Source organism: Geomicrobium sp. JCM 19039 (genome assembly GCF_000698145.1).
GTDB lineage: Bacteria > Bacillota > Bacilli > Bacillales > Marinococcaceae > Geomicrobium_A.
Window position 1 is genome coordinate 55,919 of record NZ_BAXB01000014.1, and the last position, 54,702, is coordinate 110,620.

Annotated in this window: 48 protein-coding genes, 8 pseudogenes and 2 CRISPR repeat arrays (1 of these 58 running past the window's edge); of the genes and pseudogenes, 25 read left to right on the forward strand and 31 right to left on the reverse strand. The window is 44.0% G+C overall.

The window, feature by feature from the left end:
• From JCM19039_RS22210 to JCM19039_RS13805, 12 genes and pseudogenes are all read right to left on the reverse strand, one after another.
• Window positions 1–312, reverse strand: the 5' portion of a protein-coding gene (locus JCM19039_RS22210; protein ID WP_081834529.1) for a GNAT family N-acetyltransferase. Its footprint begins 9 nt before the window's first position; the window shows 312 of its 321 coding nt (coding positions 1–312); it begins with the start codon at window positions 310–312; its stop codon lies off the left edge, out of view.
• On the reverse strand, window positions 231–491 hold the full coding sequence (locus JCM19039_RS24480) for a hypothetical protein (RefSeq protein WP_052398804.1): 261 nt from the start codon (window positions 489–491) through the stop codon (window positions 231–233). The genes JCM19039_RS22210 and JCM19039_RS24480 overlap by 82 nt, the downstream gene beginning before the upstream one ends.
• Window positions 492–543: 52 nt before the next feature.
• The gene (locus tag JCM19039_RS13770) at window positions 544–1,809 is read right to left on the reverse strand and encodes an OFA family MFS transporter (RefSeq protein ID WP_042428141.1); all 1,266 of its coding nucleotides are present in this window, start codon (window positions 1,807–1,809) and stop codon (window positions 544–546) included.
• Between the two features lie 1,017 nt (window positions 1,810–2,826).
• Window positions 2,827–3,061: direct repeats of the CRISPR family, unit length 33 nt; unit sequence AGTCGCACCCCGCGTGGGTGCGTGGATTGAAAT.
• 449 nt (window positions 3,062–3,510) lie between these two features.
• Window positions 3,511–4,127: pseudogene (locus tag JCM19039_RS13775) on the reverse strand (SIS domain-containing protein); the annotation flags it as partial.
• Window positions 4,128–4,253: 126 nt separating this feature from the next.
• The gene (locus JCM19039_RS25660; RefSeq protein WP_238545050.1) at window positions 4,254–4,496 is read right to left on the reverse strand and encodes a PTS transporter subunit IIC; all 243 of its coding nucleotides are present in this window, start codon (window positions 4,494–4,496) and stop codon (window positions 4,254–4,256) included.
• Window positions 4,493–5,536 (reverse strand): PTS ascorbate transporter subunit IIC, encoded by a 1,044-nt coding sequence (locus JCM19039_RS13780; RefSeq protein WP_238545051.1) that lies wholly within the window; start codon window positions 5,534–5,536, stop codon window positions 4,493–4,495. The genes JCM19039_RS25660 and JCM19039_RS13780 overlap by 4 nt, the downstream gene beginning before the upstream one ends.
• Window positions 5,537–5,581: 45 nt before the next feature.
• On the reverse strand, window positions 5,582–5,863 hold the full coding sequence (locus JCM19039_RS13785) for a PTS sugar transporter subunit IIB (protein ID WP_042428144.1): 282 nt from the start codon (window positions 5,861–5,863) through the stop codon (window positions 5,582–5,584).
• A gap of 13 nt (window positions 5,864–5,876) precedes the next feature.
• Window positions 5,877–6,308, reverse strand: a complete 432-nt coding sequence (locus tag JCM19039_RS13790; RefSeq protein WP_042428151.1) for a PTS sugar transporter subunit IIA — start codon at window positions 6,306–6,308, stop codon at window positions 5,877–5,879.
• Window positions 6,305–6,562 carry a PTS sugar transporter subunit IIA gene (locus JCM19039_RS25665; protein ID WP_238545052.1) on the reverse strand — a complete coding sequence of 86 codons (258 nt, stop codon included), beginning with the start codon at window positions 6,560–6,562 and terminating at the stop codon, window positions 6,305–6,307. Before JCM19039_RS25665 ends, JCM19039_RS13790 begins: the two co-directional genes overlap by 4 nt.
• Window positions 6,541–8,214: a transcription antiterminator gene (locus tag JCM19039_RS13795; protein WP_238545053.1), complete on the reverse strand. Its 1,674-nt coding sequence runs from the start codon at window positions 8,212–8,214 to the stop codon at window positions 6,541–6,543. Before JCM19039_RS13795 ends, JCM19039_RS25665 begins: the two co-directional genes overlap by 22 nt.
• Before the next feature lie 643 nt (window positions 8,215–8,857).
• A CRISPR array of direct repeats spans window positions 8,858–9,093; the repeat unit is 32 nt; unit sequence GTCGCACCCCGTGCGGGTGCGTGGATTGAAAT.
• A 187-nt stretch (window positions 9,094–9,280) separates the two neighbouring features.
• Window positions 9,281–9,529, reverse strand: coding sequence for a hypothetical protein (locus JCM19039_RS13800; protein ID WP_042428155.1), 249 nt, complete (start codon window positions 9,527–9,529; stop codon window positions 9,281–9,283).
• A 26-nt stretch (window positions 9,530–9,555) separates the two neighbouring features.
• Window positions 9,556–10,914 carry an SWIM zinc finger domain-containing protein gene (locus JCM19039_RS13805; protein WP_042428157.1) on the reverse strand — a complete coding sequence of 453 codons (1,359 nt, stop codon included), beginning with the start codon at window positions 10,912–10,914 and terminating at the stop codon, window positions 9,556–9,558.
• Between the two features lie 91 nt (window positions 10,915–11,005).
• On the opposite strand from JCM19039_RS13805, the gene JCM19039_RS23250 reads away from it, so the two are divergent.
• Window positions 11,006–11,155, forward strand: coding sequence for a RuBisCO large subunit C-terminal-like domain-containing protein (locus tag JCM19039_RS23250; protein ID WP_238545054.1), 150 nt, complete (start codon window positions 11,006–11,008; stop codon window positions 11,153–11,155).
• A 181-nt stretch (window positions 11,156–11,336) separates the two neighbouring features.
• Here JCM19039_RS23250 and JCM19039_RS13810 read toward each other — a convergent pair whose 3' ends face one another.
• The 5 genes from JCM19039_RS13810 to JCM19039_RS13825 all read right to left on the reverse strand — a co-directional run bounded on the left by JCM19039_RS13810 (window position 11,337) and on the right by JCM19039_RS13825 (window position 15,722).
• Complete coding sequence (locus tag JCM19039_RS13810) at window positions 11,337–12,254, reverse strand: tripartite tricarboxylate transporter permease (RefSeq protein WP_307189881.1); 918 nt, start codon at window positions 12,252–12,254, stop codon at window positions 11,337–11,339.
• On the reverse strand, window positions 12,236–12,691 hold the full coding sequence (locus tag JCM19039_RS27425) for a tripartite tricarboxylate transporter permease (RefSeq protein ID WP_307190266.1): 456 nt from the start codon (window positions 12,689–12,691) through the stop codon (window positions 12,236–12,238). The genes JCM19039_RS13810 and JCM19039_RS27425 overlap by 19 nt, the downstream gene beginning before the upstream one ends.
• 12 nt (window positions 12,692–12,703) lie before the next feature.
• Window positions 12,704–12,865 carry a hypothetical protein gene (locus JCM19039_RS13815; protein ID WP_238545055.1) on the reverse strand — a complete coding sequence of 54 codons (162 nt, stop codon included), beginning with the start codon at window positions 12,863–12,865 and terminating at the stop codon, window positions 12,704–12,706.
• Between the two features lie 221 nt (window positions 12,866–13,086).
• Window positions 13,087–14,199 (reverse strand): hydroxymethylglutaryl-CoA reductase, degradative, encoded by a 1,113-nt coding sequence (locus JCM19039_RS13820; protein WP_238545056.1) that lies wholly within the window; start codon window positions 14,197–14,199, stop codon window positions 13,087–13,089.
• A gap of 167 nt (window positions 14,200–14,366) precedes the next feature.
• Window positions 14,367–15,722, reverse strand: coding sequence for a sigma-54-dependent Fis family transcriptional regulator (locus tag JCM19039_RS13825; RefSeq protein WP_081834530.1), 1,356 nt, complete (start codon window positions 15,720–15,722; stop codon window positions 14,367–14,369).
• 159 nt (window positions 15,723–15,881) lie between these two features.
• Here JCM19039_RS13825 and yhfZ point away from each other — a divergent pair, with 159 nt between their 5' ends.
• From yhfZ to JCM19039_RS13875, 11 genes and pseudogenes are all read left to right on the forward strand, one after another.
• Window positions 15,882–16,814 carry a GntR family transcriptional regulator YhfZ gene (gene yhfZ / locus JCM19039_RS13830; protein ID WP_042428163.1) on the forward strand — a complete coding sequence of 311 codons (933 nt, stop codon included), beginning with the start codon at window positions 15,882–15,884 and terminating at the stop codon, window positions 16,812–16,814.
• Window positions 16,815–16,869: 55 nt separating this feature from the next.
• On the forward strand, window positions 16,870–17,211 hold the full coding sequence (locus JCM19039_RS13835; RefSeq protein WP_042428166.1) for a PRD domain-containing protein: 342 nt from the start codon (window positions 16,870–16,872) through the stop codon (window positions 17,209–17,211).
• Between the two features lie 12 nt (window positions 17,212–17,223).
• Window positions 17,224–17,586, forward strand: a complete 363-nt coding sequence (locus JCM19039_RS13840; protein ID WP_042428167.1) for a DUF2620 family protein — start codon at window positions 17,224–17,226, stop codon at window positions 17,584–17,586.
• Between the two features lie 15 nt (window positions 17,587–17,601).
• Window positions 17,602–18,891, forward strand: a complete 1,290-nt coding sequence (locus JCM19039_RS13845; RefSeq protein WP_238545057.1) for a YhfT family protein — start codon at window positions 17,602–17,604, stop codon at window positions 18,889–18,891.
• A 15-nt stretch (window positions 18,892–18,906) separates the two neighbouring features.
• The gene (locus JCM19039_RS26615) at window positions 18,907–19,041 is read left to right on the forward strand and encodes a hypothetical protein (protein WP_255343670.1); all 135 of its coding nucleotides are present in this window, start codon (window positions 18,907–18,909) and stop codon (window positions 19,039–19,041) included.
• Window positions 19,035–19,814 carry a phosphotriesterase gene (locus JCM19039_RS13850; protein ID WP_238545058.1) on the forward strand — a complete coding sequence of 260 codons (780 nt, stop codon included), beginning with the start codon at window positions 19,035–19,037 and terminating at the stop codon, window positions 19,812–19,814. The genes JCM19039_RS26615 and JCM19039_RS13850 overlap by 7 nt, the downstream gene beginning before the upstream one ends.
• A gap of 3 nt (window positions 19,815–19,817) precedes the next feature.
• Window positions 19,818–20,915, forward strand: a complete 1,098-nt coding sequence (locus JCM19039_RS13855) for an aminotransferase class V-fold PLP-dependent enzyme (protein ID WP_042428170.1) — start codon at window positions 19,818–19,820, stop codon at window positions 20,913–20,915.
• 3 nt (window positions 20,916–20,918) lie between these two features.
• Complete coding sequence (locus tag JCM19039_RS13860; protein WP_042428173.1) at window positions 20,919–22,055, forward strand: alanine racemase; 1,137 nt, start codon at window positions 20,919–20,921, stop codon at window positions 22,053–22,055.
• Between the two features lie 2 nt (window positions 22,056–22,057).
• Window positions 22,058–23,239, forward strand: coding sequence for a phosphopentomutase (locus tag JCM19039_RS13865; RefSeq protein WP_052398805.1), 1,182 nt, complete (start codon window positions 22,058–22,060; stop codon window positions 23,237–23,239).
• 1,049 nt (window positions 23,240–24,288) lie between these two features.
• Complete coding sequence (locus JCM19039_RS13870) at window positions 24,289–24,690, forward strand: FGGY-family carbohydrate kinase (RefSeq protein ID WP_255343671.1); 402 nt, start codon at window positions 24,289–24,291, stop codon at window positions 24,688–24,690.
• A gap of 17 nt (window positions 24,691–24,707) precedes the next feature.
• Window positions 24,708–26,059, forward strand: a pseudogene (locus tag JCM19039_RS13875) (GntP family permease).
• A gap of 195 nt (window positions 26,060–26,254) precedes the next feature.
• Here JCM19039_RS13875 and JCM19039_RS13880 read toward each other — a convergent pair.
• The 8 genes and pseudogenes from JCM19039_RS13880 to JCM19039_RS13915 all read right to left on the reverse strand — a co-directional run bounded on the left by JCM19039_RS13880 (window position 26,255) and on the right by JCM19039_RS13915 (window position 37,213).
• A complete protein-coding gene (locus JCM19039_RS13880) occupies window positions 26,255–29,383 on the reverse strand; it encodes an alpha-mannosidase (RefSeq protein ID WP_042428177.1) in 3,129 nt (1,042 codons plus the stop codon).
• A 20-nt stretch (window positions 29,384–29,403) separates the two neighbouring features.
• Window positions 29,404–29,664, reverse strand: a complete 261-nt coding sequence (locus JCM19039_RS24815) for a carbohydrate ABC transporter permease (protein ID WP_202963201.1) — start codon at window positions 29,662–29,664, stop codon at window positions 29,404–29,406.
• Window positions 29,643–30,245, reverse strand: a complete 603-nt coding sequence (locus JCM19039_RS13885) for a carbohydrate ABC transporter permease (protein ID WP_202963202.1) — start codon at window positions 30,243–30,245, stop codon at window positions 29,643–29,645. Before JCM19039_RS13885 ends, JCM19039_RS24815 begins: the two co-directional genes overlap by 22 nt.
• Window positions 30,246–31,163, reverse strand: coding sequence for a carbohydrate ABC transporter permease (locus JCM19039_RS13890; RefSeq protein ID WP_042428180.1), 918 nt, complete (start codon window positions 31,161–31,163; stop codon window positions 30,246–30,248). It abuts the gene before it with no gap.
• Between the two features lie 18 nt (window positions 31,164–31,181).
• Window positions 31,182–32,494 (reverse strand): annotated as a pseudogene (locus tag JCM19039_RS28010) (extracellular solute-binding protein).
• The gene (locus JCM19039_RS13905; protein WP_042428188.1) at window positions 32,494–33,687 is read right to left on the reverse strand and encodes an ROK family transcriptional regulator; all 1,194 of its coding nucleotides are present in this window, start codon (window positions 33,685–33,687) and stop codon (window positions 32,494–32,496) included. The pseudogene JCM19039_RS28010 and the gene JCM19039_RS13905 overlap by 1 nt, the downstream one beginning before the upstream one ends.
• Window positions 33,688–34,216: 529 nt before the next feature.
• Window positions 34,217–34,780, reverse strand: a complete 564-nt coding sequence (locus JCM19039_RS13910; protein ID WP_255343672.1) for a M24 family metallopeptidase — start codon at window positions 34,778–34,780, stop codon at window positions 34,217–34,219.
• A 261-nt stretch (window positions 34,781–35,041) separates the two neighbouring features.
• Window positions 35,042–37,213, reverse strand: a complete 2,172-nt coding sequence (locus JCM19039_RS13915; protein ID WP_042428193.1) for a malate synthase G — start codon at window positions 37,211–37,213, stop codon at window positions 35,042–35,044.
• 222 nt (window positions 37,214–37,435) lie between these two features.
• Here JCM19039_RS13915 and JCM19039_RS13920 point away from each other — a divergent pair.
• Window positions 37,436–39,225: pseudogene (locus tag JCM19039_RS13920) on the forward strand (L-lactate permease).
• A 223-nt stretch (window positions 39,226–39,448) separates the two neighbouring features.
• On the opposite strand, the pseudogene JCM19039_RS13925 reads toward JCM19039_RS13920, so the two are convergent.
• The 6 genes and pseudogenes from JCM19039_RS13925 to JCM19039_RS13940 form a co-directional block, all read right to left on the reverse strand.
• Window positions 39,449–40,909 (reverse strand): annotated as a pseudogene (locus tag JCM19039_RS13925) (FAD-linked oxidase C-terminal domain-containing protein).
• Window positions 40,906–42,236: pseudogene (locus tag JCM19039_RS13930) on the reverse strand ((Fe-S)-binding protein). The pseudogenes JCM19039_RS13925 and JCM19039_RS13930 overlap by 4 nt, the downstream one beginning before the upstream one ends.
• The gene (locus JCM19039_RS22220) at window positions 42,237–42,902 is read right to left on the reverse strand and encodes an FAD-binding oxidoreductase (RefSeq protein WP_081834533.1); all 666 of its coding nucleotides are present in this window, start codon (window positions 42,900–42,902) and stop codon (window positions 42,237–42,239) included.
• Window positions 42,883–43,026: a hypothetical protein gene (locus JCM19039_RS23255; RefSeq protein ID WP_238545059.1), complete on the reverse strand. Its 144-nt coding sequence runs from the start codon at window positions 43,024–43,026 to the stop codon at window positions 42,883–42,885. The genes JCM19039_RS22220 and JCM19039_RS23255 overlap by 20 nt, the downstream gene beginning before the upstream one ends.
• Before the next feature lie 15 nt (window positions 43,027–43,041).
• Window positions 43,042–43,409 (reverse strand): annotated as a pseudogene (locus JCM19039_RS22225) (FAD-binding oxidoreductase); the annotation flags it as partial.
• The gene (locus tag JCM19039_RS13940) at window positions 43,396–44,070 is read right to left on the reverse strand and encodes a FadR/GntR family transcriptional regulator (RefSeq protein WP_052398808.1); all 675 of its coding nucleotides are present in this window, start codon (window positions 44,068–44,070) and stop codon (window positions 43,396–43,398) included. The gene JCM19039_RS13940 and the pseudogene JCM19039_RS22225, both read right to left, overlap by 14 nt.
• 421 nt (window positions 44,071–44,491) lie before the next feature.
• On the opposite strand from JCM19039_RS13940, the gene JCM19039_RS13945 reads away from it, so the two are divergent.
• The 12 genes and pseudogenes from JCM19039_RS13945 to JCM19039_RS25670 all read left to right on the forward strand — a co-directional run.
• Window positions 44,492–45,157 carry a transcriptional regulator gene (locus JCM19039_RS13945; RefSeq protein WP_042402484.1) on the forward strand — a complete coding sequence of 222 codons (666 nt, stop codon included), beginning with the start codon at window positions 44,492–44,494 and terminating at the stop codon, window positions 45,155–45,157.
• The gene (locus tag JCM19039_RS13950) at window positions 45,150–45,533 is read left to right on the forward strand and encodes a RidA family protein (RefSeq protein ID WP_042428196.1); all 384 of its coding nucleotides are present in this window, start codon (window positions 45,150–45,152) and stop codon (window positions 45,531–45,533) included. Before JCM19039_RS13945 ends, JCM19039_RS13950 begins: the two co-directional genes overlap by 8 nt.
• Window positions 45,534–45,557: 24 nt before the next feature.
• Entirely contained in the window at window positions 45,558–47,156 is a 1,599-nt protein-coding gene (locus JCM19039_RS13955) for an ABC transporter substrate-binding protein (RefSeq protein ID WP_042428199.1), read from the forward strand.
• An 81-nt stretch (window positions 47,157–47,237) separates the two neighbouring features.
• On the forward strand, window positions 47,238–48,188 hold the full coding sequence (locus tag JCM19039_RS13960) for an ABC transporter permease (RefSeq protein WP_042428202.1): 951 nt from the start codon (window positions 47,238–47,240) through the stop codon (window positions 48,186–48,188).
• Window positions 48,189–48,214: 26 nt separating this feature from the next.
• A pseudogene (locus tag JCM19039_RS28015) lies at window positions 48,215–49,102 on the forward strand (ABC transporter permease).
• Between the two features lie 8 nt (window positions 49,103–49,110).
• The gene (locus tag JCM19039_RS13970) at window positions 49,111–50,118 is read left to right on the forward strand and encodes an ABC transporter ATP-binding protein (RefSeq protein ID WP_042428204.1); all 1,008 of its coding nucleotides are present in this window, start codon (window positions 49,111–49,113) and stop codon (window positions 50,116–50,118) included.
• The gene (locus JCM19039_RS13975) at window positions 50,102–51,088 is read left to right on the forward strand and encodes an ABC transporter ATP-binding protein (protein WP_042428206.1); all 987 of its coding nucleotides are present in this window, start codon (window positions 50,102–50,104) and stop codon (window positions 51,086–51,088) included. The genes JCM19039_RS13970 and JCM19039_RS13975 overlap by 17 nt, the downstream gene beginning before the upstream one ends.
• Before the next feature lie 164 nt (window positions 51,089–51,252).
• Entirely contained in the window at window positions 51,253–52,293 is a 1,041-nt protein-coding gene (locus tag JCM19039_RS13980) for a M20 family metallopeptidase (RefSeq protein ID WP_307190268.1), read from the forward strand.
• Window positions 52,283–53,041 (forward strand): SDR family NAD(P)-dependent oxidoreductase, encoded by a 759-nt coding sequence (locus tag JCM19039_RS13985; protein ID WP_193744246.1) that lies wholly within the window; start codon window positions 52,283–52,285, stop codon window positions 53,039–53,041. Before JCM19039_RS13980 ends, JCM19039_RS13985 begins: the two co-directional genes overlap by 11 nt.
• 15 nt (window positions 53,042–53,056) lie before the next feature.
• On the forward strand, window positions 53,057–53,356 hold the full coding sequence (locus JCM19039_RS22230; protein WP_052398809.1) for a polysaccharide deacetylase family protein: 300 nt from the start codon (window positions 53,057–53,059) through the stop codon (window positions 53,354–53,356).
• Window positions 53,357–53,385: 29 nt separating this feature from the next.
• The gene (locus JCM19039_RS13990) at window positions 53,386–53,904 is read left to right on the forward strand and encodes a hypothetical protein (RefSeq protein WP_193744247.1); all 519 of its coding nucleotides are present in this window, start codon (window positions 53,386–53,388) and stop codon (window positions 53,902–53,904) included.
• A 554-nt stretch (window positions 53,905–54,458) separates the two neighbouring features.
• Window positions 54,459–54,702 (forward strand): hypothetical protein (locus JCM19039_RS25670; RefSeq protein ID WP_238545060.1); only part of this gene is annotated, 244 nt, incomplete at its 3' end.

The following is a 54,702-nucleotide window of genomic DNA, read 5'->3' on the forward strand; positions in this document are numbered from 1 at the left end:
ATGAATGGCGTACAAGGCAACGTGCCGATGTCGGTGAAGGAGTTCCTTTTCCTTCACCATTCCGGCTCGTGTTGCAACGTTCACCGACCGTGCGTGACGCTCATCAATCAACGACACAATTCTTGGAACGTCCAACGTGTGGAACGCGAAGCGCAGGCAGGCTCGGGCGGCTTCGCTCGCATACCCTTTCCCCCACTCCGCTTTGACGAACAAATACCCCATTTCTACTTCTACTTGACCATTAATTCGGTGGGGCACAATGCCGCATTGACCGAGAAAGCGCCCGTCATCTCGGTGCTCGACGACCCACATCCCGATGTTGTATTTTCGGTAATTCTCAAGTGTCCAATCCAGCCAAGACACGCGTCAGGTGTTTTGCCAGCATAATAGTGCATCGAGTCGGTGTCTTCAAAAATGCGTGCCAATGATAAATGATCGTCTGTCGTCATCTTGCGCACGTGTAACCGATCTGTTCGTGTAATTGTCTCCATCAAAACCTCCTGCTGTCCTGCTATTATGAGGCATTGAGGAGACGATGTAAATTTACGCGGAGACGTTCATGTCTGTTGTCGTTTCTTGCTTCACGCGCTTGATGTTCACTTTCATGAGAATGGCCGCAAACAGCGCAACGGCAAGCAAGATTGTGAACAACACGAACGCAGAGGTGAATTCTCCTGTACGCTCAAACGTCATTGAAACAGCCGTTGGACCAGCAATTCCTGCCATCGCCCAAGCGGTCAGTGTGTAGCCGTGGATGGCGCCAAGTTGCTTTGTACCGAACAAGTCTCCGATAAATGCAGGCAAGCACGCAAATCCACCGCCATAACACGTCATAATGAGATAAAGCAGAATTGAGAACATCACTTCATTTGTCGTAAACGGAAGGGCAATAAACGCGCCGAGCTGAATGACAAAGAAGACAATATACATGTTCGCACGCCCGATATAATCGGAAAAACTTGCCCAACCAATACGGCCAATGCCGTTAAAGAAGCCCATCACCCCGACAACGGTCGCCGCAAAGGCACTTGAGGCCCCGGTGATCGTCTCAGTCATGTTGGCCGCTACCGCAAGCAGCATAATACCTGCAGAGATGTTAATAAACATCATGACCCACAACAAATAAAAACGCATCGTCCGGAGCGACTCATTCGCACTCAACTGCGCCAAGTCAGTTGCCGCCGTACGTGGCTTCTCTTTCTCAGAATCCGTTTGCATATTGGCTGGCTTCCAACCTTCTGGTGGCGGCGCCAAATAACTCGCGCCAGCAATCATAAGGACGAAGTATAAAGTACCCAATATGTAAAACGTTGACGCAATCGAAACATTATTCATCAGAAACTCCGCCAACGGACTCGTAATAAGAGCTCCTGAACCAAAGCCGAGTACCGCCATCCCCGTTGCGAGCCCGCGCCTGTCTGGAAACCACTTCACGAGTGTGGACACCGGGGCAATATAACCAATCCCTAAACCAATCCCGCCAATCACACCATAAAAAGTAACAAACATTGCGAAATTTTCGATTTGAATTGAGAAACCCGCACCGATCGTTCCTAAACCAAAGAGCAGCGCAGAAATAAGCCCCGATTTTCTCGGACCATTTCGCTCCACAAATTTGCCCATAAACGCCGCCGACATCCCGAGAAAGAATATCGCCACCGTAAATGCAACCGTAACAGACGTGATCGTCCAGCCTACAGAGTCATTAATCGGATTCTGATACACACTGTACGCATACACAGAGCCGATCGACAAATGAAGCGCAATCGCAGAGATTGCAATCAACCAACGATTTCGGTTTGCCTGCACACTAAAACCTCCTAAATATTAACGCAATTTCAACCACTATCGTAAATCGTTTATGTGCGGATGTACAGAGAAAACCCTTACTCATGTGAACGCAGAGCAAGGGCGGGGTGGTTTAGGTAGTTAGGGTCGCGATCTAAATCGGGGATCTCCTAGAGATTTCCAGAAGACACCGGGCTTGTTGGTCAGCGGGGGGATTCTGCGCGCAAGTTAACGCTATCTGCGCTCTAGTTTGCTCTTTTTAACGAATTTAGCGACGATTTCGCAAAACTTGCGCGCGGATTCTCAGGGGAAGAGTGCCAACGACATGTCGGCCCCGTCGGGGCCGAAGCTAAACCGGTCTGGGTTCGGCGCGGCTCGCGCCGACAGCATTTTGGATCTTGGGTCCGCGGGACGGAGCTCATTCTGTTACCTAGTTTAGAGAATCTGTACTCGAGTTGTGCGTAAGTTTCCGTTGAGCGGAAAAAGTGAGGAAGCTAGGGCACAGATGGACGCAACTAGGGAACAGTTTCAAGGAGTAACCGAGCCAAAACACTCGCTGACGCTTATTAGCACTTTGAGTTGGGAATTTTGGGCGTGGCATTCTTCGCTCTAGTTAAACATGTCTGCGCTCAAGTTTGCTCTTATTAATGATTTTTTTGCACTATTTCCTGGAAACTAGAGCGCAGAATCTAAGGGAAAGAGTGACAATGACACGTCGGCCCCGAAACGAAACCGATCCGGTGTGGGCAATTATGTGTCAATTTGCAAGTGGGTAAAAAGAAGAGGGCTGTAAATGGTGAAAGGGTATTGATTGCAAGTTAATTGAAGAAATCATATACAAAAGCATGTATAAATCTAGTGAAAATTACAGTGCGGACCCTAAGTGAACATAAAATCCCTAGCGGACCCGCACCAAATTTTCGATCAATTGTGATAAACTATGTAATAGAGAGTGGAATTGTCTTGGTCATAATAACAACAGAAGATTGAATATACAGACAATATAACGATTATAGTATAATTATAAGCTATAATCGCAGTCGCACCCCGCGTGGGTGCGTGGATTGAAATTGCTTCAACTAAACTAGGTGTATCCACATTGAAGTCGCACCCCGCGTGGGTGCGTGGATTGAAATCAATCAGAGATGGCAGGTTTCAATGTTTCTGGTAGTCGCACCCCGCGTGGGTGCGTGGATTGAAATGATGCTCCAGCCGAGCCGATGGCGTACAGTTTAGCCATCGTCGCACTCCGCGTGGGTGCGTGGATTGAAGTGATGAGCAGCAGTGGGGAGATTTTGCGCTTGCTCTAGCCGGAGAAGTATTTGGCAAGTAAGAAATGCATATAACAACAACTAAAATGTAACCACGTGCCAATGATTTTTGTTGATGAATTATGGACGCTTTCTATTAGAGTCTTTCCCCATTAAAGGCAACTTAATGAGAGTGATAAATCATTCAATCGATCACTGCTTCCGTGAGAAACAAATCGCCAAATGTCCAATCACTTGTAAAGCTGACGCTCGTTTTCTAAAAATACAAGGAAATGATTTGAAGCAATTACTCCGCCCATTGCTTGTACATAGTGATAAATCCTAACTAGCTCTTAAGTAAGTAAATCCAGGCCTCAATATGTCCTACTCAACTCACGATAAAAGTAGCTTTTTTATCGTAACTATTAGCCACACTAAACAAAAAACAGCCCCTCTTCAGGAGCTGTCTTCCCTACATATAATGAATCTGATCTCTATATTTCTTCATCATCGATGCGTTGTATTTGTCTCCGCCATCTAGGTTTGCGCTTCGGAAGATGGGGATTTCTTTGTTTTTGGTTTCTAGCTTTTCAATTAATTTTAAGACGATTGAGTGGATGATGAAACTTCCGGCAATTGTTGAGGTTGGGGCAACTTTTTGTGAAACTGATCCAATGGCAACGGCTGCGTCTCCGGGCTCTCCGAAGTTATCAATAACGAGGTCACTTACTTCGAATAACCGTTTGCCTGAAGAGTGCCTTGACGTGGACTCTTTTGAATATGTCAGGTTTGTAAGGGAGATGACTTTCAGTCCCCGTGCCCGAGCTTCGATAGCCATGTCAATTGCGGCAGGTTCCTTCCTGATACGGAGTGTATGAATACGACGTCACCAGCTTTTACGGGTTTTGATTCGAGAATGATTTGACCGTATCCTTCAAGTCTTTCGAGTTTGGATGTGAGGGTGATGGGCTCGACGTTTAACATAAGAGCTGGGCTAAAGAGTGGGTTAAACAGGGCAAGGCCACCCGCTCGGTAAAAAGCATCTTCAGTGACGATACCGGCGTGAGAAGCTCCGAAGAGGAAGAGCGAGCGGCCTTTATTGGCCGCTTCTTCCATTAGGGACGCTGCTTCATCAAGGTAGGTTCTTGTTCATCTATGATTCGAGTAAGGATGTTTAGAATAGCATCATAATAGGTCTTTACGTAGGACATTTTTTTACCCTCCTGAGAAAATAGGTGCGATCAAATCGCCGATAAAGCTCCATAAGGAGAAGTCGTTCCCGCCAAAGATGAGAATCCAATCGGCTGCGGTTCCACTTAGGATTGGTACAGACAGGCCGACGAGTAAGATCATTGCGACGCCGGCAACTGCTGAACCAGCAATCGCTCCTCGCAACCCTCCTTGACCGTTTGCGATAATGGCAGCGGTCCCGATTTCAAAGAAGCAAGTGATCGTCAATGGTACGATAACAAAGCTGAAAATGCCCAGCTTCCTGTCATAAAGATCGTTGCTACGGATGTAATCATTGAAACGACGAAACCAATTAAGACAGCATTTGGTGCGTATGGGAACAGAATAGGTGCGTCCAAAGCAGGTACAGAATTTGGGATCCATTTTTGGGAGATGCCTTGGAATGCTGGGATGATTTCAGCGAGCATCATCCGTACACCGAGTAAGAGGATGGTGAGACCTGCACCAAAGAGAATGCCTTGCATCACACTATAGATAAATAAGTTTTGCTCAGCACCAAAAGCAATTGTGGCTGCCTCGAATCCAATAATTACGCTAACTACAATATACACAAAGAACATGACAATAGAAGAAGTAATACTTATTTCTCGCAAGAATTCAGTGGAACTCGGGAATTTGATGTCTTCAGATGATTTACCTTTCGTTCCAAATAATTTTCCGACCATACCCGCAATCAGTGAGAGGATGGTTGTCGGATGACCGATAATAAAATCGTCGGACCCCGTGACTTTTCGGACAAAAGGACGTAAGAGGGCAGGTGCAATAATAATATATAAAGATGTAAGAATAGAAGCAAAAATGATAAGTTGTGTATTATTTAGATTATTTTCGATGCCTACAGCAACAAATATAAAGGGGAACCAAAAGAGCATATGACCAGTTAGAAAAACGTGTTTGAACGGTGTAAACCGAGCAACAATCAAGTTGATCGAAAAAGCGATTAACATCGCTAAACCAATCGGGGTCCCATATTCGCTCAATATTGTTTCTGCACCTAGCACAGGTTCAATTTCTGGGTTGTCAATGTTATACATCACATTAAAACCTTCAGTTAAAGGTGCGATTGAATTCATTAAAATGTTTGTTCCTTGTGTTAGAATGACAACACCGATGACGGTTTTTGCCGTTCCTGAGACGATGGAAGAGAAGTCTTTTCTCAGTAATAATAGTCCAGTTAGGGCAATGAGCCCCAAGAATATGGCAGGTTCACGGATCACTTCAATGATAAAATCCATTACGCTTTGCATGTGTTGCCCCCTTTTTTTGTAAGTACATCGAGGGAACTCAAGCCGCTACGCTTGAAGTTCCGCCTCTACTTTTTCTTTTATCTCTGCTTTATCTACAAAACTATGAATAATGATGACAGGCTTACCGGCAGTTTGTTGAAGTTCTTTCCCGAGTTCTTTACTTGTAAAAATATAGTCTGTAGGTGTACTTTGTGCTGAACCGACGTCTCCAGTAAATACGTCAGCTTGAATGCCAAGATCTTTTAATACGCCATCTAAATTCATCTTTAATACCATTGAAGAACCGAGTCCAAAACCACATACCGTCATAATCTTTAGTTTTGCCATGATCATCGCTCCTCTAAATAATTTTATATAATTCTTCTTCTGATTCGGCTTGGCGAAGCTGGGTTACTTTATCGTCGTCTAATAGTACGTGCGAGAGTTGTTCAATGAGCTTGATGTGTGAATCAGATCCTTTTGCGGAGAAAGAGAATACGAGGTCAACGGGATCATTTTCTTCACTGCCAAATGACACGGATCTCTCGAGTACAGCGAGAGAGATGGCATCTTCACGTACGGCTTCACTCGGACGAGCATGCGCCATTGCAATCCCAGGACCGATGACGATGTACGGTCCGTTTTCTTTCACAGACTGAATCATTTGAAAAATATAATCTTCTGTAATTGCACCAGTGTGTAACAGTAAATTGCCGGAAGCTTGTATCGCTTCTTGCCAGTTGTTTGCTTTTACACTAATAGCAACGTGTTCTCTACGAATCCAATTGGTCATTCTGCCGCGTCCTTTCGCTGATTCCATTTTTGGAGGAATTGTTCTCTTGAAGTTTCGGTCTCTAGGTAATGGAAAAGCTGCATAAAGTCTTGGTTATGCACTTCTTTAATGGCTAGTACAATAATTAAATCGACGCGCTCAGGGTTTAAATCTCCAAACTCAATTTGTTCATCCAATACAGTTAAGCTAATGCCTTCTTTTATAACGCGATTGGGTCCGGCGTGGACAAAGGCTACGTTAGGGAGAAAGACCATATACGTTCCGTTCCTTCTACGGACATGATCATTTCTTGAATATAGCTTTGTGTAATATAACCAGCGTTCAGAAGGGGTTTAGCAGCAATAGAAATCGCTTCACGCCAATCTAGTGTACTGGCAAAGTGGATGGTCTCATCAAAGAGCGAAGGTTCAACACGGTTCGCTTTTCCATAAAGCTCATTAAAAGAAGCTAGCTGTTTGCGATTGACGATTTTGTGTGCCTCATGCTGAATTAATCGTTTGTCGTAATCGCTTAGAAGAGGGCTCACGCGAAAACATTTCGTTTGTTTCCATTCTGGGATCTGTATGTGTTGTGTCGTTAAGACAAAATCAGGATCTGCCTCATCAAACATTCGTTCTATATCTTCGGTACGGACGACGTTTATTAAGTTAAAGCCCGGTTCAATTTGTTCGAGCTTGGTCGTAAGAATCGATGATGCTGCCAAACCTGATGAACAGACGACGATAACCGTGGGCAAAAACCTTCGGCTTTTGTTCCGTTCGAAGGCTGCACTGATGTGCATCGTTATGAACGCAACCTCACCTGCTAGCATTTCAATCCCCATATCGTATGTCATTTGAAAGACCATTTCATAAATTGCACGATAACGAACTTTTATTTCTTCGGTGTAGGGATTGTCAATTTCAACCCCTTGGGACATTCGCATAAAAGCGGCCTTCACGTGATGCGTCAAGTCATTCATCAATCTTTCATCAACGAGTAAGTCTACATGCAAAATCGTTGATACTTGTGATAACAGCTGTTTACAAAACCGTATCTCACGTTCATAGTCTCGTAGATCAGGCATGTCTTTTTGGTAGGACACGACTTTGGCTTGGTCAAATAGGTCATCAAGAAAGGCGCATTCATGGAGGGTTGAACGGTCGTCGTTTACGTGTTCCCGAATAAACGATTCAATGATACCTAGGTGAAAATAACGTTTGTGTCGATGTTCTTTCGGAACAAATACATAATGATTCATCGCTATTTGCTGTTTCCACCAGTATAAAAAGAGATGAAATACATCTGCTGTTGCCTCGCTGTAGTGAATCCCTCGTTCTGTTTGTACGAATGTAAGCCATGTTCTCATGAGATCTAGTTCTTTCTTACCGAGGTATAACCAATCTCGAACTCTTTTTAGATCGGTGTCTTTTTCACTAAGCATTTGATAGAGGGCAAGGCGGACGCTCCGTTCTGTACCCATCACCCGAAATCCTTTCCACGCTTGTTTCGCAATCTGGAGGTCAAAATGATCGAGCCATTCTTCAACATCAGCTACATATTTTTGTACACTTGAACGACTTAATTCAAATTCGTCCGCTAAATCTTGAATTGTGAATGAGCCTGCGATCGTGACATATATGCTCATCATTAAACGTTGTGGCTTTTTTTCTGTCATAATTTGCTTCCGATCAATCATCTCAAAAACAGAAGGGCGGCTGCCCTCACTAATGCGTAACATCACACCCTTTCCCGGTACCCTCGTAATGATCACACCGATGTGTTGCATGGCCGAATCAATGGCATCGAGGTCGTATCGAACCGTTCGACCACTAATATTTAGCCATTTAGCCAAAAACTCTATCGTTGTGAAATGATCCGTTTCCAATAATTTAATTAAGATGTTTTTTTGCCTAGAGGTTAACATGGACATCACCTTCTTATCATCATAGCTTGATTGAGATGATTACCAAAGACTGAAAAATATCACATCTGTGGCAATGTACTGGCAATTACAAAATGTTTTTTTGAGAGCGTACGGTGGTTGAATTCTACCACCGTATTCATTGAAATGTACCACTTTGTACAGACGTGTATACCATATGGGAGAGAGGGCCTTCAAAAAATGTTACACCAAAAGGATTAATCAGGTATTCTAGGTACTTCATGTTAAAGAGCAAGTCATGAAAAACTGTAACTGATAAAATCAGAGTAGCCAATTCGTGGTTGATATGATTAACACTTTTCGTCACAAAAGGACGACAACTCATTATAATAAAAAGAAAAAGACCATGGTTGGTGGTGGGTTTGTCACATGTGTAACGAATCGAGAGAGTACTAATGTAATTGAATTAATGATAAATCATATACAAAAACATGTATAATGATAGTGAAAATTACAGTGCGAACCCTAAGCGAACATAAAATCCCTAGCTGACCCGCACCAACTTTTCGACCAATTGTGATAAACTATGTAATAGATAGAGGGATTGTCTTGTGCAAAATAACACAAGAAGAGTGAATATGCAGACAATATAATGGTTATAGTATAATTATAAGCTATAATCGCAGTCGCACCCCGTGCGGGTGCGTGGATTGAAATACAGTCACTAATTCGACACTGCAAAGATAGGCGAGGTCGTCGCACCCCGTGCGGGTGCGTGGATTGAAATATCAGAAAGCGCGATAATGGCGATCTCTCTGAGTGTCGCACCCCGTGCGGGTGCGTGGATTGAAATGCTACGTTCCACTTATCTGTTTCCTCATTAAAATGTCGCACCCCGCGCGGGTGCGTGGAATGTAATACGTTTCCCCTTTGGTTGTGGGGGTGGCGTCGCATCCTGAATCGACTGAAATAAAACACCAGCAACAATGGCTCTCACCAACAACAAGCCCTGGATCCGTAAGACGGATCCAGGGCTTTGCTCATTCTGCTACAAGGAACTCTCCACACTCGGTGGCTCACTTGTTATGCATTATTCAATAGCTATTTCCTACAGCCTATTCAACTCTTCCATCATTGCCGGGCGGTTTTTGTATTGCTGTTGCCACTTTGTTTTGAGGTCGGCGACACGTTTTTCTCCGTCGGGGTAGGTTTGCATTTTTCTTAGAAGCTTGACGATCTGTTGATAGTTCTTTCGGTTGGCGGTTTCGACGGCCATTGCTTGAACGATTGATTCGTATCTTTCTAGCAGTGCTTCGGGATATTTGTCTTTTAGAACACGTTCATACTCTAGCAGCATGATCGATGAGGATGATTGGACGAATGCTAGTAGCCGGTCGTATAGCTGTTCCGCGTGGTAAAGTCTATGGATGGGAGCGGACTTTGGAAGCTGTTCGAATAGCACTTCGCGTTGCTCTGCCCACTCTTCCACAGTGTATTGTCGTTTAACTCGTTAAAAACCTCTACTTCTCCGGCTTGATGATTCAAGGCTAAGTCCCATAATTCTTGGAGATAAGCCGAGTGATTTCCAGTTTGTTTGTATAAATCTTTTAATTTTACACTGTCTCGAGCGACAATTCCTGGAAGATCTCCATTTCTGACTTTGCTCTCTTCTAACACTTCGACAGCTGTATCAAAGTCTTTACGCTCTAGGCATCTTTCGACATAATAGTCTTTCACTCCATTGAAGTGGAGGTATTGTTTGCAATAGTCATCGATCTCACTTTGCTCGACGTTTTGCTGTTCCAATAACTCAATTTTTCGCAGCAACCATTTGTCAGTGTCATACGCGATTCTTTCTGTACGAAACAACTGATGTAATTTCTTATCAACGAGCTGTTCTTTCTTTTTGAGAAAAACTTTCTCCGTAAATTGATCGAATAGGACAGCTTCCAAATATTCTTCCATATAATCAATGACGTGCCCGTCTAGTTGTTGAATAAACCAGTCGAACATGTCAACTTTTTGTGCCTGATCAGCACGGTTGATTATTTCTTGCCAATGCGCGACACAATGATTCAAGATGGTCACAATTCCCCCGCCAGAGTCGTCAATTGCCAAATTATGCATTTCCTTGAATGTATGATTAACGACTTCAAAGGCCTCAGAAACTTGACGAGTGTTAATCAGTAAATGTACATGTCGTCCAAGGTAGTCAGTGAGGTCCATTGAAAGCTCCCTCGCTTGGTAATAGCCAATAAAACCGTGCCGATCCTCGTACTCTTTGAAGATGTCGTTAATTTCTTGCTTATAGCGCTGCACATCACTTTCTGACAGAGGTACGCCTAGTTCTCCTTTAAAGCGCCCGAGTAGTTCACTGTTTTCTGACAAAATCGCTGTTAAAAACCCCCGTAGCAGCGTGTCATCTGCTCGTGCAACTAGATGAAAAATGTCTTCTGTCATATTGGTACTTTCGACGTGATTCAAATCGTTTCCCTCATCGAATTCATAGAGGACAGCCGCCATATGCTTGCAATGCTGATTTTCTAGCGCATACGGACACTCACAATACATCGCCCCTATTACTCCATCCGTATGTTTTATTTGTACGTAATACAGATCATTGCCTATAACATTCGCTTGGATCACGGTTGCTGATACGTCAAGGTCTTCCACCAATTCATCAGCGTAATACGCATGGCCTCGATCTAAAATTTTTTCTGGAAATAAATGCTCCCATTTCATGTTGGGCAACTCCTTTGGAATGGTTGTTCGCCTAATCTACGTCCATTCTAGCAGAAAGGGTTGTTTCTATTAAGTGAAGAGGGGGGATCGGGTGGGTATTCTCTCTCACCCGAGCGGTGTGAAAGCCGGAGTGAGGAGTATGCGCCAAGGGTGGGAGGCGGCAGTCAAAGGAGTGTCCATTAGTACGTATAGTAAAGAACACAAGGAGTTAAAGGAAGCTATTGAGAGGTTTGATGTTTAGGTGGCGGGAGTATGTTCAGTCTTTTTCTAGAGATAAATTGGGACGATGAAGTTCCAACCGCTGTTATACTTTTGAACATAATGCGAAAACCCTCGTCCCCACATCGTAAAGTGAACGATGTGGGGACGAGGGTGTAACGTGATTTGAGGTATGAAAATTCTTTGACGTTCTGTTCTTTGATTTACCCTCCAATTATGCTTAATAACCAAGGAGCTGCGTATAAAATCATAAACAATACACCGTAGTTTACGCCGTTGCGGTGGAGTAATCCTGCGACTAGTCCAATGAGGACGACGCCAAAGATATTAACCCATCCGGCATCCATGTAGGCAAGCATAAAAACGAGAGCCATAAATAAGCCAATTAATGCTTCGTGCGGGACGAGCTTGAAGACGAAGTTGCAAATTTGGTTGGCGTATCTCATGGCAACGTAGTACGTGAAGATCATGGCAATGGAAGCACCGATAATGGTAGCGATAATAATTTCACCCATGGACAGTTGGTGGTGAATGTTGTTGCTTGTATCAAAAACTGGCGGTGCATTAAATAAGGCGTTACCCGGTCCAATTGCGACTGGAGAGAGTGGCAATCCAATGGCAATCAGCGGGATTAAAATACCAGCCATATACGTTGCACTCGTTAAACTGTCCATCGTAGAGATAGCACGAGAGGCTCTTTTTACTGGGTCTTTAATTTTCCTCGAAAGAAGCTCGCCATAAAAGATTGTCATACCGACGGGCGAAAGGAAGAATGTAAGGGATCCAAGTAAAGAACCTGTAGAAGCGGAAGCCACTTCTTTTTTATTGAGTATTTTGAATGGGTTAGGGAACCCCCGATTGTCGTTAGACTCTTTAAATGTAATCACTTTATGGTCATAGCGAGGCAAGGCGTTTCTGGCATCGCGATTTAATAATTCAAACAAGCTGAACATGATTGGACCAATCGTAATGCCGAGAAAGAAGGAAATAAACACGGTCGAATCTTCTGGAATAATGCCGGTTGCCCAGTACAGCTCTCTTAACCCTTGGATCAATAAAGCAAACGGCAGTATGGCGACTAAAGATAACCATTTATTTTTTGTTAACAGTGCGAGAAACACTGCACCGAGAAAGAAGATGAGCCTTCATAACCAACGATTACATCTGCAACAGGCATGATGAATATGGCGAGTAAGATACTTACAGGAATAGAAATGATCGTACCAATTACTGAACCGGAAGCCATTTTTTTGATGCTTTGATGAGATAGTCCGTGAGATTTTAAGACCATAGCTGGTTCGACCATCGGGGCCGCCATGACTCCCCCAGGAATACCGGCGACAGCGACAGGAATTGAGTCCGTAAGTTTTTTGGCGGTAATGGCAGATATAAAGAACGCCAACACGGCATAAGGGGATAAGCCTGCTAGAATAAGCGCCAGCGTGACGGGGGCAAGCACAGCGGTTTCATCCGTGCCTGGGGCAACGCCTATGATCGTATAAATGACCGCCCCTGCGACGCCTGCTAAAATCATTTGTAAAATGATGACTGGATCCATCTGTACTTCCCTCTATTCTTCCGCTTGCTCTTCATGGAGCTTGCGCTTTGGTTTAATAATAATGCATGCGATGATAAAGCCAATGAAAGCACCGGTGAGCCCGAGAGCGAGTGGCAGCGGGGGCTCACTAGGCGCCAGAATATACCCCGCCATTGCAGGGACGACGCAGAGCAAGATGCAATGACCATATCACGAATCCCGACATGGTCTGCCCAAATTTCAACAAAAGGCTTGCGTTGTTCTTCATCCATGAGTTCGTTCACCTCTCAATTGTGTTAAATATTGTTCAGCAATATCTGATCTGAATTTGCCTTCTTTAACGAGGTGTTGTGCTACTTCAGCTATTTCCTCGTTTTTAGCCCCAGCCATTAGAGCGATGTTTTTGGCATGAAGCTTCATATGCCTTTTTGAATGCCTTCAGTCGATAGCGCTTTAAGGGCGGTTAAGTTCTGAGCAAGTCCAACAGATGCGATAATCTCTGCGAGTTCGTTGGCAGATTGGATTTGGAGGATTTTTAAGTTTGCTTGTGCTTTCGGATGAACGGCGGTCGCTCCTCCGATTGTGCCTACGGCCATTGGCAATTCAATACTTCCTGTGAGATTACCGGCTTCATTCATCTCCCACTGAGTAAGGGAAGTGTAGTATCCGTTTCGACTTGCATACGCATGGGCGCCTGCTTCAACAGCCCTTGTATCATTCCCCGTCGCTAACACAATGGGTGTAATGCCGTTCATAATGCCCTTATTGTGAGTGGCTGCACGATAAGGATCACGTTTTGCAAAATTACAAGCTTCTACAATCTTCTGTACGACTTCTTTGCCGCCGATGTCTTCTTTATTGATTTCACAAAATGCACGTACAAGCCGCTTGTCTGCGAGGTTGGAGATAATTCTCAGCCTGGCTTCGCCATTGGCGATCTTTTCAATCTTAGGTGCAATCTTTTCAGCCATTGTATTTGTGGCGTTCGCACCCATCGCATCCAAAGTATGGACGTGAAGATGGACAATGATCATCGCCGGTGGTGTTTCGAGTACTCGTACAGTGATGTCGTAAGCTCCTCCACCAAGCTGGTTTAGTACAGGATCTTGATCATTTGCGAGTGTGATCAGCTCTTGTTTGTGCTGAAGGATCTTCATTTTCGCATGGTGAACATCCGATACGCCTAGAATTTGAATTTGAGAAAACATTCCGCTTTCTTCTAAGCGGGCTGTGAATCCCCCAGTTGGTCGTGTGAGTTTCGCTCCGTGACTTGCTGCAGCAATCACTGAGGACTCCTCGGTTGCCATAGGAATAATGCGCTCCCGTCCATTTACGACAAAATTGACCGCTGCGCCAAGTGGAATTTCCATGACCCCAAAAGCATTCTCAACTAATTGATCGGACAGTTGATCGTACTGTTCATTTTCAAATAACTGCTGTTCTTCTTTTTTTAATCTGCTCGTCGAAAATATCAATTCCTTTCGTTCTTCAATTGTGCGTTCATGAAACTTTGAAAATTTAGAAGTCATATGGCTTCCCATCCTTTTATGTATTTAGTCGTTTTATTGAAATGCAAAAAGCGTTCCAACTTTGGAAACGCTTACGGATAGTACTTACATATTGATGTGTATACATTATGCACAAAAAATCATCAGAACCGTATACAAAGTATACAATATGTATACTTTGTATACGGTTAGTCATCGATCTCATAATATTTAAGTTTATTATAAAAGGTTCGTCGGCTCATATTGAGTAATTGCATTGCTGTAGATCGGTGGTTGTTTGTTTGATCAAGTGCTTCAATCATGGCTTCTTTTTCGATCGTTTCGAATCGTAAATACTGCTCAAGAAACGAGGATTCTTCATTTGGTGAGTAAGCACTTGTGGAACGTTTCATCATATATTCCGGTAAGTGGTCATTTTGAATTCGTTCCCCAGTATTTGTCATTGCAAAAGCATGTTCTAGCACATTGCGCAACTCGCGTATGTTTCCGGGCCAAGTGTAGCTTTGGAAATGCGTTTTTGTTTCAGCAGATAACGATAATTGCTTGTTTGTCCGTTGGTTAAAATCATTAATAATCTCAGTAGATAGAGGTAATATATCTCTTTTGCGTTCACGTAATGGTGGGAGATGGATAGGAATTACATTCAATCGATAGTATAAGTCCTCTCGGAATTTTTTCATTTTCACAAGATCGTAGAGATTTGCATTCGTAGCTGCAATGATTCGCACATCGATGGAAATGCTTTGTTCCCCACCAATTCGCTCGATTTTTTTCTCTTGAAGTGCCCGTAATAATTTCGATTGCAAAGGCAAAGGCATGTCCCCAATTTCATCAAGGAATAGCGTTCCCCCATGAGCCAGTTCAAACTTACCTTTGTGGCCTGAGCGGACTGCGCCAGTAAACGCACCTTCTACGTACCCGAAAAATTCACTTTCCATGAGAGTTTCAGGAATGCTTGCACAGTTTACTTTAATGAAAGGTTCTGCACTTCTTGGGCTCAATTCATGCAATACATCGGCAGCGACTTCTTTACCACTTCCGCTTTCTCCTGTAAGGAGGATCACAGAGTCTGTCTGGGCAGCTCTTAACAGTTTTTCGTTAATGTCGCGGAAAATCGGTTCTCGTGACTCAATTCTCTCCAAAAAACGACGGGAGGGGACGTGGCCTAGCTGTTCTTTTAAGTACGCTGTGTATCCCTTTAACTGTCGTAATTCATCTTCTAAAAGGCGAGTTTTCGTCGAATCCCGAAAAACGGACATCGCTCCAATTTTCTTTTTATTGTGATCGTAAACCGGTGTAATGTTCGCAACAATTCTCACCCCAGTCTGCTTAAAGTCGAACGAAACATTAATTAGCGGTTGCTCCGTTTTTAGCACATCTACGATTCGCGTGTTAGATTGGATATCTTCAAGTTGCATGTTCGTAATGTCACGCTGTTTTATGCCTAATATTTCATAGTACGATTGGTTTGCATATCGTACATTCGCATGTTCGTCAATAATCAGCATCCCGTCGTGCATCTGGTCAAGGAATTGTTTAAACAATTCAAAGCCTCCTATTCAATTATTCATGTGGTTTTATTATAAACGAAACGGTTAAGTGTCGTCGCAGTGAAATAGGTGGAATAAAATCAACCTAGCATTAATATACAGAATACTATAAAATGTATATTACAATATGAAAATATAAAGTGTGGGCGATCAATGAACAGCATCTGGGAACAACTTTATTCAAAGAATGGATTTGCAGCTAAACAAATTGCAAAGAAGCTTGTTCATTTGGAAGTAGGAGACCGCATTCCGAGGGTTACCGATCTGGTAGCAGAGTTTTCAATGGGCAGAGGCACCGTTCAAGGAGCGCTCCGCTTGTTAGAAAATATCCGTGCGGTCGGGTTCGAAGCGAGGGGACATTTAGGTACATATGTCGTCCAAAAAGATATGCCGAAGTTGCTTGAGGTTGCAGGTATCGGTCCGCTTGCCGGCGTCATGCCTTTGCCGTACTCAAGAAAGTACGAAGGTTTGGCAACAGGATTAATCGCAGCGTTTGATGAACAGAATGTTCGAACCAATCTTGCGTATATGCGCGGGGCGTTCCAACGTATGGAAGCCTTGAAGTCCGGAAGATATGATTTTGCCATTATGTCTCGTATGGCTGCTGAGCAGATGGTTGGTGAAGATGCTTCGTTGAACATCGCTGTTTTGTTTGGTCAAGGAAGCTATGTGTCAGGCCATGAAGTCTTTTTGCACGATCCGAGCAAGAAACAGATTGAAGCGGGCATGAGGGTAGGGATTGACTATTCGTCACCAGATCAATTTGTTCTTACCGAGCATGAGTGTGCAGGAATTGACGTGACGTATTATGAAGCCAATTATATGCAACTTTTTGAATTACTTCGTGAAGGAGTGATTGATGCAGCAATTTGGAACCAAGATGAATTGCGTCTTGAGCCTAGTGTTCACAGGGTGCCTTTTCAAACAACAGAAGCTGGGAAGTTAGCGAATCGCATTAGCGAAGCTGTTCTTGTCGTTGATGGAACGAATGAAGAGGTGGAAAAGAGAGTCGGTCAATTACTTGCATCGCGGGTACAACAAGTACAGCTTGAAGTAGAAAAGGGTAGCCGGCATCCTCGATATTAATTTATGATTAATATACAAAATACTGTACATTGAACAAAACGAAAGGAGAGACGTCATGAGTATTCAAGAACGATTGGAACTTCTTCTAAATGGAGATGTGATTAGCCAAAAGGCGGCGAGCATTACGTCTAAAGCGGCAGATCGTCTACCGAAGAACGCATCTACGGATCACGTCACGATGCTTATCACGCATCTGGCAACTGCATTGACCCGTATAGAGCGCGGGGAGGAGCTGGATAAGCCAGCGCCTGCATTGGTTAAAGAAGTAGAAGCAATGAGTATAAAACCGGAAATACAAGACGAACTGGTGTGGATTGAAGAACAAGTAGGTAGTAATTTGCCTGAAGAGGAACGCATTTTTCTTAAAATTCATTATGCAACACTATTCAATCAATAGGAGGCGTTACGAATGAAAGTAGTGATTGGTGGACAAGTGGACAAGAAAGAAGTAGAAGCGCTCGTCAAAGAGTTTGGCGGGGATGTAGAAACGGTTGTTAAGTCAGATGTAGAGGCGGCAATGGCAGTGAAGTCTGGTGCTGCAGACTACTACGTTGGGGCGTGTGCTACAGGTGGTGGGGGCGCCTTAGCGATGGCGAGAGCCATTTTAGGTGGTCCGCAATGTGAGACGGTATCAATGCCTGGACGAAAACCGAGTGAACAGAAGATTCAAGAAGCGGTGAATGCAGGGAAAAAGGCGTTTGGATTCACGGCGGATCATAAGCGGGATGCTGTTCAGATGATTATGAACGCTTTACAAGCAAAATCATGCTAAAGGAGGGTCATTACAATGGGGATGGATATGATTATCATCATATTGATTGGTGCACTCGGTGCACTTCTTTCCAATCGTAATATCGCGGTCTTTAACGATGGGTTGCGTCCAATCGTCTCTGAGCATATTGAAGGGACGATGAGTCGTCGTGATCTTGGGTTAACTGCTTTTGCGATGAGTTTTGGGCTCGTGATTGGCTTTGGAATTCCATTTACGTTAGCGGCGAGTATTATTCTCGTTCATGCAATTTTTCTAGGAACCGATATTATCGGCCTGATGACACCGAAAAACCGATGGGGCACTGCAGTGGCAGCTGCCGTCGGGGGTGCTTATGGAGCAGGGATTCTTATTGGGCTTGAAGCTTTTGTACAACTGTTCGAATACTTACCTGTGAATTTCCTTGAACCGCTTGAGCAAGTCGGGAACCCGGTCGTTGTTGCGTTCATGGTATTCCCAGCCTTAGCGGTTGCTTTCCAATTCGGCATTAAAAAAGGTATCGTAACCTTTGCGGTTGCAGCGATTGTCAGACAACTTGCCGTTTGGCTCAATGAAAATGAACTTATTGCTTTTGGCGATTCGGTCGTCGCTTTGAACCAGGAAGGGATGGCGCTTATTGCCGGAATGACCTTTCTGCTCGTCTTTGCGATGAAAGAAAAGCCAGAAGAAGGTGGCTCTGGCATTGATTTGGCAAGTGTCTTTAGTGAAAAAGTAAAACGCATAAAACAACATGTTATTTATTTCATGATCATTGGTGGTCTCATCGCAGCTGCGACGAACATGTGGTTGATGGCAGGGGACCCAATTTCACTAAGTGTCCTTGCTGAAGGAAATCAAACAGATGCCGGTATAGCGGCGGCAGCGCGAGCGCTAGGGTTTATTCCACTTGTTGCGAGTACTGCTATTGTGACTGGGGTGTACAGTCCAGTTGGATTTACGCTCGTGTTCGTCGTTGGTTTGTTCGCACCGAATGTATGGGTAGCGGCGATTATCGGTGCACTCGTCATTATGGGTGAAGTATTCTTGCTCAATGCGATCGCCCGCTTTATGGATAAATATCCGGGCATCCGTAATTCTGGAGAGAATATCCGCTCAGCGATGACGAAAGTGTTAGAAGTGGCGCTTCTCATTGGTGGTGCAAATGCCGCCAATGCCATTATGCCAGGCTTTGGTTTCTTCTTTATTGCCGGCTTGTACTTGTTAAACGAAGCCGGAGGCAGACCGATCGTCGGCATGGCCATTGGGCCTATTGGTGCGATTGCCATCGGTATACTTGCAAACATTTTTGCAGTCATTGGGCTAATGTAAAGGAGATGATGAACGTTGATCCAAACGGTGACAGGGCGAATTACGCCAGAAGAATTAGGGGTTTGTGCAGCGCACGAACACTTGACAATTGATTTATCGAGGATGAAAAAGACCCGGATACTTGCTTGGATGATCCGGACGGGATGGTAAAAGAATTGATCGCCTTTCGTGAGGCAGGCGGAGAATCAATGGTAGAAGTAACCAATGATGGCATGGGGCGGAATACGCCCCTGCTTGCCGACTTGAGTCGAGAAACTGGCGTGAAGATTATAGCGAGCACAGGCTTTTATAAAGATCCTTACCTACCGGAATTTACCGCAGGATGGGGGGCAAAAGAATTTGCGCGCCACATCGTTTCGGAAATTCGTACAGGTATTGACGGTGTTTTTCCGGGCGTCATTGGTGAAGTCGGTACGAGTCATGAGGAAATGAAGCCGATCGAAGAGCAACTCCTACGAGGAGCTGGGATGGCTGCCATCGAGACAGGTTTACCTGTAACGACACATACAACACTTGGAACGCTTGCACGAGAACAGATCGATTTGTTTGATCAGATTGGCGTGCCGATGTCCCAAGTCATCATCGGTCATCAAGATTTGAATACAGATTTTTCATCCGTTCTTTATGCGGTACAGGCGGGTGCATATGTGGCTTTTGATACGATTGGAAAGACGAATTATCGTCCAGACGAAGACCGTCTCGACAGCCTTCTTGAATTGTTAAATCAAGGGTTTGGGTCGCAAGTGTTGCTTTCGGCAGACCTTACGAGAAAATCACATTGGAAGAAGTATGGTGGACCAGGGTACGGGCTTGTACTTGAAGGTTTTGTTCCCCGCTTATTGTCCGCAGGACTTACAAACGAGGATATAAGAAATTTATTTGTCGACAATCCTGCTTCCGCTTTTTCTATAAAGGAGTCGTGACGGATGTCATCTATTTTACGAACGCTTAGTATCGAAGAAGCAAAAGATATGCAATTTCGTTTGGTCGAAACGATGAGTCGCCATTTTAACGGAGAGACGATTTTTCAAGGTGGTGATCTGGGCGTACACCCGAAGTTCAAGCGACCAAAGACAACCGTACAAGTGGAAAACATGTTAGCTGACTTCTTTCAAAGTCAGTCGGCGGCACTCGTCCGTGGGTCAGGGACAGGCGCCATTCGGACAATTTTGGCGGCGCTTTTAAGCCCGGGGGATACGATTTTCGTCCATGATGCACCGATGTACACAACGACGAAAGAAACCTTTCGTATGTTAGGCTTTCACACGGTTGTTGTTGATTTTCACAATACAGAGAAGCTGAAGACGGTACTAAGAAATCAAGAAGCACAGTTGTTTTATATACAACATGCTCGTCAACAACCAGAAGATACGTATGACTTAGAAAGGGTCATTCAAACCGTGCGAGAAGTGTCTCCCAATTTGCCAATTGTTACGGATGATAATTATTGTTCCTTAAAAGTTCCTGCCATTGGTGTAGAGCTTGGCGCTGATTATTCAACGTTTTCTGGTTTTAAAGTGCTCGGACCTGAAGGGATTGGTGTGATCGTCGGAAAGCGTGAAGGAATCGATGTCGTTCATGAACGGAATTACTCGGGTGGAGGGCAAGTCCAAGGACCTGAAGCGCTTGACTTGATGCGAATGATGACGTTTGCCCCTGTGTCACTTGCGGTACAGAACGAGCAAGTCGAAGCGTTGCACAAACAACTAAATGATGGGGTGATTCCGGAGGTGAGGGCGGCGTACATGACGAATGCGCAATCGAAAAACGTCATTGTTGAATTAAAGGCCCCCATCGCCAAAAGAGTGATTGAGCGTAGCGGGGTGCATGGCGCAGCTGTCTACCCTGTCGGTGCTGAATCTCGATATGAAATTTTGCCTATGATTTACCGGGTATCCGGCAGTTTTATTGCCTCTCACCCCGAATTGGCCGATTTCGGTTTGCGCATCAATCCGATGAAATCTCACGCACAACATATTTTAGATATCCTGCGTCGTGCGCTAGATGATGTCCAGGAGGAATAGCTCATGTTTCTCGAAGCGACAAAAATAAGAAATCCAAATCTCATTCATTCAGCTGTAGATCTTCACCAAGCGGCAGATATTCCACCGAACACGTATGTGATTGATATGGATACGGTTGCCGCGAATACGCGAGCTCTTGCTGAAAAGGCACGAGAGCATGATTTCTCATTGTACTTTATGACAAAGCAGCTCGGGCGTATCCCTAAGCTTGCACAATGGGTCGCCAATTACGGCATTCAAAAAGCGGTCGCCGTAGAATGGAGCGAAGCCTACCGGCTGCACCAGAATGGCATTGCCGTCGGGCACGCCGGTCATCTCGTTCAACCAGGCAAGCATCAATGGCCGGACCTTTTGAAGATGAACCTGGAAGTGGTCACCGTTTTTTCGGCAGCACGTGCCGCGCAAGTGTCAGCGGCAGCCGTATCTCTTGGCATCGTGCAACCTGTATTGTTGCGCGTCATGGAGCACGGGGACCGCATTTATCCATCTCAAGAAGGTGGATTTCAGTTGGCGCACTTGACTGAACAATTGCCACAACTTCTCGCACTACCTGGCATTCGTATCGAAGGGGTCACATCGTTTCCAGCCCTTGAATTAAAAGAGAATCAACAACTGGTGCCGACGACGAATGTTCATACGTTGCATCGCGCGGTGGCGTTATTGCAAGACGAGGGCATTGATGTCAGGCAGGTAAATGCGCCAAGTGCCACGAGTTGTGAGACGATCCCGATGCTCAAAGAATTAGGGGTGACACACGGTGAGCCAGGCCATGCGTTGACCGGAACGACTCCGTCCCATGCGGTGAACTTTCATTTGGAAGAAAAGCCAAGCCTTGTTTATGTGAGCGAAGTATCCCACGACCACTATGTCATTGGGGGAGGGTTCTACGAGCGCGGCAATATTGAAAGCGCATGTGTAGGGGCTGCGAGCAGTGACTTACGAACCGTACGGGCGAAGCAACCGAAGATTGGGTATATCGATTATTACGGCTCTCTAGATGAAAACGAAGACTATGCTCCTGGGGATAGCGTCGTGTATGCTTTCAGAACGCAAATCTTCGTGACCCGTGCAAATGTTGCTCTCGTGACCGGGATCCAAGCAGGAAAACCAAAAATTGTCCATTTTGAAAGGAGGTATTAGACGTGGCGAAAGCAACGTTGCTCGTGTTGGACGGGTTTGGTGTCGGTGCGATGGAGGATTCACCAGATTCAGGTGCGAATACGTGCAAGCACGTCGGCGCTCAGCTACCTGCTTTACATCGGATGGGGCTAACCGCTGTTACGGAAGGGAAGCCGAGTAAAGTGGCAGCCTACGGTCGATCCGCGTTGGCTCATTGGGGTGCTGATACGTACATGGGGCATCAAGAATTGGTCGGGACGATCCCGAAACGCCCGCAACAAAGACTGATGAAGGATGTTCATCAAACGATTGCCGCAGCACTTACAAGAGCCGGTTACGATGTCCAGTATCCGTGGACCGGTCGCCCGATTCTGCTCGTTGAACAATTCATTCTGGTCGGTGACAACCTAGAGTCAGCATATGGCAATATCATTAATGTAACTGCAGATTTACAGCAAATTTCGTTTGAAAAGGTACGAAGCATAGGTCGATGCGTTCGTGAATCGGTGGATGTGAGTCGGGTCATCGCCTTTGGAGGACCGAACACGTCGATTGAGCGTATTCTGTCTGTCGTGAAAGAAAACGAACCTGGGCAATGGGGCGTAGACACACCCAAATCCGGTGTTTATGGAGAAGGGTACGAAGTTTATCATATGGGATATGGCGTAAATATGGCCGGACAATTTCAGTCCATTGCCGAAAAGCAACAGCTTCCCGTGTTTCGCATCGGAAAAACCGCAGACGTTTTGCACGGTGGTGGGTACGCCAACCCTGTTGTGGATACGAGCAACGTACTACAAACATTAGTTGAGCAATATGAGAAGGCACATACTGATGCTGCCTTCCTTGTGAATGTCCAAGAAACGGACCTCGCAGGTCACGCCGAAGACGTTCAGTGGTACCGGAGTGTACTCGAGACGGTCGATCAGTGGTTCGAAAGTTTCCTTGCCCTCATGAAGCCTGAGGACATCTTAATCATTACCGCTGATCACGGCAATGACCCAACGATTGGGCACTCCCGCCATACCCGAGAGTATACACCTATCCTCGTTATCGGTGAACAAATCTCTCCAGTATCCATCGGCACTCGCACAACGATGGCCGACATTGGAGCCACACTTGCTGAGTACTTTCAATTACAAGCGACCGAATCTGGTCGCAGCTTTTTAGGGGAGATGAAAAAACATTCAAATAATATGGGATGAGGTGCAGGATTTCCGCCGTTTTTGCAAGGCCAGAAAATCGGTCGACGTGCTCCAAGGATGAGCGATTCTGTTTACAAAATGGTTCGATTGGAAACAAAATTACCCATCCGTGAACGGTTTGGCTTCATTATAATGCCAATCGATGGACTTCTCGTTGCATACAGCCGTTTATGGAAGCCGGTCGTGAGAGCTACACTCGCTTAGTATCGAGTGTAGCTCTTATCTGGATCGCTTTTCACGATTTTCAGCATGTGCGGTAGTAGCGTCCGCTCATTTTTGGGGATTTCTAGGAGGTTGGCGATCTAGATCGCTTCAGAACACCCCAGCTCACCTAATAACCGGTGATCTACGAATACTCGTTTCTACACCGAAATTCAATCCTATTTATTCATATAAACCTGAAGAGCTAGCAACCATCGGCACCGGAGGTGCCGAACAAAAACCGAACGGTCTTTAGCCATGAATCGTACTGACGATTTGTTGGTTTTTGTGAGCGAAGAGAGTAATCAAATTTTTTACGCTGAGCATAAGGTAAAGAGGGTTAATACAGCTACTAACTTCAGGAACGAGTTATATAGTTGCCTCGCAGAATCTCTCTGAGGTTACTGAAAAAATAGCGCCTCATGCTCTAACTTACTTGTTAACGATAACAATCGGGTCCGTTCTATTTGGGAATTTCAGTAACATGGAGCGTTGTGAATGTAAATTATCCCATCGTAGACATGGTCTATGCGGGCAAACGATACGAGAGCGTCACTCTCTAAACAAAGAAATGCGACCAGCACTTTTCAGTTGGTCGCATTTCTTTTATATTCGTTCCCGGTTTAATTACTTCATACAAATTTTCCCGATTGGATCTTCAAAGTCTACCAATTTTAAAGGTTGGAAGATGGTGAAACCCTGGCAAAAACGAACTGCAAACGCTCAGTTAAGGCAGCATTATCCATAAGCTTGTTAAGAGTGTGGACGAGCCGGTATTGATTGTTCACTTACTATTATTACTACGTTATAATGAATGAAAATTCTAACTAGGTGGTCATCATGAACGAATACATTGCGGCCTTCGATATTGTTCGACATCTGTTAAAGGTGTACTAGAAGGTGTGGTCATGTCACTTCGCCAAACGATGGAGAAACTCATTGGGCCTGTTAATCGAGATGCTTCAATTGTTCTCATCGGTGGTGGGACGAGGCCTGGCGTGTGGTGTCAAATGGCGGTGGATGTGTGGGGGGTGAGTGTGCATGTGCCAGAACAGGCACAGTATTTACCTGCAATGGGCGCGGCATCATTAGAATTTGTCCATTTAGGCTGGTGTGAGAATCTCGAGACTTTCAACGAGCGTGTAATTAAAAATAGACCGAACCATGTGTATGACCCGTGCTCCGCCGCTACCCAGATTTATGAACAACGTTATGGAAAGTTTCTGCAATTGTACGTGAAGGATGAATAAAGTAGGGAGGAGATTGCATGCTTTTTGCCATTATTGCACTGGGCGTTCTTCTGATTATTGTTGCGACAACTGTGTTCAAGCTTCATCCATTTTTGTCTCTGTTACTCGGAACATTATTCGTCGGTTTTGCCTCAGGAATGTCATTTGATTTGGTCGTAGAGAGCATTAACGACGGTTTCGGAGGTGTTATCGCTAATATTGGGTTAGTCATCGTATTTGGTACCATTATTGGTGTCATTTTAGAGAAAGCAGGGGCAGCGTATCGAATGGCCGAAGTCGTTCTTCGTGTTGTTGGGCCGAAGCGCCCTCAACTAGCGATGAGCTTAATAGGTTTCATCGTATCCATTCCCGTTTTCTGTGACTCCGGTTACATCATATTATCGAGCTTAAAGAAAGCGCTCGCAAAGCGGCTGAAAGTTGCAATTGCATCGATGGCCGTCGCCCTTGCAACAGGACTTTATGCCACACATACGCTCGTGCCACCAACACCCGGTCCCATTGCCGCCGCAGGAAATATTGGTGCGGAACAATACTTAGGGACAATCATTTTAATTGGATTTCTTGTCGCCATTCCAGCCACGTTTGTCGGTTACTTATGGGCAGTAAAAGTAGCGTCAAAAATTGTTGTTGAAGAAGAGGAAGAAGGTGGACAGCTTGATTATGATTACGATGAAGTTGTCCGTTCATTCGGCAAGATGCCATCCACATTTGCGTCGTTCTTACCGATACTTTTACCGATCATCCTTATTGGTGTTGGCTCCATCCTTGCAGTGATGGAAGCTACGGGAAGCGTCGCCGCTTTCTTTAGTTTTCTCGGAGAGCCGATGATTGCCTTACTTGCTGGCGTTGTTGCGGCATTGCCGTTACTGCCACACTACAATGATGAAACGCTCACAAAGTGGGTCGGGAAAGGGCTGGTTGATGCGGCACCCATCCTTTTAATCACAGGGACTGGCGGTGCGTTCGGTACAGTCATTGCCAATTCAGGAATTGAAGAGCTCATTCAGAATTGGGAATTTGGAACGGTGTTTACGGGCGCTCTGTTCTTGCTCATCCCATTCATCATTGCTGCATCACTAAAAACCGCCCAAGGCTCATCCACATCAGCCCTTGTCATTACATCATCCCTCGTCGCCCCGATCTTGCCAGCAGCAGGAGTGAAGGTGCCGTGCCATTAGCCCTCGTTGTTATGGCCATCGGAGCCGGTGCCATGACCGTTAGCCATGTGAATGACAGCTACTTCTGGGTCGTCAAAGAATTCAGTGGCATGCATATTAAAGACGCATATAAAGCGCAAACAATGGCGACATTGCTACAAGGCATTGTTTCAATATGTGTCGCGATGTTGCTTTGGTTGTTGTTAGTGTAGCGGTCGTAGGAGCATAGAGGATTTGAATGAGTAGGGGATAGGTGAACAATTGATTAATCTATAGTGTGATTAAATTTCTACTCAGCAACTGGTATATGTGTCATAATTAATCTCCCCGCTTGCCAATTTGACAAGCGGGGAGATTAATTAGTGAGTAAAATATTTTAGCCTATTGCTACTGGATAAGCTCTAGAATCATTGGAATATAACGTGATAGGTTTTAATTTCGTAAGGTTTTAGGTTTGTAGTAAGTGATGCTGTTTTTTTAACATCTCCCACAGGATTCTCCATGAGATCACATTCAGTCCAAGATTGGATGTTGAAATCACTTCTTATGATTAGAGAATTACTTTGCCCGCTGTATTCGTGGAATCTTAATATAACACCTTCCGATTCTTCAGCTTTTTTTACGGCATCTACTTTCACATTATGTTGATTAAATATAAAAAGATTTTGTTCAGAAAGCTCTGACTCACCTGCAACAGCCAATAATGGGTTATTTAAGTCCCAAGCTGCGACCGTTACTTGTCCATCATACCAGTCCCCTTCGTGCGGAAGTAGAGAATAGGTGAATGTGTGATTGCCTTGATCCTGTGTAGGATCAGGAAGAATAGAAGATTTAATTAATGAAAGCCTCATTATGTTGTCCTTTATATCATAACCATACTTACTATCGTTTAATAAACTTACACCATATCCTCTCTCAGAAAGGTCAGCCCACTGATGACCGACGGTTTCAAATCTCGCATAGTCCCAGCTTGTATTCCAATGTGTAGGGCGTTTGACATTCCCGTATTGTATATCGAATGTTGCCTCTGTGGATCTTATGGATACAGGAAATGCAACTTTTAATAATTGATTTTGTTCGTGCCAATCGATATGAGTAATAAAATCTATCCTACGGTGGTTGGCGTACAATGTTAATTTTTGTTCAATCTGTGAGTGGTTAAACGTCCATTTAAATTTAATAATCGTTGCAAGGTTTCCCGACTCAATGACACGGACTTCATCCAAATTTGCGATTTGATAATATTTTTCTCTATGAAAAATATCAATATCCCAAGCATCAAAATTAAGAGGTTTGTCTTCAAATACTTGTAGAATATTTCCATGTCCATCAAGTATCTCTTTATGGTTTTCAATATCATAGAGTCGGGTTAAATGTCCTGAAGAGTTCCATTCTATTTGATAAAATGGCGTTGTCACTCCATCTTTTTTATGAGAGAACATGTTTTCATCTTTTGTTTGTGTGGTGCCCTCCTTAAAAGAGATCATTGTCGTACCTAGAGATGGAAGAGTGCTGGTCTGAACTAGCCATCCATCTTCTATTCTTTGTGAAGTGAGTTTAGCTCCGTCAATACTGTAAAACGTGCCATCACGATTAGAGTGATCTAGTATTTGTACGTTATGTGGTTGAGTGAAAGTTGAACTATTGTAAATGGTAAACGTGTCGACTTTATCTTTAACGATTGTGTGATTCAAAGTTTGCCATGACATATTGACAAGTTCCTGCGCGTCATTATATTCAATAGCACTGTCTTCGTAGACTTCCTGAATGGAAGAGCCTGGGATAATATCATGGAATTGATTGCGAAGGATAATGTGCCAACCATCATCAAGATTCCTTAAGCTTTCGTTATCCCATTGTCGAGTGTGAAGGTTCGATAAAACGCTCAACCATTCCGTATTTCGATAATGGATCTCAAGCTTGCGATTCATTTTTTTGTTGTGCGCTTGACTTGTATATGTGCCGCGGTGGTATTCCAAGTACAACTCGCCGTCCCATGTGTGAATATATTCTTTCGATTGGTCGACTGTATCGTGAAGGGCATTGAAATAATCATCGACACGACTCGGTTTGATGTTGGGCAGACCAGGAACTTTGTCTAACCGACGTCGCATTTCCAGCATCTCACGATTTACGCCGCCACCACCGTCGCCATAACCATAGGACATGAGCAAATCTTGGTTAATTGATTTATTCTGATACGCGTTCCATGCTTCATCCATGGCTCTTGCATCAATTACGCCATTGTAGTTATATCGATAGTCATGATTGCCTGTGCCAGGGTTTGGTGTAGTCATAAAGTGAGTAAGAATTTCTGTGCCGTCAATACCTCTCCAATAGAAAGTGTCATGCGGCATACGATTGTACTGGTTCCAACTAATTTTTATCGTCATGAATGTTTTGATTCCGGATTTTTTTAGAATTTGAGGCAGTGCCCATGAATAGCCAAACACATCGGGTAACCACAAGTAAGGTTGTTCTTCAATGCCGAATTCGTGCTTAAAGAATTGCTTGCCTTTGAGCAGTTGACGGGTTAAGGATTCTCCTGAAGGAATATTACAATCGGACTCCAGCCACATCGCTCCGCCTGCTTCCCATCTACCTTCCTGCACTCTTTTTTTAATCTGTTCATAAATCTCAGGATAATCTTCTTTCATATAACTGTAAAGCTGAGGCTGTGACTGCATAAAAACGTAATCAGGATACTTCTCCATCAGGCGTAGAACCGTACTGAAGGAACGGGCACTCTTTTCCCGAGTATGTTTTAATCTCCACAGCCAAGCAACATCAATATGTGTATGACCGATTCCGTGAATCGTTACACCGTGAGGATGATACAAATCTTTAACTGTTGTGTGTAGTTCATTTGCAGCACATGAAATGGATTGATAGAAGGTTTCACTGCCTGGATTTGTCCAATCTATCTGGTAAAAAGCTTGATTCAATGCGCTCAACAACTTAGAATACTCGAGTTGAGTGTCGGGAATTTGATCAATGGCCTGGATGACAGCCTTCGACATATAATAAAGATCATCGGTTACTTCATGAAGAACGGCCATCTCCGCTTGTTTCAATTGATGAGAGAGTGCTTCCTGCTTTCCGGTCATGCCATCCAATCCTGTCCATAAGCGGAAATGAAGAGTTACTTCTTCATTCGGTTTCACATCTGGGAAAAAGACTTCCTTATGGTTGGAGTCGACTCCTTGAAAAGGAACTCCATTTACGAATAGAAGTGATTCAAAGCCGGAGTTATGACCGGCACCGGTCTTTCCAAAATCAAACAGTCCGACGATCGTTTTTTTGCTCCAATGTAGAGGCACGGTAAACGAGGTGCTAAGCCAGACATATTTGTCTCTACCTTCCCAGTAATCACCCAGGAATGCAGGCGTCCACTCAACATTTTCCGGCGGATACGCAAAATCTTCTTCGTTTTTTTCTTCATAAATAGTTAAGGATTCAAATGTTTGTTGATCTGAATAGCGAAATTGAAGAAGTTCTTCGATTCGTTGCGTGAGTTTTTCTTTCGTTAGCCACATATAGATTCCTCCATCGCTGTTTATTCTTTAACTGCACCGGTCGTCAGTGCGCCTACGATATATTTTTGTAAAAATACGAACAAAATGATGACAGGCAATACGGATAAAATACTACCCGCTGCCAAGTAGTGTGTAGTGATGGCTTGTTGTGTGGATTGCAAATTCATGACGCCGACAGATACGGGGTACATGCTTTCATCATCTAGTAGAATAAAGGGGATGACGAACTGTGACCAGCTTTGTACGGCTACTAGAATCGTTACGGATGCAATGCCTGGCAAACTGCAAGGACGATAATTTTTGAGATAAGTTGACTGCGTGTACATCCATCAATAATGGCAGCTTCATCTAACGCAGGTGGAAGTGTATCAAAATGCCCTTTTAAAATCCACGTTGCAAGTGGCAAAACGACAGCGACATACACGAGGATGAGTACCCAGTATTGATTCAGCAGTTCATAGTTGGCTAGAATACGGTAGAGTGGAATCGAAATGACAACCGCTGATATCATTTGTGTCATGAGAATGGTGATCATAAGCGGACGCTTATAACCGAACGTAATTCTTGAAAGGGCAAAAGCAGCCGGTATGGCGACGAGTAACGTGACGATGACCGTAAAAAATACAATAATACCTGAGTTGGCAATGTACTGAAAAATATTATTGTTTTGGATGACGTGTACGTAATTCTCGAATGCCCAAGCACTCGGTATGAGTTCGGGAGGAACAGTAAATAACGATTGTGAATCTTTTAACGATAGTGAAACGGTCCAAAGAAGAGGAAACAAAAAGAACAGCGTAATGACGATAAAACAAGCGTATAGGCCAACATTTCCAAGTTTGTAGGCTGTGCGCTGATTCATTTAGGATCGCCCCTCTCTTCCTAAGATTTTCAAGTACACTAATGTCATAATTATATTGATGGTTAGTAACACAACTGCAGCCGCCGCACCTTGTCCTAAATTAAACTCACGAAATATCAAATTATAAATACTGAGCGCAATGATTTCTGTACTTTGCCCCGGTCCGCCACCGGTTAATGCCATGACCATATCAAAAGTATTGAACGTATCAATTGAAATAATTACGAGGTTAATCATAATGATTGGTGCTAGGATTGGGAGGATAATCTTTGTTAAACGCTTGATAGCGTTAGCCCCGTCAATTCTGGCTGACTCCAATATATCTTTAGGTAGCGTCTGTAACCCACCATAGATAAGAATCATGCTAAAGGCCGTTCCGCGCCAGATATTTGCCAGGATGACCGCAACCAATGCAAAGGTTGGGTCGGAGAGAAAAGGCACGGTCGTTCCGCTCACCGTTGAAACAAAGAAGTTTAAAATACCTGCTTCCGTTTCGTTATACATAATTCGCCAAATGACGCCGATGACAACACCGGGAATAGCCCAAGCAGTAAGGACAGCAGTACGTACGGCAATCGTTCCCTTCAGATTTCTCTTTTGTCCTTGATCAATGGCCAGAGCAACCAATAATCCTAAAATTAATTGAAAGCTGACACTGAATACGACAAATAGGAGGGTAATCCACATCATGCGTTGGAAGCCTGGCTGATTAAAAAGGCTAAGATAAGATGAAAGGGTGTAGCTATAGTTCGGATCGACAAGTGTAGAGTCTGTGAAACTCAACCGAATAATTTCAATAACTGGAAACAAAAAGACCACAATTAAAATCAGCAACAACGGCACAAGCCAAGGGAGGGGAGACTCCCTTAACTTGTTACGGGGCTTCAAAGGCTGATGTGTGCTTACTTGCGATTGCATAGTTTGACCCCCAAAAAATTAGTGTACTGCATCCCAGGCATCATTTAGTGCTTCCTCTGGTGTTTTGCTTCCGGAGATTACACTGGAAATAGCAATTTGCATCTGATTTGAAATGGCATTGTAGTGCGTAGATGCGGGACGAACCTGTGCGTCATTTTCTAAGAAATCACGATATAAGTCGGTGAATTCACTACCTTCATAGAGCTCGTGGTCAAAGACAGATTCACGTGAAGGGAGTCCGCCATAGACTGTGCTGAATTGGGCCATGCCTTCTTCGCCTGTAAACATATGTTGAATTAATTCAAAGGCTGCACGCTGCTTATCAGGGTCTTCGGTGAAAATCCCCCATGCCCAGCCTCCGGCGCTCGTCGCAGGTTCAGCGGATTCATCTAGCATAGGCACCGGAGCGACGTCCCAATTGGCGAACTCTTCTTCACCTAACACCTCTTTTAGATAGGAGTCTTGCCAGTTGCCACCGATAAACATCGCGGTGTTACCGGTTGCAATTTCTTCATTTAAATCGTTCTCCCCCCCATAACCGGCAACACGTTGGGGAAGTGCGCCCGTTTGTACGGCTTCATCAACTGTTTCGAGAATTTGCAACATGATATTACGATTATCACCTTCGCCAAATACGGGTTCACCATCATCATCCACAAGCTCTCCGCCCATTCCCCAGAACAAAGGCCACAAAGTCGTTACTGAAGTTCCTTCGTTTCTACCGCCGGGAAGCATGATGCCACTATAGCCTTCGTCTTGTATTTGTAAGCCAACTTCAATAAGTTCATCCAAGTACTGGGTGGTTCTGGAATGACGGAAGTATCGTAGAACAAAACTCTCGTATCCGTATTCATGTACAAACCGTAAATCGTACCATCATCATCCGTAATGACGTCTTGAGCAAACGGCATGTAATCTTCGACGTTGACATCGTATTCGTCAAATAAATCGTTTAATGGTTGCAAATGTTCGTAATATTGAGCGAATAAATAACTATCAATCGGAGCAACGTCAGGGGCTCGACCTGAATTCGCTTGTTCTAACAACCGTGACATTGCTTCGTCAATATCACTGGACTGCAAGTCATAGCTCACATTTACATCGGGGTTTTCGTCATGGAAGGAATCAAGTTGTCCTCTCAAGTATTCAGCATTCCCTTGTGTTGGTGCTTCAGGAGAGTAGCCCGTAGTCGTTTGCCAACGAAGGTCAATTTGGTCACCACCGCTAGAAGACTCCTCATCGCCATTGCAGGCCGCTAATGTAAGAGCAGCAGCTGAAAACATCATGAAGCCTTTTTTGGAAAATCCCATTTTACATTTCCCCCTTATCATTATTGCTGCTTAAATGCTTCTTTAAGAACCACTGTCGCAGCGCCTAACCCTTCACTAATGTCGCCGAATTTTGCCCGCTTGATTTGTACGCCACGAGCAGTTTCTTGAAAGATCCTACTCAGCGCAGTTTCTTTCACCCAGCCGGTGTATTGTTCGAGTTTGTCATTAATCCTTCCTCCAAGAATGACTAGCTCAGGATTTAGAAAGTTAATCTTATCTGCAAGCTTAATGCCCACATACCTTGATGAATCTTGAAGCAAAGAGAGACAAAGATCATCACCTTGAAGTGCCGCATCTAGCACTTCTTCCAAGCCTAAATTGTTGTCAATATGTGCAATCGTTGTTGGGCAGCCCTTTCGAACTTCAGTTAGTGCTTTGCGCACGATTGCATTCCCCGAAGCCATCACTTCAAGGCAGCCGTAGTTTCCGCAATTGCATTTCAGTCCGTTCAGGTCAATCGTTCCGTGGCCAATCTCTCCAGCGACTTGAGTGGCTCCTTTATAAACCTCGCCTTCCACTAGAATTCCGCTTCCAATACCCGCATCTACCATTACATATAAAGCATTCATAGAGTTGCGTGCAATTCCATAGTAGTATTCGCACATCATTGTGCAGTTGGCATCTTTTTCAAGTTGAATTAAAAGTGGAATTCTTTCATGTAAATACTGAGTAATTTTAACGTTAATCCAACCTGTTAAGTTGGGAGGATTTAATATGATTCCATGTTCTTCATCCAGCGGACCAGGCGCACTAATGCCAACCCCTAAGATCTGGTCAAAAGAAACCATTTGACTTTCACATATCGAATAAAAAGTAGTAATCATATGATCCAAAACCTGATAAGGATCATCCTCAAGGTCAAAGGTAAGTAAATCTTTCGCCAACACATTCCCTTGAAGCGAGACTAAAAGACAAGTGAGTGTTCCGTAACCGATGCTCACGCTGAAAATACGGTAATGACTTTGATCAAGTTTATAGATGCTCGGCTTTCTTCCTCCGCTGGATAGCGCCAGTCCACTTTTTTCTATCAATTTCTTTTCTTGCAATTCAGACAGTATATTTCCGATTGAAGCAATCGTTAATAGGCTATGTTGAGCCAATTCTTGCTGCGTTCTTCCTTGAGGGGAGAGAAGTAAGTAGTTCAGTACATTTTCTCGATTCATGCTTTTCACAGTACGTTGTTGCAGATCCATCACCTACCCGCCAAAAGATATTAAAATGATTTTAATATGTTGAAACAAATCATAACGTAAGCGGTTTCAAATTTCAACCAGTAAATCAAATATTCTGTAAAATCCAGAGGCTTAATTCAAAATGTAAGTTGGAACAACAAGTAATCGTCAAAAGCAAGACCGAAAGGAATAACTTCTTAAAATAATTTGTTTAAGTTCTATGCTTATCATCTTTGCATTCAGGCTAGTTCACGATTAAATGATTAGGTATCAAAAGCCAATAATGCGTATCATTCAAAAAAAGGAGATAATAAAATCTTGCTATCATGATTGGGGAAGGTATTATATTATGAAAGGCATCTGTAAATAAGAAAAATTCTCGCATGCGAAGATATAGGGCTTAAGGCAATTCTCCAACTAGCTTTGGTATTGATTCAAATGACAGCCATTAACAGCTCTGATGGGCTTGACTTATATAAAATTGTAAAATGAATATATTAATTTAAATTAGAATATTTTTTATATTTAAAGGTGGGAATACCATCGAGCATCATTTTCTTATGAATTCACCTTTGTTAACAATTCGCTTGCTGGCAGCACCGTGAGGTAAAGAAGATCGCTCTCCTGATGCAATAACATGATTAGCTTTAATGGCTTCGGCTCCATTCTTTTTCATGTGATACTCTAATTCTAACCCAATCTCTAACTCTGACATTCCAGGTTTTATAAACCCTAAAATATATTCAAAAGCTAAGTCATATAGTCTGATGCCTTCCCGAATATTTGCGATCTCTGTAGGGTCTTTTATTTTTCGAATAGACATAATCGATGCATCGATAACATCCGTTTGAAAGTTAGTGATCTCACGGTTGAAATAATTATATGTAGAAAGATCTAACGTCCCTTCCACGCCAACTCTTCCATCAATAAGACGTAATTCTTGGTAAACAGCCTCGTTTAACAAACCCCCTTTATGTTCAATTAGTTTAGCATGATCACTTGCCTGTGCTTCTGCTTGTTGGATGTAGCGAAAGTCGGTAAATAATAGCACACGGTCTTGTGAGATGAGCAACGCACCACTGTAACCATTGAAATTAGTAAAATAGCGACGGATTTAAAGAGAATAAATGAGTGTTGCAGCAATGCCTTCTTCTTGCATAATTGAACGAAAATTCGAAATTCTTTTGTTGGTATACAATCCAATCACTCCTTTAGTTACTTATATCAAAATGTTATATAGATAAAACATTTATTATGCAAACAATCTTTTAATTATTCATTTATAGAAGGTGAGAGCACAATACTTACCCCCACACCATTGCAGAAACTAAACAAATCGAGCCCTATCCATTATAAATGGTTAGGGCTCGATGCATTATCCGACAGCCAACTTCTTCTTCGCCTCTTTACGCTTGGCGTGCAAGATGGGTTCGGTGTAGCCGCTTGGTTGCTCGCGTCCTTTAAATACGAGGTCGCAGGCGGCTTGGAAGGCGACGGAATCGTTGAAGTTTGGTGCCATGTTGCGGTATTCTGGATCGCCTGCATTTTGTTCGTCAACGACCTTTGCCATTCGTTTCATTGTGTCCATAACTTGCTGTTCGTTCGTGATGCCGTGGTGTAGCCAGTTGGTCATATGTTGGCTCGAGATGCGCAACGTAGCCCGGTCTTCCATGAGACCAACATCGTTAATATCAGGAACCGTTGAACAACCGACACCTTGTTCAACCCAACGTACGACGTATCCGAGAACGCCTTGCGCATTGTTGTCCAGTTCTTTTTGGATGTCTTCTGCTGAAAATGTTTCAGTCGTCGTTGGGATTTGAAGAATGTCTTGCACATAATCTTCGGTGTTCGTCTTACGTTCATCTTGAATGGTGCCGACATTAATCTGATGATAATGCATGGCGTGCAAGCTAGCGGCTGTTGGCGAAGGAACCCAGGCAGTGTTTGCACCGGCCTTTAACTGTCCGCCTTTTTGTTCCATCATGGCGTTCATTAAGTTTGGCATCGCCCACATGCCTTTACCGATTTGAGCTTTGCCTTGAAACCCGCTTTGTAGTCCAGCTTTCACATTCGCTTTTTCATAAGCGGCGAGCCACGATGTTTGTTTCATGTCATTTTTGCGGATCACATAGCCGGCTTCCATCGACGTATGAATTTCATCACCGGTTCTGTCGAGAAATCCAGTATTAATAAAGACGATCCGCTCTTTGGCCGCGTTAATACATGCTTTCAGATTCAGCGTCGTCCGGCGCTCTTCGTCCATGACACCGACTTTTAGCGTATTTCGCTCGAGACCGAGCACATCTTCAATCCGGTCAAACAATTCGTTTGTGAACAGGACTTCGCGAGAACCGTGCATCTTCGGCTTCACGATGTACACCGAGCCGGTTCTTGAGTTTTGTAGTTGCCCGTTCTTTAACAAGTCATGTTTCGCGATTAGACTCGTCATCACCCCGTCCATAATGCCTTCTGGTGTTTCATTGCCGTTTGCGTCAAGCACAGCATCGGTCGTCATCAGATGCCCGACATTGCGGATGAAAAGAAGAGAACGGCCATGCAGTTCTAAGCTTTGACCACCGCGCGATGTGTACGTGCGGTTGCCATTTAGCGTTCGGGTAACATCCTTACCGCCTTTCGAGAATGTCGTCTCCAGTGTGCCTTTCATAAGACCGAGCCAGTTGCGATACACGAGTATTTTATCCTCAGCATCGACCGCAGTGACCGAGTCCTCACAATCAATAATGGTCGTGATCGCCGATTCGATCACAATGTCTTTAACGCCTGCTGAGTCATCTTTACCAATCGGGTGATTTCGGTCAATCTGCACGTCAAGATGACTGCCATTATTTACAAGCAACAGCGACTCCGGCTTTGACTCGCTGCCTGTATAGCCGACAAACTGATCGGCATCTTTTAATGAGAGCAACTTGCCATCAGCTGTTTCAAGGACGAGTGCCCCGTTCTCAATCCAATAGGAGACCACATCTTTGTGACTCGTGCCATCCACCGGGACCGCCTCATCCAGAAACGACTTCGCATAATCAACGACTTTATTTCCACGAACAGCATTATACGATGTGCCCTGTTCCGCCCCTGCTTCCTCAGAAATAATGTCGCTTCCATATAACGCATCATACAAACTACCCCAGCGCGCATTCGCCGCATTCAGCGCATAACGAGCATTATTCACCGGGACGACAAGCTGCGGCCCCGCCTGTGCACTCACTTCAGAATCCACATTCGCCGTTGTAACCGTCACATCTCCAGGGTCTTCCTCGAGATACCCAATTTCTTTTAAATATTGAAAATAGGCAGTTGACTTCTCTTCGCCAGGGTGGGCGACATGCCACTCATCTAACTTCTTTTGCAACGTCTCGCGTACCTCTAAAAGCTCAGCATTCCTCACACTAAAGTCATCGAGTATTTTACTGTAATCTGTCCAAAATTTTTGTTCATCGAGGCCCGTGCCTGGGATTACCTCTTCGTTCACAAATGTGTATAAGTCTTCCGAGACTTGAATAGTAGCGATTTTTTTATAGGACATGTGTGTGCGCTCCTTTATCATATTCTAGTTAAATTTTATAATAGTTTATCAAATAACGGAAATACATGTATCGAATGAGTATTATGCTTTTTAGTTATGGACTTTCGTTTGGCGATTCTGTATGGGTCTTTGACAAGTATATAAGAATAAGAGAATATGAAAGCGTTATCATTATTTCCTAGGGGGGAAGGAACTATGGAACTGGGTATTGGTGTGCTATCGATGTTGGCACTCTTACCGATTATTGTTGTTTTTGTGTTGATCGTTGCCTTGAATTGGTCGGCAAAGAAGGCAATGCCGGTCGCACTTATTTTAACCATTTTGCTTGCCATTTTCGTTTGGGGAGCAGAAACTGCGCAAGTGGGCGCAGCTGTGATCAACGGGATTGTTGCCGCTTTAGAAATTTTATTTATTGTTTTTGGGGCGATTCTTTTACTTAATACGCTCAAAGAAACAGGGGCATTGCAAACAATTCGATCTGGATTTACGAGCATTTCTCCAGACCGAAGAATCCAAGCCATAATTATTGCTTGGCTGTTCGGATCATTTATTGAAGGTTCTGCAGGGTTTGGAACGCCATCAGCGGTCGTTGCGCCACTTCTTGTTGCGATTGGATTCCCGGCAATGGCGGCGGTGTGTGCTGCACTCGTCATTCAAAGTACGCCGGTTTCTTTCGGGGCAGCAGGGACCCCAATCCTTACAGGGGTAGGGTCTGGGCTTGGCGGACAAGACAACGTCATGGCCGCAATTGGTTCGATGCCTTACGACGACTACGTTTTTTCCATTGGAGCCCAAGTCTCTGTCATCCATGCGCTTGCAGGCATTTTGGTTCCTTTGTTAATGGTCGGGCTCATTACGCGATTTTTCGGAAAGAATCGTTCGTTCATGGAAGGGTTTAAAGTGTGGAAATTTGCAATATTCGCAAGTTTAGCCTTTACCGTTCCTTACGTCATTATTGCGCATACGCTAGGGCCTGAATTCCCATCGATGCTTGGTGGACTGATTGGTTTGTTGATTGTTATCCCAGCAGCGAAAAAAGGATTTCTTCAGCCGAAAGAGGAAGATGTATTCCAATTTGAAGATCGAAAATATTGGCAACCTGAATGGATCGGTTCGTTACAGGATGCTTCACTTAAAGAAATGACGGGAAAGAAGATGGGACTTTTGAGTGCCTGGTCACCGTATATTGTCGTCGCCGTATTGCTCGTGATCTCGCGGACGATCGAACCAGTGAAACAGTTTTTGCAGCAACCCGCGCTCACGCTTGAGTGGGCGAATATATTCGGTACGTCGATTACAGCGGATGCATCACCACTATTTATCCCCGGGACAATATTTATTGTCGCGTCCGTATTTGCTTATTTTGCGCACTCTCTAAGTAAACGAAGAGGAGCGTACAAACAAGCATGGGTGGACACATCCAAAACGTGGGTGCAAGCCGCCGTTCCGCTACTGCTAGCGGTCCCGATGGCACAAGTGTTTATCAACTCAGGATCCGAAGTGTACGAGAGCATGCCGCTCGTCCTTGCCGAAGCGGCCAATACCGCAGTAGGCGACGTCTGGCCATTGTTTGCGCCCGTCATCGGTGCCTCGGCGCTTTCTTTGCAGGAAGTAATACGGTGAGCAACATGATGTTTGCCCTCTTCCAATTTGGAGCTGCTGAACAAATGGCTCTTGATGCGAGGGGAGCGGGAATTGTCGTTTCCTTGCAAGCTGTAGGAGGAGCGGCAGGCAACATGATCGCCGTGCACAACGTCGTTGCCGCAGCAGCTACGGTGGGTCTCATCGGAAAAGAAGGATTAGTCATAAGAAAAACCCTCATCCCGATGTTTTATTACGTCGGTGTGTGTGGCCTTATCGGAATGGGGCTCGTTGCGATGCATAGTGTAGGTGGTTTTAGCTTCTGGCTCATTGCCGCACCGCTCTTTGCCATCATTTACGTAATCGTTCTAAGCCGGATAAAAGGCAACCGACCGCCAAGTGTAGGCGGTGGAAGATCACTTGATACGTAATGATGGAAAAGCCGCCTGAAGTTTCCAGGCGGCTTTTTTTATTTGAATGGCCATGGTCGTGGGTGGGGGGAGGGAGGTCTCGCTAAGGCCCCATAGGGGCCGACAAGTTGCTAGGTCTTCAGGTTGGAATTTGCGCGAAACTAGGGCGCACAATTGACGAGCCCACACCGAGACCGGCGTGGGTTACAGCATCTATGCGGGTAAACCGGGCTGACCCTTCTTTTTACGAATGACTAGCCACGCTCCACGCCTCGCCGCTGCCGACAGCGCGTTTTACTTCGCCGCAACGGGCGGGTTTGGGGAACTGTTTGTCGGGGTTCAGACGGTTATTCGGGTTGAAGACGGACCGCACTCGCAACTGGCGCTCAATTTCTTCATCGGTGAAGACGAGGCTCATGTCTTCTTTCTTCTCAATGCCAACACCATGTTCACCGGTAATGGAGCCGCCGACGGCTGTGCAAGCGGCGAGTGTGCGGGAACCTACGTCAATGGCAAGCTCGGTTTCGCCTTCGTTCCTCGCATCAAATAAAATGAGTGGGTGCAAATTCCCGTCGCCAGCGTGGAATACGTTGGCAATTCTGAGACCGGATTCGTCGCTAATTTTTTGAATGTCTTGCAATACTTCCATGAGTCGGCTCCTTGGGATGACCCCGTCTTGCACGAGATAATCCGGGGAGATCGCGCCCATTGCGCCAAATGCCGTTTTTCGATTCGCCCACCATTTGCCCCGTTCCACATTATTTTTTGCAACTTTAATTTCGGTGACGTGGTTCTGTTTGCACACCGCAACCATTTCTTCGATCTGGCTCGTGATTCCTGCCCCGATGCCATCGACCTCCATGATGAGCACAGCTTTTAAACCTTCAGGATGACCGACAGGTTTGGTGGCCGCCTCGACACCAACAATTGCAATTTCATCCATCATTTCAATCGCGGCTGGCACAATCCCGGCACTAATAATGTCCGATACCGCCTGACATGCATCGTCGACCGTATCAAAATAAGCGAGGGCGGTTTCTTTTGCTTCAGGGTTTTTCAAGATGCGCACGGTGATGCTCGTGACGATGGCAAGTGTTCCTTCAGAGCCGGTCAGAAGACCGAGCAAATCATACCCCGGCATATCCGGAGCACCACCAAGTTCAAGAACTTCACCGTCATGCATAACGACCTCAAGACCGAGAATATGATTCGTTGTTACCCCGTATTTTAAACAGTGAGCCCCACCCGCATTCTCCGCAACATTCCCACCGATCGTACAACACGCTTGGCTTGAGGGGTCAGGCGCATAATAATACCCTCGATGGGAGATCGAATTCGATAGCTTCAAATTAATATACCCCGGTTGCACGACTGCCTCACGATTCTCGTAATCAACCGACAGCAACCCCTTCATCCGGACGAGACTAATGATCACTTCCCCGCCATAAGGCGTTGCGCCCGCCACTCAACCCGTGCCAGCTCCCCTTGGAATAAATGGAATCTCATGCTTGTGAAGTAGCTTCACAACCTCTGAAACCTCTTCAGTCGTATGAGGAAAGACGACAGCGAGCGGCATACCCCGATAGACGGTCAGGCCATCACATTCGTACGTACGCAAGTCTTCATCACGATAAAGGATGGCATCTTTTGGCAACACGTCACTTAACCATTTCACTAGCTCAGACTTTTCTATGACTGTGCTCATGTCGACTCCTCCTTCTCATATGCCCAATCGAGCAACTGCATCGTGTGTACAACGTTTTCGCTCCGACCGTATTTCTTTACGCCTAAGGCAATTTGCAGCATACAGCCAGGGTTACCCATCGAGATCATTTCAACGTTTTCTGGCACATCATCGATTTTACGTTTTAATAATCGGCCGGCCATATCAGGGTTCGTCAAGTTATAGATTCCTGCACTGCCACAGCAGCGATCCGCATCTGGAAGATGAACCATTTCTACACCTGGAATTTGCTCCAGCAGTTCACGAGGTTCATCCCATACTTGTTGACCGTGCGCGAGGTGGCAAGCGTCATGATAGGTGATTCTTTTGTTTATTTCTGCTTTTGGCGGCTCATAGCCATAATCATATAAATATTTGGACACATCAATGACGCGTTCGGAGAATGCTTCTGCTTTCTCTCGGTATTCTTCGTCATTTTGGAGAAGTTCAGGGTATTCTTTAAGGGCGCAGCCACAACCGGCGGCATTGACGACGATGTGATCTTCATTCATAAATGCATCGATGTTTTCTCGTGCAAGCTTTTTGCCCATCGCTCGGTCTCCGGCGTGTACATGGAGCGCACCACAACATTTCTGGTTCTTTGGAATGTGTACGTCATGCCCGTTTTTTTGCAGGACACGAACGGTTGCTTCATTCACATCGCTAAACATGACATCCATAATACAGCCCGTAAACATGGCGGCGGATTGCTTGGCAGTTCCTTTCGCAGGCAATTGGTCTGGGTAGGTTTTAAGGACGGGCTTTCCAATTGGCGGCATAATGGCTTCCATATCACTCAAATGTTCGGGCAGTATACGAATGGCTCTCGTTTTGCGGACGGCAAATTGGACACCGCTTTTTTGGTACAGTTTCGTTAATGACCCGAGTGTATGCATTCGCTTTGTATGAGGAAAGATGCCGCGTAAGAAGAGTTTATTCAACAGTGCAGGAACCCTGTAAGTGGAACGGCCTGACGTACTTGGCCTCTCGCTTCTTCAATGAGTGCGCCGACTTGAACACCGGCAGGGCATGCGGTTTCGCATGCGCGACAGTCCAGGCAAGTGAATACCGGGTCAGCAAAGGCTTCGTTCAGCTCGATTTCCCCTTTGGCAACAGCGACAATGGAATGAACACGTCCTCGAGGAGATTGGTGTTCGTGACCGAGCTCTTGGTACGTAGGACAAGCTTCTAGACACATGCCACAATGAACACACGCAGAAAATTTGTCTTCATCAGGGGCGTCTTCCCACAAGTAATTTCCTTTCGGATTATCTGCTTTTTTCACGACTAATTCTGCTAGTTTTGCCATTTACATTCCTCCTACAACACGTGTTGGACTAAGAATGGTGTCTGGGTCAAGTTGATGTTTAATACCTTCGAGCAGCCTCATGTAGGCAGGGGGCTCTCCCCATGGGGCGACCATTTTGCGAACGTCCAGCGGTGCATCGACGATCGTCGCATGGCCCCCAATGTGCTCAGCGTGGGTGCGCACGTTTTGGATCGCCCGGGTGACGTCGGCGGTGTCTCCGCTCAAGTAGATTCGACTCAGTCCGTGTGCAACACCGCCGTGAGCATACACATTAACATCGGTTAAGCGCTTACAATTTTGCAACACATCTAGGACGTGCATGTTTTTCGTTCCGACTTTTAGAATGATCGGGTCGTTGTGAGTAAAGGACAAATCGTTGAAAGATCGCCAATACGAGTGCACGTCTGTGCCGGTTCGTGTATCCACCGTGGCGCTGTTTGGAACGTGTGTATTGACCCATTCAATTTGCGCATGAACGGCTTCCTCAACATCCTCAAACGTAATCAACACGTCGCGAAGGTTGACCACTTCTAGTGTGACCGGCTCCATGTAGCTATTCAGAAGCTTGACGAGAAAAGATCTCATCGCATCTGGATCGCTAAACGTCACGACACATAAAGCAGTAAACTTAGGGATAGGTCGGAGTTTAAACGTACATTCGGTCATAACCGAGTGTGCCCATTGAGCCGATAAAGAGTTTGTTCATATCATAACCGGCAACATTCTTCACGACTTTCCCTCCAGAACGAAGCACTTCCCCACTCGGGTGCGCCACTCGAAGACCGATCACATGGTCGCGCGCAGATCCGTATAGTGCACGTTTGGGTCCGCTATCATTACTCGCGATGACACCGCCGATTGTTGCATCGGCAGGTCGGTAAGGTCAATCGGTATCATTTGTTTATACTCCGCAAGCTGGTCTTGCACTTCTTGAAAATTCGCACCCGGTTGAACGGTCACCGTCATGTCCCCGGCAGAATGTTCTAGAATGCGATTCATATTTTTGAGAGACAATTCGATGTCAGCAGCTTCTGTGACGCCGCCAAAACCTCGTTTCGAACCATTACCCGTTGGGATCACCGTCTCCTTTTTGGCTTGCGCTTCTTGCAATAGATGAACCACTTCTGCTTCAGATAGAGGTTCATAGCGTTTCTTCCCTTTATTGCCTTTCATTCGTTCGTCCTCCTTCCTGAATTGCCTCTTTCAATAACGTTTCAACATAGGTGAGGTGCATGTGCATGGCTTCTCTTGACCGTGTCGCGTCTCCTGCCTGAATCCACGCATACAGCTCGGTGTGCTGATCGTGAATGGCTTTCGTAAGTCCCGGGTCATTAGCAATTAATTGGTGACAATCTTGCAATGCTTTCTTTAAGCTCGTTGAGATTGATTCCAATAGTTGAACGAGCATGAGATTGCCTGTGCAGTTGGCGAGGGCGAGGTGAAAAGCATAATCCGCTTCCCAGCCATCAGCGAGTAAAGAGTCGAGCTCCTTAAGCTGTGCTTCTGTTCGCATTTGTGCAGCTTCGAAAGCGATGCCAGCCTCAACAATCTTACGGACAGCAAACAATTCGTGTACCGTTTGTTCGTTTGAAAGATTGAATTGAAAAGAGGGAAGTGGTTCGGTATCAGCGACAAATATTCCCTCACCTTGAACTATGGTAATGAGTCCTTTCCCTTTTAGACTCGTCAGCGCATCACGAACGGAAGAGCGGCTAACGGAAAACTGATCACACAGTTCGCGCGTCGAAGGAAGCTTCTCTCGTGGTTCATACATTTTCGACGTTATCCAACTTTCAATTTGCTCAGATACTTGCTCTGAAATTCTTTTTGTCATTATTTTCTGAACTTGAATGTGTTTCACCTCCAAGAGGTCAGATGTATGATATGTGATTACATCATATACGAATGGCAGTCATTAAAGAAGGTGTTTGGCTAGACCTAATTGGAATAGGGGGTATGTATTTTAGTTATAAGCCGAAAAACTCTATTTTAAAAAAATATATACTGTAGAAATTTACTATTTCGCACAGATCTATTGTTACAATTTTTTTGTAATTCATTAGTTCTTGAGCAAATAATCTGACAAATAATGTTGACAAATTTCAGATAAATAACTATTATGTTGCTTAAGATAGAACAAAAAGAATGAATTTTTGAAAAGGAAAGCTGTTAAATACAAAAAATTGTAATCATCGAACAAAATTTAAATTTTTTGTTGTGAGGTGAACTGGATTAATTTAATTTGAGGTGAAAATATGAATAGTGTAATTTTTGATCAAGCCATTCGCTCCGCAGAGATCATTCATAAGATGTTAGGCTCTAACTGCGAAGTTGTCGTCCATGATTTCAGTAACTTGGATGAGTCATTAATTCATTCATCAGGGACACTCACGCAAAGAGATATCGGGTCGCCGGCAACGGATTTGGTATTAAAAGAGTTACAAAAACCGCCGGAAGAAGTAAAAGACCTAGCCAATTACTCGACGACGTATGATGGAATTATAATGAAATCCTCGACCATCTTTTTAAGAGATATTGGGGGTCGGGTCGTTGGGGCGCTCTGCATTAATCTAAATATTAGCAAGTTATCTTCATTGCAAGAAGAATTACAGCAATTTCTCTCTATTGAAGACGGAACAGAAGCAAACGAATCATTCTACTCAACAGTACATGATGTGATTGAAGAGATGGTGGAGAACGTTGTGAGCGAATTCAACAAAGGAATTGATCATTTAAGTATGGATGAGAAAGTGGATATCGTTCGAAGGCTCGATTACAAGGGAGCGTTTTTAATTAAAGGAGCCGTTGAATATTTAGCCCAATACTTAAACGTTTCTAAATTCACAATATACAATTATTTACAAAAAATAAAAACAGAAAAAGAGTATCATATCGGAAAAGGTGGATTGAATAATGGTTGAAGAAATTGTAACAGACGATGCACCAGCAGCAATTGGACCCTATGCCCAAGCGGTTAAAGCAGGGAATCTTTTATTTTTATCAGGTCAATTACCTATTGATCCAAACGATCAACAACTTGTACATAGAGAGGTTCGAACTCAAACCCGTCAAGTTTTAGCGAATATTAATTCAATCTTGAAATCACAACAAATGAAAATAACCAATCTCGTAAAAACAACAATATTTATTAATGATATGAACCACTTTCAAGAAATCAATGAAGAGTACAGTCAGTTTATGCAGGAACATCGTCCGGCAAGGTCTGCGGTAGAGGTAAGTCGTTTACCAAAGGACGTTCTTGTGGAAATAGAAGCAATTGCTGTTTTTGAAGATTAAACCATTTTGAGAGGAGCATTACAAATGAATAAACGATTCATGATGTCTTCTTTTCTTATCTTATCAGCAATGACTGTCGCTGCATGTGCAGATCCAGAGCCTGAAAATGCAGTAACAGGAACAAATGAACAAGGTGATGAAGAGACGCCTGTGACAACTGAAGAAACGGAAAACTCTGTTAGCCTCGCCTGGAATTCACAGCCTCCAACTCTCGATCCACATGTCACAAACACGAATGTAGTAAGAGACTTAGCTCGACCAATTTTTGAGCAACTCGTAACCTTTGACGTAAGCTATGAGCCAATTCCAATGCTAGCGGACTCTTTTGAGGAGAATGAAGACGGAAGTGAAATTACCTTTTATTTAAGAGAAGGTGTTCTTTTTCATAATGATGAAGAAATGACCGCCGATGATGTTGTTGCATCAATGGAGAAGTGGCAGTCAGGTGGTGCACCGGCTGCTGCAATGGGCGATTCAACATGGGAAGAAATTGATGAGTATACCGTCAAACTTCACGTAGACGAGCCTTCCATCTCCGTAATGTACACACTTGCAGATGTGACTCAAGCTGCTGCGATCATGCCAAAAGAGATTATAGACAGCGCCGGCTCTACTGGTGTTGAACAATATATCGGGACAGGCCCGTTCCAGGTGGAGGACTGGGTGTACGATTCTTATATTCAATTCTCTAAGTTTGATGATTATCAATCGTTAGATGGAGAACCTAATGGGTTAGGTGGAAAAAAAGAAGCCCTTGTTGATGATCTGTTTGTCTACTTCGTTGCAGATGATTCTACGAGAACAAATGGCATTATTACTGGAGAATATGACTATGCTTTTCAATTGCCGCAAGATAGCTACGATCAATTGGAAGGAGCAGATGGTATTGTCAATGATGTTTGGCCGTTTGGATTTCAAACATTAGTGTTTAATAAAGAAGGAATTTTCGGTGATCAGTCGTTAAGGTCAGCTGTGAATTATGGCTTGAATAATGAAGACCTTTTGGCATTAGCGTTCACTGATGAAACATTTTATGAAATGGAGCCTGCGTATATGAGACCAGAGCAGACAAGCTGGTATACGCAAGCTGGTGAAGAACATTATGATGTGTATGATCTTGAGCAAGCTGAGCAGTTGCTAGATGAAGCGGGTTACAGCGGAGAAGAAATAACAATTCTAACAAGTGAGGATTATAGCTACCACTATAACTCCGCTATTATTACCCAGCAAGCATTAGAAGACTTTGGGATGAATGCAACCTTAGATGCAACAGACTGGGCAACGCTTTTAGAAAGAAGAGATCAAAAAGAAGGTTGGGACATATTCTTTACGCAATTTACAACTGTAGCTACACCGTTATCGTATCCGTTTTTGCATTCTGAAAATGAATACGCAGGCTGGACGAATAATGAAGAGATTGATCGGCATCTCGATGGTATTCGATATGCTGATTCACAAGATGAAGCAACCGAACTGTTCGAAGATCTCCAACAAATCATTTGGGAAGACTTACCTGTTATTAACGTCGGTATGGTGAACTTTATCTCGAGTTATTCAGATGATATTGATGGATATTCAGAATTTATGGGTCCGATCTTTTGGAATATGAGTATAGAAGAGTAATGAAAGCAGAGATTTACGATATCTGAATGTTTATCGTAAATCTCCTTTCTTTTCGAGGACAGTTAAGGATGTGAGTACATAATGAAAGCATACATTCTCAAAAGAATTTTATCAGTCATACCTGTTTTACTTGTTGTGGCAGTTGTTGTCTTTTTTATTATCCACTTAACACCTGGCGATCCAGCGGCTGTCATACTCGGTCCAGAAGCAACTCAACAGGACGTGGAACAGTTAAGAGAGAATTTGGGGTTGAATCTCCCAATCTATGAACAGTTCGTTACGTGGTTTTTCAATGTTCTAAGAGGAGATTTAGGTTGGTCGATTTATATGAATAAGCCAGTATTGAACGCATTTTTTGACCAATTAGGCCCTACATTCTCATTAGCTATTTTATCCCAAGCTATCGCTATTCTTATCGCTATCCCAATGGGGATCATCGCAGCGAGTAGAAGAGGAACTTATCTTGATCGCTTAGTAATGAGTTTTTCGTTATTCGGCGTTTCGGTACCTAACTTTTTGTTGGCTCTACTATTAGTATTAATCTTTGCTGTACATTTCTCTCTATTGCCTGTTGCAGGGTACCAACCTCTTTCCGCCGGCGTTTTTGAGCATGTGCGTTACTTAATCTTGCCTGCAATTGCGCTCGGTGCAATTCAAGCAGCCTTAATATCAAGAGTAACAAGGTCATCCATGCTAGAAGTTCTCCATTCCAACTATGTAAAAACAGCTGTTGCAAAGGGAGCGAAAGAATCGGTCGTCGTCATTAAACATGCGCTAAAAAATGCTTTTATTCCAATTCTCACCGTTATTGGGCAAACGTTTGGTCAATTGATTGCAGGTGCAGTTGTCATTGAAACGGTATTTAATATTCCTGGCATTGGACAATTGATAATTAATGCAATTACGAGACGGGACTTCGAAGTGGTGCAAGGCTCTATTTTACTAATTGCAACGTTTTATGTCGTCATTAATCTAGTTGTTGATTTAATGTACGGATTAATTGATCCAAGAGTGCGCCTTAATCGAAAGTAACTGCTAACGAAAAGAGAGGAAATGCTATGCAGGTTAATCAACTTGAAGTGAATACACCACAGCTGAATAAACAAGCACTGAAGCGAAAACAAAGAAAGCTATTCATTCGCCGTTTTCTAACCAACCCTTCAGTAACCTTTGGTTCCATTATTCTGATTGTTATTGTTGTTGTCGGTTTGTTTGCACCGATTATTGCAACCCATGACCCGTATGATATTCACCCAACAGAACGTCTGAGCGCGCCGAGTTCAGAGTTTTTCATGGGTACAGATAATCTAGGAAGAGATTTGTTTAGCCGCGTCGTTTACGGTACACAAGTTTCGATGTATGTAGGCCTGTCGGTAGCAGCCATTTCTGCATTCTTTGGTTTACTTATCGGGTTGTATTCCGCGTATTATCGACCACTTGACCACGTGTTAATGAGGTTTGCTGATGGGTTAATGGCGTTCCCACCAATACTTCTAGCGATTGCCATTATGGCTGCGATGGTCCGAACCCAACAAATGTTATTTTAGCGCTTAGTGTTGTCATGATCCCTACTGTTGCTCGTGTCATTCGTTCCGCCGCGCTCGTTATAAAGGAACAAACGTATATTGAAGTATTAAAAGCCCAAGGAGCAAAATCATTTCGAGTCATCTGGCGACATATTGCTCCAAACACGCTCTCTCATTTAATTGTCCAGTTAACTTATGTATTTGCGATATCCATTATTATTGAGGCAAGTCTAAGTTTTTAGGCGCAGGGATCCCTGCGCCAACACCAAGCTGGGGAAACATTATCTATGAAGGAAAAAGCGTGTTGCATTCCGCATGGTGGATGACCATATTCCCTGGTGCATTTATCGTTATGGCGGTGTTGGCCTTAATTTATTTGGAGATGGGTTACGAGATTTATTAGATCCACATAGAAAATAGGTGATCAAATGGGAGTATTATTAGAAGTCCACCAGCTTAAAACAACGTTTACGACGGAAAATGGAAAAATGACAGCAGTTGATGATGTTTCATTTCATGTAGAAAAAGGTGAAATGATCGGAATTGTAGGGGAATCAGGTTGTGGGAAAAGTGTTACATCAGAATCGATTATGCAGTTGTTAAACCGGAGAACGACGGACTACTCTGGGGAAATTCTTTTTAAGGGCAGAAACTTGCTTCATCTAAAGGAAAAACAGCTCAGAAAAGTAAGAGGGAATGAAATCTCTATGATCTTTCAAGATCCGATGAGTTCTCTAAATCCTGTGTATACGATAGGAAATCAAATTGCTGAGGCAATCATGATTCACCAGAATAAGAGTAAGAAAGACGCTTATACTCAGGCCGTTGAATTACTTCGACTTACTGAGATTCCTTCTCCTGAAAAGCGCGTCCATGAATTTCCTCATGAACTATCAGGGGGAATGAGGCAAAGAGCAATGATTGCGCTCGCTTTAGCTTGTGAACCAGAATTATTGATTGCTGATGAACCTACGACTGCGCTTGATGTAACCATTCAAGCTCAGATTCTTGATCTTATCAAAGATTTAAAAGAGAAGCAGGGCATGGGTGTTGTTCTCATTACACATGACCTTGGCGTTGTTGCAGAAACATGTTCAAGAGTGGTCGTCATGTATCTCGGACAAGTGATTGAAGAGGCAAATGTTCATGATCTATTTGAGTCACCATTGCATCCATATACGGGGCTATTGCAGTCTGTGCCAAAAATTGATGGTGATCGCTCCAAACGATTGAACGTTATTCAAGGAACCGTTCCTTCATTAAATAACATACCTCCTGGCTGCCGGTTTTATGAACGTTGCAGCTTCCGGACAGAGAAATGCAAATCAGAGGCGCCATCTCTTGATTCTGCCAGCGGGACCCAAAAGGTGCGGTGCTGGAATTATAAAGAAATCAAAAGTAGAGAGGAGGTAGGAATGAATGTCGGCTCCACATGAAGAACAAGTGCAAGATGAACTTTTGGTCGTTGATCAATTACAAAAACACTTTCCCATAACAAATGCGCTAGGGAAAACGATTAATAACGTACGTGCAGTTGATTCTGTGAGCTTCACATTAAAGAGGAAGCAAACACTAGGTATTGTTGGTGAATCTGGTTGTGGGAAGAGCACGACAGGTCGGACGCTTCTCAGGCTCATTGAGCCGACAGGAGGGAAGGCAGTATATAAAGGGCAAGACCTCTTTTCTCTAGAAGGAAAAGAGCTCATGAAGATGAGAAGAGAAATGCAAATGATCTTTCAAGATCCCCATAGTTCAATCAATCCAAAGCAGCGTGTCGGAAATGCGGTAGAGGAGCCGATGGTAATCCACCGACTGTATAGTGGAAAGGATCGAATGACGAGAGCGATGGATCTACTCGCCAAAGTTGGCCTTAGAGAAGACCAATACTTTCGGTTCCCGCATGAATTCTCTGGAGGTCAGAGGCAACGAATAGGCATCGCTCGAGCGTTAGCAGTTAATCCAGAAATTATTGTATGTGATGAACCTGTGTCTGCACTCGATGTGTCCATTCAATCGCAAGTCATTAATCTTATGCAAGACATTCAAGATGAATTTGACTTGGCGTATATTTTTATCGCGCATGACCTAAGTGTCGTTCGCCATATTGCTGATGAAGTGGGAGTAATGTACCTAGGCAACCTCGTAGAAAAGGCAGAAACAGATGAACTATATAAACACCCGCTACATCCGTATACACAGGCGCTGCTATCATCAATTCCAAGTTCAAGTCCAAGTATCAAAAAAGAACGAATTACGTTAAAAGGAGATTTACCTTCTCCTATCGATCCTCCGAATGGCTGTAAGTTTCACACGAGATGCCCCCACGTGATGAATGTATGTAAGGAGATAGCTCCAGAATTTAAACATGTTAGCAGTGAGCATGGGGTTGCTTGTCATTTATATTAGAAAGGGTGAGCGGTCATGACCGAAAAATTATTTGAAGATTTGCAAGCGATATATCCCGAGATGGTCGAATTTCGACGTGAGATGCACATGAATCCGGAATTATCATTTCAAGAAGTGCACACCCCCAAAAAATAGCAAACTATTTACGTGATTTAGGCTTAGAAGTGAGAACGGAAGTTGGAGGCAGAGGTGTTGTAGGGAAGCTTCAAGGAGAAAAACCGGGAAAAACGATTGCATTTCGAGCAGATTTTGATGCTTTGCCGATTCAAGATCAGAAGAACGTGGATTATAAATCAACTGTGGACGGTGCGATGCATGCGTGTGGGCACGATATCCATACAGCGAGCTTGCTAGGTGCGGCGAAAGTGCTTAGTCAACATAAAGATAAAATTAGCGGGTCCATTATATTCATTCATCAATTTGCTGAGGAACAAATTCCAGGTGGTGCCATCTCAATGATTGAGGATGGTTGTCTTGATGGGGTCGATGAGATCTACGGAGCACATGTGTGGACGTCCATCCCTTTAGGAACGATTGGTATTATTGGTGATTATGCGATGGCTGCTGGTGATCAGTTTGATATAGAAATCATTGGAAAAGGGGGACACGGGGCAAAACCACATGTCACCGTAGATTCAATCTATATTGCGTCTCAAGTATTAAACCAATTGCATCAAATCGTCGGCAGACAAGTTGACCCTTTAAAGACAGGTGTAATTACAGTCGGTAAGATAAATGGAGGACAAGCCTTTAATATTATTGCGGAAAACACGAAAATGTCGGGTACGGTTCGAACGTTTGATGCTGAAGTTCGAGATACCATTGAAGAGAAAATAAAACAAGTAACAACAGCTGTCTGTGAAGGGTTAGGAGGGACAGCAAACATCTCCTATACGCGTGGCTATCCCGCACTATACAATCACCCTGAACCTTTAGAGAAAGTTGATGATCTTGCGCAAAACGTTGTAGGAAAACCTCATGTAAAATATTTATTACCATCTCCAGGAATGGAGGATTTCGCCTATTATGTAAAAGAAGTGCCCGGTGCTTTTTTCTTTATCGGTGGTGCAAATGAAGAGATTAATGCTGTATATCCGAACCACCATCCAAAATTTGATGTGGATGAACGTTGTATGCTAAATGCGGCTAAGATGTTTATTTCACTTGCGCTGCAAGAGAAACAAGGTGCAGATGATGAAAGGTAAAACGATTGTTGTTACAGGTGGTGGCAATGGGATTGGGAAAGCAGTAGCTAGGATGCTACTCTTTGAATCAGCAAATGTCATTATTACTGATAAGAATGAAGATGCTGGTCATCGTACATTTGCAGAATTGCATGAAGAGTATCCGGGTAAAGTTGACTTTCTCCCCCATGATATATCTTCTCAGGAAAGCTGGGAACAAGTGAAAAGCGAAGTACTAAACAGATACGAGCGAGTGAACGGTCTGTTTAATAATGCAGGTGTATTCCTAATTAAGCCATTAGTCGATACTTCGGTAGACGATTTTCATAAGATTATGAATGTAAATGTGCTAGGAACATTTCTAGGAATGAAGACGTTCATCCCTCATTTGGTTGAAAACGGCGGGGGATCAATTGTGAATAACAGTTCAACAGCAGGGCTAGTTGGAGCTAAAAATGTGTCATTATATGGAATGAGTAAAGGGGCAATTCGGACACTTACCAAACATGGAGCACTAGAGTATGCAGACAAGCAAGTGCGCATAAACGCAGTGTTCCCAGGATTTGTGGATACAGAAATGATGAGGCATCGTGAAGATAGAGAAAAGAATGAAAAGGTTGATTATCAGAAAGGTGTTCCGCTTGGTCGTATTGGCAACAGCGAAGAGATCGCTCGCACTGTGCTGTTTTTATTGTCAGACCAGTCTTTATATACAACCGGTGCGGAATTTATTATTGACGGAGGCAGAACAATTAGTGCTTCTTATTAAAATGGAGTGTGATCGATGAGCGGGAATATATGTCTTACATTTGATTTTGATGCGATATCGTTATGGTTGCAAAAAGATATGACGTCAATGAGTTCAATCTCAAGAGGTGAATTTGGTGCAGAAGCAGTCCCACGCTTCCTTCATACACTTAAAAAGAGAAATCTAAAGTCAACGTGGTTTATACCAGGACATACGATGGAAACCTACCCAAAAATATGTCTAGATATTCATGACGACGGTCATGAAATTGGATACATGGTTATGATCATGAGAATTTTAATCTGCTTGACGAGCAGGAAGAACTTGATATCTTGAATAGGTCTTTTCATGTGGCGTCTGATTTAATGGGTAAGTCACCGAAAGGATTTCGTTCTCCCTCTTGGGATGTCTCATCAAGAACAATCAAAAACATCGAGGCGTTAGGACTGATCTATGATAGTAGTCAGATGGGCAAAGACTACTCACCCTATTATTCAAGAAGTCAGGATCAATTTCCAAAACAGAAGCCACCTATTTTCGGGGATCAAACGACAATTATTGAAATTCCTGTTTCCTGGTCTTTAGATGATTATCCGTATCTTGAGTTTTCAAAGGGGACATCAGGCTTTATACCAGGTTTAAAAAAGCCAGAGTACATGTATGATAATTGGCTTGACGATGCGTCGTACATGTCAAGAGATTTCAAAAACGGCAATCTGGTCGTCACCCTTCATCCGCAAGTATCTGGTCGAGGTCATCGATTATTAGCATTTGAGCGATGGTTAGACACCCTCATCGAGCGAGGGTTTACGTTTACAACGATGGAAGAAATTGCGCTTCGATTTAGCCAAGGTGAAAAATTTGGAAGGTATGAACCAGCATAAACAATCAATAAAGCCTATTGTTCATGAAGAGAATTTAGTAGAACAAAGTTTAAACTTCAGTGTGGTTAATTGTGGACAACTGTAATTTAGATCGCTCCAAACACCAGTTTCTTCCAGTGTCTGGGCGATCTATATATATATATTGAACGTTATGTTTTCAAGTAATAATACACAGCCCGTCATGTTCGCATCCCCATTGAGCTAGGGGAGCAATGCTGGCGGGAACTCCCAACATTCATGTATAGGAAGAAGTTTGGTCTGAAGTTTGTACCTACGCTCTATCGATGTTGAGGTAGTGTGTGCTTATAAACATCTCTAGCTGGATAACATTTAGGTATAATTAGGAAATTGACGATCTAGATCACCCCGAAACGATCTAGATTGCTTTTATCATGATCTATATGGAATGAACTAAACCTTTTCCTGATTAGCACAGTTAGTTGGTACTTTTTACTGCTGGCGGATGGTTGTACTCCAGAGCACAAGGACAGCATCGGTGACCAAAAAACAGCCACCGTGTTTTCTAAGCAGTCCAGACTACAAGTGCAACAGCGGTGGTCAAAGTACGCCCCCCGTGTTTTCTATGCACTCCAGAGCACAAGGACAACATCGGTGGCCAAAAAACAGCCACCGTGTTTACAAGGGCGACACGGTTCACGTTTCTGCCTACTGGCTACGGTGTGGAAAGATGTCCAAATGCCCCATATATTCATTTAAGTGACACTTGGGAAAGAAAAATCATCATTTTTAATGTGGATGTGCACATAAACGGAGTCAACGGTCACAAATTGCGATCTA

Bases quoted from the DNA above. Each gene is read 5' to 3' on its own strand.
- JCM19039_RS24480 (WP_052398804.1), bottom strand. From the start codon at position 491: ATGGAGACAATTACACGAACAGATCGGTTACACGTGCGCAAGATGACG.
- JCM19039_RS13780 (WP_238545051.1), bottom strand. From the start codon at position 5,536: ATGCAAAGCGTAATGGATTTTATCATTGAAGTGATCCGTGAACCTGCC.
- JCM19039_RS13785 (WP_042428144.1), bottom strand. From the start codon at position 5,863: ATGGCAAAACTAAAGATTATGACGGTATGTGGTTTTGGACTCGGTTCT.
- JCM19039_RS13790 (WP_042428151.1), bottom strand. From the start codon at position 6,308: ATGACCAATTGGATTCGTAGAGAACACGTTGCTATTAGTGTAAAAGCA.
- JCM19039_RS25665 (WP_238545052.1), bottom strand. From the start codon at position 6,562: ATGGTCTTTCTCCCTAACGTAGCCTTTGTCCACGCCGGACCCAATCGC.
- JCM19039_RS13795 (WP_238545053.1), bottom strand. From the start codon at position 8,214: ATGTTAACCTCTAGGCAAAAAAACATCTTAATTAAATTATTGGAAACG.
- JCM19039_RS13800 (WP_042428155.1), bottom strand. From the start codon at position 9,529: ATGCTGCTAGAGTATGAACGTGTTCTAAAAGACAAATATCCCGAAGCA.
- JCM19039_RS13805 (WP_042428157.1), bottom strand. From the start codon at position 10,914: ATGAAATGGGAGCATTTATTTCCAGAAAAAATTTTAGATCGAGGCCAT.
- JCM19039_RS27425 (WP_307190266.1), bottom strand. From the start codon at position 12,691: ATGGATCCAGTCATCATTTTACAAATGATTTTAGCAGGCGTCGCAGGG.
- JCM19039_RS13820 (WP_238545056.1), bottom strand. From the start codon at position 14,199: ATGACTTCTAAATTTTCAAAGTTTCATGAACGCACAATTGAAGAACGA.
- yhfZ (WP_042428163.1), top strand. From the start codon at position 15,882: ATGAACAGCATCTGGGAACAACTTTATTCAAAGAATGGATTTGCAGCT.
- JCM19039_RS13835 (WP_042428166.1), top strand. From the start codon at position 16,870: ATGAGTATTCAAGAACGATTGGAACTTCTTCTAAATGGAGATGTGATT.
- JCM19039_RS13840 (WP_042428167.1), top strand. From the start codon at position 17,224: ATGAAAGTAGTGATTGGTGGACAAGTGGACAAGAAAGAAGTAGAAGCG.
- JCM19039_RS13845 (WP_238545057.1), top strand. From the start codon at position 17,602: ATGGGGATGGATATGATTATCATCATATTGATTGGTGCACTCGGTGCA.
- JCM19039_RS13850 (WP_238545058.1), top strand. From the start codon at position 19,035: ATGGTAAAAGAATTGATCGCCTTTCGTGAGGCAGGCGGAGAATCAATG.
- JCM19039_RS13855 (WP_042428170.1), top strand. From the start codon at position 19,818: ATGTCATCTATTTTACGAACGCTTAGTATCGAAGAAGCAAAAGATATG.
- JCM19039_RS13860 (WP_042428173.1), top strand. From the start codon at position 20,919: ATGTTTCTCGAAGCGACAAAAATAAGAAATCCAAATCTCATTCATTCA.
- JCM19039_RS13880 (WP_042428177.1), bottom strand. From the start codon at position 29,383: ATGTGGCTAACGAAAGAAAAACTCACGCAACGAATCGAAGAACTTCTT.
- JCM19039_RS13885 (WP_202963202.1), bottom strand. From the start codon at position 30,245: ATGAATCAGCGCACAGCCTACAAACTTGGAAATGTTGGCCTATACGCT.
- JCM19039_RS13890 (WP_042428180.1), bottom strand. From the start codon at position 31,163: ATGCAATCGCAAGTAAGCACACATCAGCCTTTGAAGCCCCGTAACAAG.
- JCM19039_RS13905 (WP_042428188.1), bottom strand. From the start codon at position 33,687: ATGGATCTGCAACAACGTACTGTGAAAAGCATGAATCGAGAAAATGTA.
- JCM19039_RS13915 (WP_042428193.1), bottom strand. From the start codon at position 37,213: ATGTCCTATAAAAAAATCGCTACTATTCAAGTCTCGGAAGACTTATAC.
- JCM19039_RS22220 (WP_081834533.1), bottom strand. From the start codon at position 42,902: ATGACCGAATGTACGTTTAAACTCCGACCTATCCCTAAGTTTACTGCT.
- JCM19039_RS13940 (WP_052398808.1), bottom strand. From the start codon at position 44,070: ATGACAAAAAGAATTTCAGAGCAAGTATCTGAGCAAATTGAAAGTTGG.
- JCM19039_RS13945 (WP_042402484.1), top strand. From the start codon at position 44,492: ATGAATAGTGTAATTTTTGATCAAGCCATTCGCTCCGCAGAGATCATT.
- JCM19039_RS13950 (WP_042428196.1), top strand. From the start codon at position 45,150: ATGGTTGAAGAAATTGTAACAGACGATGCACCAGCAGCAATTGGACCC.
- JCM19039_RS13955 (WP_042428199.1), top strand. From the start codon at position 45,558: ATGAATAAACGATTCATGATGTCTTCTTTTCTTATCTTATCAGCAATG.
- JCM19039_RS13960 (WP_042428202.1), top strand. From the start codon at position 47,238: ATGAAAGCATACATTCTCAAAAGAATTTTATCAGTCATACCTGTTTTA.
- JCM19039_RS13970 (WP_042428204.1), top strand. From the start codon at position 49,111: ATGGGAGTATTATTAGAAGTCCACCAGCTTAAAACAACGTTTACGACG.
- JCM19039_RS13975 (WP_042428206.1), top strand. From the start codon at position 50,102: ATGTCGGCTCCACATGAAGAACAAGTGCAAGATGAACTTTTGGTCGTT.
- JCM19039_RS13985 (WP_193744246.1), top strand. From the start codon at position 52,283: ATGAAAGGTAAAACGATTGTTGTTACAGGTGGTGGCAATGGGATTGGG.
- JCM19039_RS22230 (WP_052398809.1), top strand. From the start codon at position 53,057: ATGAGCGGGAATATATGTCTTACATTTGATTTTGATGCGATATCGTTA.
- JCM19039_RS13990 (WP_193744247.1), top strand. From the start codon at position 53,386: ATGGGTAAGTCACCGAAAGGATTTCGTTCTCCCTCTTGGGATGTCTCA.